Consider the following 57671-nt stretch of genomic DNA (forward strand, 5'->3'; position numbering starts at 1 on the left):
CGACGGCCTGCTCGTGCAGGTCCGGGGGAGGGGCACCTTCGTCACCTCCACCGCCATCGAGCCGTCGATCGCCCAGAAGCTGACCACGCTGTCCGAGGACTTCGCCCGGCAGGGCGTCTCGTACACCACCCAGGTGGTGACCCAGCGGGTGATGGCGGCCCCGCCGCCGCTGGCCACGCTGCTCGACCTGAACCCCGGGCAGTCCGTGCTGCGGCTGGAGCGGCTGCGCTGCGCCGCCAGCGGGCCGGTGGCCTGGCTGGTCAACTACGTCCGCACCGACCTGGCCCCCGGCCTGGAACGGGCGGACCTGGCCGACCGGTCCCTGTTCGGCCTGCTGGAGAACGACTACGGGCTGAAGATCACCACCGGCCGGCGGACGTTCACCGCGACCGCCGCCACCGGGCGGATCGCCGAGGCCCTCGGCGTGCCGGAGCACTTCCCCCTGCTCTACCTGGAGCAGATCACCTACCTCGACGACGGTCGCGCGATCGAGTATTCCGACGTGTGGATCCACAGCGAACGGATGCGGGTCACCTCCCTGCTCAGCCGCCGCTGATCGCGGGAGCACATCGGGTCGGCCCGATTACGGGCCCCCCGCGCGGAGTCCGCCAGGTGGAACGTGACCGCGATCTCATTGTCATGCCTCGATGTGTTGCGCGCGCGTTGCAATCCTGTGTGTGAGCTGTGGAAGGCGGTCGGCCGTCTTCCCCATGGCGCGGCGTGCGAGGTCGGCGAAGGGTCGTGCCAGGGGCGGGGCGCCGCGCCGCGTCGGATGCCGGAGAGTCGTCTCGCGGAATTGTCGTCCGTGGGATTCGCGTGGCGCATTGCGGTGCCGGGTGGCCGCCGCGTCCCCGGGCGCCGGTGGCGGTCGTCCGGGACCGGGGGTCGGACGGTGTCACTCGGGAGTGACATGAGGATCGCGGCTGCTGGGGCGGCGGTTCGCCGGGGTGCCGGGTCCGCGCCCGGCGTCGCCCGGCTGTGCGGCGGAGCCCTCCCCCCCCGGGGGCGCGCGCCGTCGCCGCCCGGCGGGTGAGGGCGATTCGTCCGCGCGTTCTCGTGGGCCTGCTGGTCGCGCCTATCCGTCCACCGGCCGGCGAATGTGATTCGGCGATCGCCGAGAACTGTTCTGCAGGCAATCGTCCACCGGTGCCCGGTCCCGTTCGGTGCGCGCGTCATCGCGTCCGGGGCGACGCCCCCCTCCGCCGTTCTCGCGGCGGCGCGGCGGAAACGACTCATCCGGGCGGGCATCGGATCTGCCAACGGGCGGCAAACGTCACCGGCGTGCTTCCTCCCATTACGTATTCGGTCCGCCGAAATACGATCCCGCCCTGATTCCTTTCTTCAATTTCTCGGTCCGCCGGCTCAGCGGCGCGGTTGAGGTAACCGTGGCGCGGGGGCGCGGGTGGGGCCGGGCGGGCCGAGGCGGACCGGCCCGCCCCACCGCCCTGTGGTTATCCAGGGCAAATGTTCTCCGAGGCAACCACATGTCGGTGCAGAAATCGCCAAAGGCAACCGACCTGATTCCGGGTGACCGGCGGGCGTCGCGTCGGTTAATTGTCGTCGATCAACCAAGCTGGCCGCGTTGCCGCCATATCGCCGCAGCTCAGGGGGGTGATGACCGGAATGTAGCGTTCGGTGGGAACGGCTGGGCTGGCCCCCATCTTGGCTCGTTCGCCGCCTTATGGGGCTGATCCCCCTGCCTACGGGCTTCGCCGGCAAGGACCCCTTCCGTCGGGATCGGCCGAGGTGTCGACCGGCTCAGCGCTGCGGTTTCCGGTGTCGTTACATATTACTGATAGTGATTGCCGCTGGTCAGCCGCATTCCCAGCTTGCTTTCAGGAAACTTTGCGAATGTGATACACGTCACACTTCGTTCAGGTATTTGTCTGGGTTCATGGTCAACATGCAGGGGCTTGCCGCGTCGGGGGCCGTTCCGATAGGTGCCTGCGGCAACCGGGTGCGCTGCCTATCCATTGACCGAATGGAACGCCGTAACTAGCCTCTTGGCCATCCCACACCCGCATTGGACGGTTGCTTTATCTCGGGCTGACGACTGATCGGAGCAAGCCCCATGTTCGATGTAATCGTTGTCGGTGCACGCTGCGCTGGTTCGCCGGTCGCAATGCTATTGGCCAGGCGTGGCCACCGGGTTCTGATGGTCGACCGCTCCTCCTTTCCGAGCGACGCGGTGTCGACCCACTACATCCACCAGTCCGGGCTGGCCCGCCTCCAGGCATGGGGTCTGCTCGACGAGGTGATCGACGCGAAGACGCCGGCCATCCGCAAGATGAACTACGCCAACCACGGCATCCCCCTGGTGGGCTTCGCCGATCCCATCGACGGGATCGACGCGGTCTACTGCCCCCGGCGCGTCGTGCTCGACGAGATCCTGGTCAACGCCGCCCGCCGCGCCGGCGTCGAGGTCCTGGAGCAGTTCACCGTGTCCGACCTGGTCTTCGCCGACGGCCGGGTGGTCGGCATCCGCGGACGCGAGGGCGACGGGCCGGACCGGGAGTTCCGGGCCAGCGTCGTCGTGGGCGCCGACGGCTTCCACTCCACCGTGGCCAGGAAGGTCGGCGCGGAGCTGTACAACGTGCGACCCGCCGCCGGGTTCACCTACTACTCCTACTACAGCGGGCTCGACTGGGGCCTGCACCACAAGACCGGCTTCCACGAGCAGTGGTACGGCACCTGGCCGACCAACGACGACCTCAACATGGTCGCCGTCATCTGCACCCGGCGGCAGCTCAAGGAGTTCCGCCAGGACCCCGAGGCCCGCTTCCTGGCCGTCCTCGACGACGTCGAGCCGGAGATGGCCCAGCAGCTGCGCGACCAGGGCCGGCGCGAGGAGCCGCTGCGGCCGATGCGCTACCCGGACAACTACTACCGCCAGTCGCACGGGCCGGGCTGGGCGCTCGTCGGCGACGCCGGATACCACAAGGACCCGATCACCGGTTGGGGCATGACCGACGCCTTCCTGCACGGCGAGCTGCTCGCCGACCGCATCCACGAGGGACTGTCGGGGGCGCGGACCATGGACGACGCCCTCGCCGACTACGTGAAGGTGCGCGACGAGGAGACCGCCCCCGTCTACGACTACACGACGAGCGTCGCCGAACTCACCCTCACCCCCTACCTGGAGACCGTGCTGGGCGCGATCAGCACCAGCCAGGAGTGGACCACCAAGATGCTCGGCATCATCGCCGGCGGGGTGGAGGGCTACGAGATCTTCGCGCCGGACAACCTGGACCGGCTCTACGACGACGCCGGCGTGCCCCAGCACAAGCGCATCTACGAACCGTCCTGACCTGAGTGAGGCCGCGCCGGGCGAGCGCGGCACGACGGGGGAGGGCCGCGGCCCTCCGCCCCTCGTTCGGTGCACTTCATCCTCAAGGAGTCAAGCAGATGACGCGCGCGTCCAGCATGTTCGACCTCATCGGCCAACAGGACGACCAGCGGGCCTACTACGACACCGGCGGCCGTGGCCGGTCCCACGCGTTCTACACCGGCGAGGAGCAGTACCGCCGGGAGATGGAACGCATCTACGGCCGCCGGTGGCTGCCGGTGGACCACGTCTCCCGGTTCCCCGAGAAGGGGTCCTACGTCACCCTGACCATCGGCACCGGCTCGGTGCTGATCATCAACGGCGACGACGGTATCCAGGCGTACCACAACTACTGCCGCCACCGCGGCTACCGGCTCGTGGAGGAGGCCGCCGGCAAGCGGCAGAGCCTCGTCTGCATCTACCACTGCTGGGTCTACGACCGCAACGGCAAGCTGAAGAGCCTCAACGGCACCTACTTCGACCACTTCTTCGACAAGGAGAAGAACGGCCTGCTGCCGGTGCGCACCGAGGTCCGGTACGGCGTCGTCTTCATCACCTTCTCCGACGACGCCCCCGACCTCGACGCCTCCCTCGGCGAGTTCGGCGAGTTCGCCCGGGTCTACGAGCTGGCCGACCTCAAGTGCGTGCAGGCCAAGGACTACCCGGTCGCCTCCAACTGGAAGCTCGTGGCGCACAACGTCAACGAGAGCCTGCACTTCCCGACGGCCCACAAGGACCTGCACCGCATCACCGACTTCGACGACGCGGGCACGTACGAGCTCAAGGGCGACATCGTCGGCGCGTGGCAGGTCATCCGGGACAGCTACAACTCGGTCTCCATGACCGGGCGCAGCCAGCGCGCGCCCATGCCGCTGGTCCCCGAGGCCGACCTCAAGAAGATCAACTGGATCACGATCCTGCCGAACCTGCTCTTCGGCTTCACCGCCGACTACGTGATGATGCAGTGGGTCTGGCCCGAGAGCCCCAGCACCTGCATCGTCCGGCACTTCTGGCTGTTCCACCCCTCCGAGACGGCCAAGAGCGACTTCTCGCACGAGGCCGTCTTCGCCCTCTGGGACAAGGCCAACTACGAGGACTGGGAGCTGTGCGAGCGCACCCACCGCGGCCTGTCCAACCCCCTGTGGTCACCCGGCCAGCTCTCCCTCGACGAGGAGGTCGTCTCCCAGATCGACGCCTGGGTGGCCCGGGAGACCGCTGACTCCGTCGAGAACGAGGGATGACCGCCGTGGTCAACTGCTTCGTCATCGGTGGCACCCGGGTCCTCGCCCGCTGCGCCGACCAGCTCGTCGCGGCCGGCGTACGCGTCGAGGGCGTCTTCACCGACGACCCGGCCGCCACCGCCTGGGCGGCCGAGAACGGCGTGCCCGTGCTCGACCCGCGCGCCGACCTCGTCGCCGCCCTCACCGACACCCCCGTCGACTACCTGTTCAGCATCGTCAACTTCCGCATCCTGCCCGGCGCCGTGCTGGAGCTGCCCCGGGTGGCCGCCGTCAACTTCCACGACGGCCCGCTGCCCCGCTACGGCGGCAGCAACGTCGCCGCCTGGGCGCTCTACGAGGGCGCGTCCCGGCACGCCGCGACCTGGCACCGGATGACCGAACGCGTCGACGCGGGCGCCGTCCTGCTCGAACGGTGGTTCCCGATCCGGACCCACTCCACAGCGCTGTCGCTGACCTACGAGACGGCCGAGGTCGGCATCGCCCTCTTCGCCGACCTCGTCCCGCACGTCGCGGCGGGGACGCTGCCCGAACCCGTCGACACCAGCGGCCGGGAACGCCGCTTCTACCTCCAGTCCGACCGCATCGCCGACGGCGGCCTCATCCACGCCGGCACCACGGCCGCCGAGGCCGAACGCATCTCCAAGGCCCTCGACTACGGCACCTTCCCCAACCCGCTCGGCGTGCCGACCCTCGTCACCGCCCAGGGCGCGGTCTTCACCCGCCAGGTCCGCCGCATTCCCCGCGAGGACCCGCTGCCCGAGACCGTCGCCACGGCCGTCACCGACTCGGCCCTGACGCTGTCCGCCCCCGACGCCGACCTGCTGTTGAGCGACTTCGTCGCCGTCGACGGCAGCGCGCTGTCCGCGCGGGCCGCCGCCCAGCGCCTCGGCATCGCCCCGGGCCGGCCGCTGCCCGCCGCGCCGCCCGAGCGGCTCGCCGCGATCGCCGGGGCGCAGGCCCCGCTGCGCCGGCACGAGCCCTGGTGGAAGGCCCGCCTGGCCGACCTGCGTCCCGCGCCGCTGCCCGCCGACGACTTCTCCGCCGCCGCCGCGCACTACGGCCGCTACGAGCTGGCCTACCTGCCCCGCACCCGGGCCGAGACCGTCAGCGTCGTCCGCGCGTTCCTCGCCGTGCTCGCCGAGCGCATGGAGGCGCCCACCTTCGACTTCGCCTGGTCGCCGTCGTCGGCCCGCGCGCTGGCCGAGGCGACCTGCGGGCTCGCCGCCGCGCGCGTGCCGGTCCGGTTCGACGCCGCCGACGCCGAGGCCCTCGCCGACCGGCTCGACGAGGCGGCCGCCCGCCACGGGTACGCCACCGACCTGGAGGTCCGTCTCGGGCTTGCCTACCGCCCGCCCGGCTCCGACACCCCGACCTTCACCCGCGTGATGGTGCTGGAGCGCGACCCCGACGAGGAGGCCGCCACCGACCCGGACACCGAGATCGCCCTGCTCTGCCTGCACGACGGGCCGCCGATCGTGTTCGTCCGCGAGACCGCGATGACCGCCGACGACGCCCTCGACTTCGCCGAGCGGGTGGAGGACATCGCCCTCGGCGCGATGCTCCCCGGCGCCGCCAGTCCGGCCACGCCGCGCGCCGCCGCGCCGGTGCCGCCGGCCCCCGAACCGGCCGCCACGTCCGGCAGCACCGCGTCGGACATCGCCGCGTCCGACATCGCCCCGTCCGGCAGCGCCGCGGTCGACGACGTGGCGTCCGGCAGCGCCGGGTCCGCCGCCGCCCCCGCCCCCGTCGCCGCAGTGGCGGAGCCGACGCCGACCGGCCCCACCGTGCTCGACCTGGTCGCGGCCAGCGTGGCGGCCCGGCCGCACGCCGTCGCCGTACGTGCCGGCGACCGCAGCATCGACTACGCCACCCTGGACGCCTGGGCCGACGCCGTCGCCGCCCACCTGTACGACCAGGGCGTCGAGGCCGGCAGCGTCGTCGGCCTGCTCACCGAGCGCGGCCCCGACCTCGTCCCCGCGATGCTGGGCATCCTGCGCGCCGGGGCCGCGTTCCTGCCGCTGGACCCCAACTACCCGGTGGAGCGGCTGCGCCGCTACGTGGAGGTCGCCCGCTGCGACCTGATCCTGGCCGACGCGCCCAGCCACGCCTTCGGCGAGACCGTCGGCACCGTCCTGCCGATCCCCGGCCCGGACGCCTCCGCGCTGGCCGTGCCGCCCACCGTCACCGGGGCGGACCTCGCCTACGTGCTGTTCACCAGCGGCTCCACCGGCGAGCCGAAGGGCGTGGAGATCGGGCACGCCGCGCTGGCGAATTTCCTCACCGGCATCGGGGAGCGACTCGGCTCCTCCGTAGCCGACGTGATGCTCGCGCACACCACCGTCGCCTTCGACATCTCCCTGCTGGAGCTGCTGCTGCCGCTGACCGTCGGCGGCACGGTCGCGCTGGCGTCGCGGGCGGTGGCCCGCGACCCGCACCGCCTGGCCGAGCTCATCGGCGAGGTCACCGTCGCCCAGGCGACCCCCAGCATGTGGCGGCTGCTGCTGGAGACCGGCTGGACCCCGGGGGCGGGGCTCACCGTCCTGTCCGGCGGCGAGGCCCTCGCGCCGGCCGTCGCCGAGCGGCTGCACGCCACCTCCCGCGCCCTGTGGAACCTGTACGGCCCCACCGAGGCGACGATCTGGGCGTCCGCCCACCGGGTCGACACCGTCGGGTCGTACCTGCCGCTCGGCGAGCCGCTGCCCAACCTCGACCTGCACGTCCTCGACGCCGAACTGAACCCGGTCGCCCCCGGCGGCACCGGCGAACTCCACCTCTCCGGCGTCGGCCTGGCCCGGGGCTACGCCAACCGCCCCGACCGGACCGCCGAGGTCTTCCTCACCCACCCGGCCACCGGCCTGCGCCTCTACCGCACCGGCGACACCGTGCGGCTGCACACCGACGGCACGATCGAGTGGCTGGGCCGCGCCGACTCCCAGGTGAAGGTCCGGGGCAACCGGATCGAGCCGGCCGAGATCGAACGCGTCCTCGGCAGCTACGACGGCGTCACCGCCGCCGCCGTGATCGCCGTCCCGTTCGAGGGCCGCGGCGAGCCGCGCCTCACCGCGTATTTGGTCGCCGACCGCACCCTCGTCAAGGCCGACCTGGACGAGTTCGTCGGGCAGCGCCTGCCGGAGTACATGGTGCCCGACGCCTATGTGCGCCTCGACGCCATGCCGCTGACGGACAACGGCAAGATCGCCCGGTCGCGGCTGCCCGAGCCGTCCCGGGACACGATCATCCGCACCGGCGTGCCCTCCGTCGCCGCCGTCGAGCAGCCGACGGCCGAGTCGACCGAGCCGCCGGCGCAGCGCATCGCCCGGATCTTCGCCGCCGTCCTCGGCCACGACGTCTTCCTGGCCACGGACAACTTCTTCGACCTCGGTGGCGACTCGGCCAACGTCACGATCGCGGCGGCGGCGCTCACCGAGGAGTTCGGCGTCGAGGTGACCCCGCCGGCCATCTTCGCCACCGGCACCCCGCAGCGGCTCGCCGAACTGCTCCAGCCCGGCGCCGCCCCGGCCGAGCGGCCCCGCACCGGCACCGGCACGGTGCGCAGCGGCGCCGGCAAGACCCCCGAGCAGGCCGTCGTCGCCGCCGCGGAGGCCGTCGTCGCCGCCGAGGCGGGGACCACGACCGACCCGGCGAAGCAGCCGGCGAGCACCGCCGTCACCCCGGCTGCCGACCGGCCGGAGCCGCCGCGCCCCCGGACGCCGGCCGCGCCCCCGGCCGCCCCGGCCGACGGCGACACCCGTACCGACCAGGCCGGAGCCCGCGCCGATCACGGCACGGTCCGCGCCGGCCACGGCGAAGGCACGGCCGGGCCCGCCGACGCCCCCGCCGACCACGGCGACGCCCTCGCCGTCATCGGCATGGCCTGCCGGTTCCCCGGCGCGGCCACCCCCGACGAGTTCTGGGCCAACCTCGCCGGCGGCGTCACCAGCGTCGGCGACGCGCCTCCCGGCCACCGGGGCTGGGCGCACCTGTGGACCGACGCCGACGAGGTGCCGACCGGCTGGGTCGACCGCGTCGAGTACTTCGACGCGGCCCGCTTCCACCTCACCGACCGGGAAGCCCGGCGACTGGACCCGCTGCAGCGCATCCTGCTCAGCGTCACCGACGAGGCGCTGGAGAGCTGCGGCCACGACGCCGCCTCCCTCGGCACCGCCACCGGCGTCTTCGTCGGCACGATCGCCAGCGACTTCCCCGAGCTGGTGGCCGGCAGCATCGGCCACGGCGACCCGCACGTGGCCACCGGCACCGCCGTGTCCATGGTCGCCAACCGGCTGTCGCACGCCTTCAACTGGACCGGGCCGAGCTTCGCCGTCGACACGGCCTGCTCGTCGTCGCTGGTCGCCCTGCACCAGGCCGCCATGTACCTGCGTACCGGCGAGATCGACGCCGCCGTCGTCGGCGCGGCCAACCTGGTGCTCACCCCGACCAAGACCCGGTCCTTCCTGCGCAACGGCATGCTCTCCCCGAACGGGGTCTGCCGCACCTTCGACGACGACGCCGACGGCTACGTCCGCGGCGAGGGCGCCGGCGTGCTCGTCCTCAAGCGGCTCGCCGACGCCCAGCGCGACGGCGACCCGATCCTCGCCGTCGTGCGGGGCGCCGCCGTCAACCACACCGGCGCCGCCGGGTTCCTCACCGCGCCGAGCAGCACCGCCCAGGAGGCGGTCATCCGCACCGCCATGCGGCGGGCCGGCGTCGACGCCGACGGCGTCGGCTACGTCGAGGCGCACGGCACCGGCACCCAGCTCGGCGACCTCATCGAGCTGGAGGCGCTGCGCGCCGCCCTCGGCGGGTCCGGCCGCGCCACCGTGGCCGTCGGGTCGGTGAAGACGAACATCGGCCACCTCGAACCGGCGGCCGGCATCGCCGGTCTGATCAAGACGATCCTGGCGTTGCAGGCCGAGCGCATCCCGCCCTCGGCCAACCTCACCTTCCCCAACCGCGGGTTCCGCTTCGAGGACTCGCCGCTGTTCGTCCCCGACCGGCTCGTGCCCTGGACGGGGCCCCGGGTCGCCGGGGTCAGCAGCTTCGGCTTCGGCGGCGTCAACGCCCACGCCGTGCTCGCGGCGGCGCCGCAACCCGCCCCGGCCCCCGTCGACGCCGGCCCCGGCCTGCTCACCCTGTCGGCGGACTCCGCCGACGGGCTGCGGACCCTCGCCGGCCGGCTGGTCCTGCTGCTGCGCTCGCCGTACTGCCCGCCGCTGGCCTGGCTCTGCGTGGCCAGCCGGCAGCGCCCCGCGGCGACCCACCGGCTCGCCTGCGTCGTCGACACCGTCGAGCAGCTCGACGACAAGCTCATGCTGTTCCTCGCCCGCGCCGAGGGCACCCGCAACCTCCACGTCGGCGTCGTCGACCCGGCGGCGGCGGGCGGCACCATCGCACCGCTGGGCACCGACCGCGACGCCCTCGACGCGGCGGCCCGCCGGTTCGTCGCCGGCGACACCCTCCCGACCACCGAACGCGCCCCCGTGCGCTTCCCCACCGCGCCGCACGAGGAGAAGCACCTCTGGCTCGAACCCGCGCCCGCGCAGCTCACGGCGGGCCCGACGGCCCCGCCGCGTACGCACGGCTGGACGTGGGGCGAGCACCCCGAGGCCGCCGAACACGTCGTCCTCGGCAACCCCACCCTGCCCGGCTCCGGCTACCCCGGCAAGGTCGCCGAGGTCGTCGGCCGCGCCGCGTACGCCCTGCGCGACCTCACCTTCCGGGCGACCGTGCAGCCCCCGGCCACGCTCACCGCCGAGCGCACCGGCGACCGGATCACCTTCCGCGACGGCACCTCCGGCGTCGTGGCCGACCTGGAGCTGACCGAGCCGACGCCCGCCGACCCGGCGCTCACGCCACCGGCGAGCGCCGTCGGGTTCACCCCGGTCGGCCTCGACGAGATGTACCGCGACTTCGACCGCAACGGCCTGCACTACGGCCCCGGCTTCCGCTGCGTACGGTCGCTGTCCACCGCGTACGGTCAGGCGCTCGGCACCCTGCGCGCCGACGGCGACCCCGCCGGAGCGGTCGACGCCCGGCTGCTCGACGGCGCCTTCCAGGTGGCCCTCGCCGCCTGCGGGGCCCAGGGCCTGTACGTGCCGTTCACCATTACGCGGCTGACCGTGCACGCCCCGCTGCCGGCGGCCGTGCGTGTCTACGCCCGACGCGACCGCGGCAGCGCGCCCGACGCGGGGCTGCTCACCGCCAGCCTGGTCGTGCTCGACGGCGACCGGCCCGTGCTGACCGCCGAGGGCATCACCTGGCGGCGGATCTCCCCGGCCCCGCCGCCCGGTCAGCCCGGCTCCGCCGGCGCGCAGGACCGGGCCCGGCACGACCGCGCCGCCACCGCGACGACCGCCGCCGGCAATGGCCGCGCCCCGGCCGCGCCCGCGCACCCCGCCGTGCCGAGCGGCCACCACCGCGCCAACGGCTCCGCCGCCTCCGCCTCCCTCGGGCCGGCGCTGGCCAGGTGGATCGCCGAAGGGCTGGAGACCGACGTCGAGTCCCTCGAACTGGACCGCCCGCTGGAGGCCCAGGGCCTCGACTCGATGCTCGCCGTCTCCCTGGCCCAGGACATCCGCGCCCGGCTCGGCGTCGACATCCCGGTGACGCTGCTGCTCGAGGTGGGGACGGTGGAGAACCTCGTCACCGAGCTGCGCGACACGTACGGGGTGACCGCCGTGCCGGGCGCCGAGGCCGCGCCCCCGGCCGCCGCGCCCCCCGCTGTCCCGGTCGACGCCCCGGTCGTCGAATCACCGGCACCCTCGCCCATCCCGGCGGCCGCGCCGGCCCCTCCCGTCGCGGCTGCGCCCTCCGTCGCCGCGGCCCCCGTCGCACCGGCGGTCGCGGCGACGGAGGGGCCCACGGACCGGCACGACATGGCGATCATCGGCTTCGACGGGGTCTTCCCGAACGCCGGCAGCCCGGACGAGCTGTGGGAGGTCGTCACCAGGGGCGAGGACTGCCTGCGCGAGGTGCCCAAGTCCCGCTGGGACATCGACGACTACTACTCCGAGGACGCCGAGCCCGGCACCGTCTACCTGCGCCGCGCGGGCTTCGTCGACGAGCTGACCGGCTTCGACGCGGCGTTCTTCCGGATCTCGCCCGCCGAGGCACAGTGGATCGATCCCCAGCAGCGCCACCTCATCCAGTCCGCCTGGCGGGCCCTGGAGGACGCCGGGCTCTCCGGCCGCGCCTCCGAGCGGCCGACGGGCGTGTTCGTCGGCGCCAGCTACCAGCACTACCGCGACATGGTCGTCGGCGACGTCGTGCAGACCGCCGCCGGTCTCGGCAACCACAACGCGATCCTGGCCAATCGGGTGAGTTATTTCCTGGATCTGTCGGGTCCGAGCATGACGATCGATACGTTGTGTTCGTCGTCGTTGGTGGCGTTGCACACGGCGGTGCGCAGCATCCGCAGCGGCGAGTGCGACCAGGCCATCGTCGCCGGCGTGCACCTCGCGATGTCCCCCCAGTACTTCCAGCTCGGCTCCCGGCTGCGGTCGTTCTCCCCGACGGGTGCGTCGCGGGCGTTCGACGCGTCGGCGGACGGGTTCGTGCCGGGTGAGGGTGTGGTCACGGTGGTGGTCAAGCCCCTGGTCGACGCGGTGCGGGACGGGGATCGGATCCGTGGGGTGATCCGGGGTACGGCGGTGAACCACGGTGGTCGCACGAGTGGGTTGACGGTGCCGAGTAGTGCCGCGCAGCGGGAGGTGATCGTGGCGGCGTTGCGGGACGCCGGGGTCGGTCCGGAGGGGATCGGTCTGGTGGAGGCGCATGGGACGGGTACGTCGTTGGGTGATCCGATTGAGGTGGAGGGTTTGACGCGGGCGTGGCGGGAGTTCACGTCGCGGACGCAGTTCTGTGCGATTGGTTCGGTGAAGTCGAACATTGGTCATTTGGAGCCGGCTGCTGGTTTGGCCGGTGTGGTGAAGGTGTTGCTCGCTTTCGATCGGGAGCAGATTCCGCCGACGTTGCACGTGCAGCGGCCGAATGATCACATCCGGTTCGAGGAGTCGCCGTTCTACGTGGCGGATCAGGTCGTCGCATGGCCCCGGACAACGGGTTCGCCGCGGCGGGGTGCGGTGTCGGCGTTCGGGATGGGTGGGGTGAACGCCCACGTCATCCTGGAAGAGCCGCCGGTTGTCGCCCCGCGCGAGCCGGTGTCGCAGGAGTCGTTTGTGGTGAAGGTGTCGGCGTCGAGTGTGGAGGGTGTGCGGCGTTTGGCGGGTGATTATGCGCGGGTGTTGTCGGGTGTGGAGACGAGTGGTGTGGGGGATTTCGGGTTCACGGCGAATGTGGGTCGGGCGTCGCATCGGTTCCGGGTGGCGGTGTCGGGTGTGGATGGTGCGGGTGTGGCGGAGGGGTTGTCGGCGGTGGCGGATGGGTCTCGGTCGGTGGGTCGGTTGGTGAATGCGGCGCCGGTGTCGGTGTTCATGTTTTCGGGTCAGGGTTCGCAGTATGCGGGGATGGCTCGGGGTTTGTATGGGGTGGAGCCGGTGTTCCGGGCGGCGTTGGACGAGTGTGCGGAGTTGGTGTCGTCGGCGGGGGTGCCGTTGTTGGAGTTGTTGTTCGGTGGTCGGGGTGGGGAGTTGGTGCAGACGCGGTTTGCGCAGGTGGGGATTGTTGCGGTGCAGGTGGGGTTGGTGCGGTTGTTGGAGTCGTGGGGGGTTCGGCCGGGGTTGGTGGTGGGTCATTCGGTGGGTGAGTTGTCGGCGGCGTGGGCGGCGGGTGTGTTCGGGTTGAGAGACGTGTTGGGGTTGGCGGTGGCGCGGGGTTCGTTGATGCAGGGGCAGCCGTCGGGTGGGGCGATGGCGGCGGTGTTCGCTGATGCCGGTGATGTGGGGTCGGCGGTGGTCGCTTATCCGGGGTTGGAGGTGGCGGCGTGGAATGGGCCGCGGAGTGTGACGGTGTCGGGGCCGGTGGATGTGGTGGATGCGTTCTGCGCCGGTTCGGGGTTGCGGTGTCAGCGGTTGGTGGTGAGTCATGCGTTTCATTCGGAGGCGATGGCGGGGGCGGTGGGGCCGTTTGCGGAGGCGGTGTCGCGGGTGGTGGTGTCGGCGCCGCGGATCGGTTTTGCGTCGTCGATTTCGGGTCGGTGGCATGATGCGGGGTCGGTGGCGGATGGTGGGTTGTGGGGTGGGGGGATTCGGGGGCCGGTGTTGTTTGGTGAGGCGTTGGGGTTGGTGGGTGCGGCTGGTGGTGGGGTGTTCTGGGAGATCGGTGCGCATCCGGTGTTGACGGGTCTGGGTCGGCAGGTGTTGCCGGATCCGGGGTTGGTGTGGTTGTCGACGTTGCGTCGGGACCGTTCGGATCAGGTGCAGGTGCATTCCGCGGTGGCGGAGTTCTACAGCCGTGGTCTGGGTGAGGTGGACTGGGTGGGGGTGCATGCCGGTAAGGGGCATCGCACGACGACGATTCCCACCTACCCCTTCGAACGCCGCGAGTTGAGCGCGCCCCGCGTCCACGAGACCGCCCCCGCGCACCGCCGCCGCCCCGAAGCACAGGTTTCCGTACCCACCGCAGGTGACGAGGCCGCCGGCCATCCGCTGTTCGACCGTCACTACGAGCACTGAGCGAGGGAACGTGACGTACCGGGTTGAGACCTACGAGAAGACCTTCGCGGGGCACGAGCCGTTCATCGCCCAGCACCGCTCCTCCGGCTTCGGCATCCTGCCCGCGTCCGTACAACTGGAGATGGCCCTGCTCGGGGTCGCCCAGCGCCGGGCGTTCGCCCCGCTCGAACTCGTCGACGTCGCCTTCGTCCGGCCGTTCACCGTCGCCGACGACGAGCGGGTCACCGGCCGACTCGACGTGACCTTCGCCGAGCGGACCCGCTTCGAGCTGAGCGCGGTCACCCCCGACGGCCGCAAGGCCGTCTCGACCGGCACCGGCGGACCGCTGCCGGCCGACGCCCGACCGCCGGCCGCGTGGGAGGTGACCTGCCCGGTGCCGGTCCCGCCCGAGCGGATCTACCGCGGCTGGGCCGAGGCCGGCCTGACGTACGGGCCGGACTTCCACACCGTACGCCGGCTCTCCGTCGGCGACGGCACCGCCGAGGCGAGCCTCGCCACGGTGGCCCAGCCGGTGCCCTGGTACTCCCACCCCCTGCTCGTCGACGGCGTCTTCCAGGTGGTCAGCTGCGCCCTGCAGGATCTCGCCGACGGCGACGCGCCCGGCCCGATGCTGCCCATCGGCGTCGCGCGGCTCGCCCTGTACGCGAACCTGTCCGCCCTCACCACCGGGGTGACCGTGCGGGTGCGCCGCACCGCCGTGCAGGACGCCTGGTCCGTCGCGGACGCCGTGCTGCTGGACCCCGCCGGCCAGGTCGTCGCCGAGCTGACCGGGGTACGCATGCGCCGGCTGCCGGCGCACCGGTCCGCCGCGGCTCCCGGGCTGCTCACCCGCATCGAGTGGACCCCCGCCGACGCCCCCGCGCCGCGCCGCCCGGCGACCGGCACCTGGGTGGTCCTGCACGACGGCGGCCCCGACGCCGCGGGGGCGGCCACGGTGCGGGCGCTGCGCGCCGACGGGGCCCGCGTCGTCGAGGTGCTGCCCGAGGGGCCGGCCCCGGCGACCGGGGCCGACCGGCGGGTCATGCCCCGGCCCGACGAGGCCGCGTTCCAACGGCTCTGGGAGGAGATCGGCGCGCCCGTCGAGGGCGTCGTGCACCTGTGGAACACCGGTCCCGCCCGGCCGGACCAGGCCGAGCTGGCCGCCGGCCTGTACGCCTGCCTCGCCGCCCTGAAGACCCTCGGCCAGCGGCAGCGCTCGGGCCGCTTCCTCGTCGCCACCGAACGGGCCCAGCCGGTGGCCGCCGGGGACGCCCCCGAGCCGGCGCGGGCCGCCCTGTGGGGGCTGGTCCGCACCGCCGCCATCGAGTACCCGGGGCTGCGGCCCCGCCTCGTCGACCTCGACCCCGCCTCGGCCGACGCGCTCGTGGCCGAGCTGGGCGGCGACGGTCCGGTCGAGGTCGGCTACCGCGCCGGCGTGCGGCACGAACCGGTCCGCGTCCCGCTGCGCGCGTCCGACAGCGGCCGGCCGCCGGTGCGGCGCGACGGCCGGTACCTGATCCTCGGCGGGCACGGCGGCCTGGGCCTCGCCGTCGCCCGCCGCCTCGCTGGCGACGGTGCCGGCCTGGTCGCCCTGGTCAGCCGCTCCGGCGGGACCGGAGCCGACGCCGACGCCCTGGCCGGGATCGAGTCGTACGGCTGCCGCATCGCCTCGTTCGCCGCCGACGTCGCCGCGCCCGGCGCGCTGACAGGCGTGGTGGCGGAGATCCGGCAGCGCTTCGGCGACCTGCACGGCGTCGTGCACGCCGCCGGTGCCCTCCGTGACGGCCTGCTGCGCGGCACCACCGCAGAGGACGTGGCGCAGGTGCTGCGCCCCAAGGTCGACGGGCTGCACGAGTTGGCCGCCGCCGTCGCCGGCACCGACCTGGACTTCGCCGTGCTGTTCGCCTCGGTCTCCGGGACGTTCGGCAACCTCGGCCAGGGCGGGTACGCCGCCGCCAACACCTACCTCGACGCGTACGCGCACGCGCGGGGCGCGCCCTGGACCAGCGTCGACTGGGGACTGTGGGGCGAGGTGGGCATGGGCACCGCCGTGGCCGAGCAGCTGCGCCGTCGTGGCGTCCGGCCGCTGGGCACCGTCGAGGCGCTCGACGCCCTGATGACCGTGCTGCGCGACGACGTCCGGCAGGTCGTCATCGCCCACCCCGACGCCCCGGCCGGTGCCCCGGCCGCGCCGGCGACGGGCACGACACCGGCCAGTACACCGGCCGCGTCGCCGGCACCGGTCCCGCCGGCCACCGCGCCCGCCGCCGCAGCGAGCGGCCCGTCCCCGGCCGGCGACGTCGACGCCGGGCGCACCGAGGACGGGCTCGCCGAGTTCCTCGCCGAACGGCTCGGCATCGACGGCTTCGACCGGACGGCGCCGCTGACCGACTACGGCATCAACTCGATCATGAGCGTCGAGCTGGCCGAGGAGCTGTCCCGCCGCTGGCGGGTCACCCTCCCGGCGACCCTCTTCCTCGAGTACGGCGACTTCGCCGAGCTGGCCGCCGCGCTCGCCACCCGGTACGCGGCCGGCCCTCCCGCCGCCCCCGAGCCGGCCCCCGCCTCCGCCGAACCGCCGGCCGCCGCCCCGGCCGCCCCGACGCCCGCGCCGGTCGTCGCCATGCCCGAGGCGACCACCCCCGCGCCGGCCACCCCCACGTCCGAGCCGGACCCCGCGCCCGCACCGGTGTCCGCGCCCGCCCCCGAGCCGGCCGCCCGGCCCGCCCCGCGCGGCGGCGACATCGCGGTGGTGGCCGTCTCCGGCGACCTGCCCGGCGCCCGCGACCTCACCGACCTGTGGCCGATGCTCCGCTCCGGCGCCGACGCCTTCACCGAGATCCCGGCCCACCGGTGGAACATCGACGAGCACTTCCAGCGGCGCGGCCCCGACATGACCGGCACCTACTGCCGCACCGGCGCGTTCGTCACCGGGATCGACCGCCTCGACCCGAGGTTCTTCGGCATCGCCGTGCGCGAGGCGCAGGAGATGGACCCGCAGCAGAAGCTGCTGCTGGAGCACGCCTGGTCCGTCGTCGACGACAGCGGCTGCGCCGGACGGCGGGACGTCGGCGTCTTCGTCGGCGCCACCTACACCCACCACCGCGACGCCAACGGCCTCGACGCCGTCGGCCCGCACACCGCCCTCGGCTCGATGAACGCCGTCCTGGCCAACCGCATCTCCTACGCGCTGGACCTGACCGGTCCCTCGCAGACCGTCGACACGCTCTGCTCGTCCTCCCTCGTCGCCCTGCAGCAGGCGGTGGTGAGCCTGCGCACCGGGCAGTGCGGCGCGGCCATCGTCGCGGCCTGCCACGTCGGCCTGACCCCCTGGTACTACCGCAGCCTCAGCCAGCTCGGCGCGCTCTCGCCCACCCGCCCCCGGCCGTTCGACGACCGGGCCGACGGGTTCGTGCCCGGCGAGGGCGCGGTCGCGGTCATGCTCAAGCGGCTCGACGACGCCGAACGCGACGGCGACCGGATCCACGCGGTGATCCGGGGCGCGGCGGTCAACCACGGCGGCCGGGGCAGCGCCCTGCCGGTGCCGCGCAGCGAGGCGCAGGTCGCCGTCATCCGGGCCGCGCTGGCCGACGCCGGCCTCGCCCCGGCCGACATCTCCCTGGTCGAGACCCACGGCACCGCGACCCGGCTGGGTGACCCGATCGAGATCGCCGCCCTGGCCGAGGTCTTCGACGGCGACCGGCCCGAGCCGGTGCACGTCGGCTCCGTCAAGGCCAACATCGGCCACCTCGAACCGGCCAGCGGCCTGGCCGGCCTGGTGAAGGTCCTGCTCTGCCTGCGGCACGGCGAGATCCCGCCCCTGGCCGGGTTCGAGACGCTCGGCACGCACATCGCCCTGCCCGCCGGCCGGCTGGTCATCCCGACCGAGCCCCGGCCATGGCGCTCCGCCGGGCCCCGCAGGGCCGGCATCAGCGCCTTCGGCATGGGCGGCACCAACGCCCACGTCGTCGTCGAGGAGTACGCCCCGAGCCCCACCGCTGCCGCCGCCCGCCCCGACGAGCCCGCCGGCGAGCACCTGCTCGTCCTCTCGGCGCACACCCCAGCCCTGCTCGCCCGACGCATCGCCGACGTGGAGCGGCTGATCGGGCGGGACCGGTCGGTCGACGCCGCCGCGCTGTGCTTCTCCGCGGCGGTCGGGCGCAGTCACCTGCCGCACCGGATCGCCGTGCTCGGTGCGACCGCCGACGAGTTGGGCGCGGGCCTGCGCCAGGCCCTGCGCGCCGGGCCGGACCCGTCGGCGACGGTCCTGCGCGGCGCGACCGTCCTCGCCGGCGACCCGGCGCCCTGCGGCCCGGACCTCGCCGCCCGGCTCGCCGCGTACGTGCCGCTGACCGCCGAGCGGATCGCCGCAGAGCTGCGCACGCCCGACGGCACGCTGCTCGCCGCCCTTGCCCACCTGTACGTCGCCGGGCGCGACGTCGACTGGCGGCGGCTCCACACCGGCAGCGGGCTGCGCCGGGTGCCGCTGCCGCCCTACCCCTTCCGCGACCTCGCCGACCCTGCCCAGCCGGGCCCCGCCGGCCCGCCCCGCCTCGCCGCGCCCGACGACCGCGTCCTGGACCGGCTGCTGGGCGCGCACCGCGTCTTCGGCGAGGAGACGCTGCCGGCCGCGTTCCTCGTCGCCAGCGGCTTCGCCCGCGCCGCCGTCCTGCACCGGCTCGCGTTCACCGCGCGGGGCACCGGCCGGCACCGGCTCACCAGCGACCCCTCCGGCGACACGACCACCTTCTCCTACGGCGGGCGGCCCGTCGGCCACCTCACCGTGGGCGCGGCCGACCTGTCCGACCCCGCCCCGGAGCCGGTGGCGCTGGACGCCCTGCGCGCCGGCTACCCGCGCACGCTCGACCCCGCCGGCCTGTACGCGTGGTTCGCCGCCAAGCACGTCGACTTCGGCGCCCCGCTGCGCGTCGTCGGCCACGTCGCGTACGGCACCACCGGCGTACTCACCCAGGTCGACCTCGCCGACGCGGACCCGGGCGTCCGGGCGGTGGCCGCCCTCGACGCGGCGTTGCAGACCATGGCGGTGCTGACCCTGGCCGACCCGGCCGCGTCCACGCTCACCTACCTGCCGGTCTCGATCGGCCGGGCGGTGCGCTGGGGCGACCCGGCCGGCACCCGACACGTCCACCTGCGCCTCGCCGGGCAGGACGCCGACGGCAGCCGACGCGCCAGCGCCACCCTCCTGGACGCCGACGGCCGCGCCCTGGTCCTCCTCGACGACGTGGTCTACCGGCCCGTCGCGGCGGGCGCGCCCGACCCGGGCCGGGTGACCCCGCCGGCCGGCACCCCCGCGCCCGACCGGGTCCCGCCGGCCGGTGGGACCGCCGCCGACCCGCCGCCGTCCCGCCCCCACGACGGCCCCCGCCTGCCGGAGGAGACGGTGGTCGACCTGGTCCGCGCGGTGCTGCGGGACCCGCAGGTCAGCGCGACGAGCCCCCTCGCCGCCGCCGGCATCGACTCCATGCTGGCCACCATGGTCGCCGCCGAGGTGCAGGACCGGCTGGGGGCGACGCTCAGCCCGGTCGACGTGCTCCAGGCGCGCGACTGCCGGGCCCTCACCGCCGTGGTGGCGTCCCTCCTGCCCGACGAGCCCCCTGCGCCGCCGGCCCCCGACGCTCCGTCCACCCCCGACGCCGCCCCCACCGGCTCGGACGCGGCGACCGGCGGCGACGCCCACGACATGGCGATCATCGGCGTCGCCTGTGCACTGCCCGGCGCCACGGACCCCGAGGGCTTCTGGTCCCTGCTCGCGGGCGGGGGCAGCGGCGTCGGCCCGGCGCCCGCGTTCCGCTGGCCTGCCGACGGCGACCCCGACGGCGCCCCGGTGGGCGGCTTCCTCGCGCAGATCGACGAGTTCGACGCCCGGTTCTTCGACTTCTTCGCCAAGCAGGCGGAGGTGCTCGACCCGCAGGTCCGCTGGCTGCTGCGCACCGCCTGGGAGGCGCTGGAGTCCGCCGGGATCGCCCCGCTGTCCACGCCCTCCTCGACCGGCGTCTTCGTCGGCGCCAGCTACCAGCACTACAAGGACTACAACATCCCGCCGGAGCTGGACGCCGCCGCCGGCCTCGGCAACCACAACGCCTTCCTGGCCAATCGGGTGAGTTATTTCCTGGATCTGTCGGGTCCGAGCATGACGATCGATACGTTGTGTTCGTCGTCGTTGGTGGCGTTGCACACGGCGGTGCGCAGCATCCGCAGCGGCGAGTGCGACCAGGCCATCGTCGCCGGCGTACGCCTCGCGATGTCCCCCCTGCACTACACCGCGATGCGCAACCTGCGCGCCCTGTCCCCGACGGGTACGTCGCGGGCGTTCGACGCGTCGGCGGACGGGTTCGTGCCGGGTGAGGGTGTGGTCACGGTGGTGGTCAAGCCCCTAGCCGACGCGGTGCGCGACGGGGATCGGATCCGTGGGGTGATCCGGGGAACGGCGGTGAACCACGGTGGTCGCACGAGCGGGTTGACCGTGCCGAGCAGTGCCGCCCAGCGCGACGTGATCGTGGCGGCGTTGCGGGACGCCGGGGTCGGTCCGGAGGGGATCGGTCTGGTGGAGGCGCATGGCACCGGTACGAGTTTGGGTGATCCGATTGAGGTGGAGGGTTTGACGCGGGCGTGGCGGGAGTTCACGTCGCGGACGCAGTTCTGTGCGATCGGTTCGGTGAAGTCGAACATCGGTCATCTGGAGCCGGCTGCTGGTCTGGCTGGTGTGGTGAAGGTGCTGCTCGCGTTCGATCGGGAGCAGATTCCGCCGACGTTGCACGTGCAGCGGCCGAATGATCACATCCGGTTCGAGGAGTCGCCGTTCTTCGTGGCCGACCAGGTCGTCGCATGGCCTCGGGTGGCGGGTGTGCCGCGGCGGGGTGCGGTGTCGGCGTTCGGGATGGGTGGGGTGAACGCCCACGTCATCCTGGAGGAGCCGCCCGTCGCCGCCCCGCGCGGGCCACTTCCGCCGCGTCCGCACCTGGTCCGGGTCTCCGCCGCCAGCGAGGACGCGGTGCGCCAGCTCGCCGCCGCGTACGCCGAGGTGTTCGCCGCCTCCGACGACGACCGGCGGACCGCCGACCTCTGCCACACCGCGAACGTCGGCCGCTCCTTGCTCGACTACCAGAGCGCGGTCACCGGCCCCACCGGCCCGGCCCTCGCCGAGCAGCTCCGGGCCGTCGCCGACGGCCGGCTCCCGGTGGCCCGCGTCGACGCCGCCCTGGCCGCCGACGCGCCGCCGGCCGCCCCGGACGGACCGCCGGACGCCTGGCACGAGGCGCTGGCCGACCTGGCCCGGCGCGGTCGCCCCGGCATCGACTGGGCGGCGCTGTCCGCCCCGGGCTCCCGCATCGTCGCGCTGCCCACCTACCCGTTCGCCCGGGGCCGCTACTGGCACACCCGCAGCGCCGAGGCGACGGCGGCGGCCCCGCCGCCCACCGTGCCGCAGTCCGCCCCGGCGGCGTCGCCCGCCGCGCCCGCCGCCGCCGCCGCGCCCGCCGCGCCCGCAGCCGCCGCCGCGCCCGAGGCGCTGTGCACGCGGTGGCGGGCCACCGCGCCCCTCACCGGCGGGTCGGCGTACGGCGTGACCGTCCGGGTGGTCGCCGCCGACCGGGCCACCGAGGGCGTCGTCTCCGCCGCGCTGTCCGCCCAGGGCGCCGACATCGCCGCCCCCGGGGCGCCCGCCCGCGCCCTCGTCGTGGTCGCCGCCGCCCCCGCGTCCGCCGCCACCGAGCCGGACCTGCGCGGCTTCTGGGAGCAGCTCCGCGAGGTCACGGCGGCCCTCCCGCCGCAGGCGAAGGTGGTCTGGGTCGAGCACCGCTCGGCCCCGGTCGACGAGGCCGACCGGGCCCTGCTGGACCCGGAGGCCGCCGCGCGGGCGTTCACCGTCCGGGCCGCCGCCGCCGAGCACCGGTTCGCCGTCGCGGCCCTCGACCTCGACGCGGGCGACCCGGCCGAGACCCGCGCCCGGCAGATCGCCGCCGAGTTCACCGCGCTGCGCCCCGGCGTCAACACCGCCGTCGCCTACCGGCGGGGGATCCGGTACGCCCCGGAGCAGGTCCCGGCCGCACCCGGCCCGGCCACCCCGCTGGACGGCGACGGGTACCACCTCGTCACCGGCGGCCTCGGCGCGATCGGCCGGCGGCTGGTCGCGCACCTGGTGCGCGGCGGCGCGCGGAATGTCGGCATCGTCGGCCGGTCGCCGGCGGACCCCGGTGCCGAGGAGTTCCTGGCGCAGATGCGGCTGCACGCCGAGGTCGACTACCTGCGATGCGACGTCGCCGACGCCGCCGCCCTGACCGACGCCGCCGCGTCCTTCGGCCGCCGCTGGGGCCGGCTGCTCGGCGTGGTGCACTGCTCCGGCGGGGTCAACCCGTTCGGGTCGCTGCGCCGCCGGCCCTGGTCGGAGGCGGCCCGGGTGACCGCGCCGAAGGTCGCCGGCTCCCGCAACGTGGTGCGACTGGCCCGCGCGCAGGGCGCGGGCCACGTCGCCCTGGTCTCCTCGATCGCCGGCGCGCTGCCGCACGCCGGCCGGGGGCTGGTGGACTACGCCCTGGCCAACGCCTACCAGTTGGCGCTGGCCGAGCAGTCCGGCGACGACGGCACGACGGTGACCGCACACGCCTGGCCGAACTGGGTCGGCATCGGCATGGAGGCCGACGACTCCGTCGCCGCCGGGCACTCGATCACCCTCGACCAGGCGCTGACCGGATTCACCGCGCACCTGCGCACCGGCGGGGGAGTCGTGTTCCCCGGCACGGCCGCGCCCGACAGCGTGCCGCCACCCGCGCCCACGACGGCACCGCCCACGACGGCCCCGGCCAGGACAGCCCCGACGGCGTCGGCTGCCACGGCCCCGGCGGCACCACGGTCAACGCCGGCCACGCGACCCGCTGCGGAGCCCGCGCCCGCGCCGGCCGCCGCAGCCGGCCTCGCGTACACGCTGGTGCGCGACGCCTTCGTCGACGTGCTCGGCGAGGACCCGGGCGACTGCCCCCTGCCGGACCTGGGCCTGGACTCGCTGGTCATCGTGGACCTGACCAACGCCATCGAACGGCTCGGCGGGATCACCGTCGACCCGTCCCTGGTGATGCGGGCCCGCACCATGGCCGACCTCGCGGCCCGGCTGCCCGGCCCCGCCGGCGCGCCGCCCGCCGCACCCCAGGAGGCGGCCGGGCCCGGCACGCCCGACGCGCCGCCGCCGGCACCCGACGCGGGCGGGCAACCCGCCGCGCCGGCCCCGGACCTCGGCGCGCTGCTGCGGCCCCTGCTCGTCCACGGCCAGCAGCAGGGCCACTGACATGCCCACCGAGCGGGACGGAAGGAGCGACGCGACCATGACGGACAATCGGATCGCGGTGATCGGCATGGCCGTACGGCTTCCCGGCGCCGAGGACGTGACCGACCTGCGGTGGATGCTGACCCACGACTCGGTCGAGGTCGACGAGGTCCCGCCCAGCCGCTGGGCCCGCGACCTCTACCTCGGCGACGGCGACCACCAGGGCACCCACCACCGGGGAGCGTTCCTGCAGGACCCGTTCTCCTTCGACCACGAGGCGTTCGGGCTCACCGCCGCCGACGCCGTCCTGCTCGACCCGCAGCAGCGGGTCATGCTGGAGGTCGGGGCCCGCGCCCTGGAGGACGCCGGATACCTGGCCGCCCGGCGGCGGCTCGACGCGGGCGTCTTCGTCGGCGCCCGGATGAACTCCTACGGCTTCGACCACGGCCGCGGCGTCGCCCCCGCCGGCCGTGCCGGTGTCCCGGTTGCCGGCCCGCCGGTCCCGGCCGCCCTCTGGGGCCGCTCGCAGAACTTCGTCGCGGCGTGGCTGTCCGACCGGCTCGACCTCGCCGGGCCCAGCCTCGTCGTCGACACCGCCTGCTCGTCGTCGCTGACGGCGGTCTGGCTGGCCTGCCAGAGCCTCGCCGCCGGCAGCTGCGAGATCGCCGTGGTCGGCGCGGTGGACCTGCTGGTCGACCCGCTGACGTTCGTGCTGCTCTCCCGCACGGGCGCGCTCTCCCCGGACGGGCTGTGCCAGACCTTCGACGAGAAGGCCAACGGGTACGTCCCCGGGGAGGGCGCCGTCGCCCTGGTGCTCAAGCCGATGGCGGCGGCCGTCGCCGACGGCGACGTGATCCTCGGGGCGATCACCGGCACCGGCGTCAACAACGACGGCCGCACCATGGGGGTGACCACCCCCAACCTGGAGGCCCAGGTCGAGCTGCTCACCCGCGTCTACGACCGGGTCGACCCCGCGACCGTCCAGTACGTCGAGACCCACGGCACCGGCACCGCCATCGGCGACCCCATCGAGGTGCGGGCACTCACCGAGGTGTTCGGCCGGCACGGCGTCGCCCGGGGCAGCGTCGCGCTGGGCTCCCTGAAGCGGCGCATCGGGCACCTGCACTCGGCGTCCGGCCTGGCCGGGCTCGCCAAGATCGTCCTCTGCCTGCGGGACGGGGTGGTGCCCGGCGTGCCGGTGCCCGCCGTCAACCCGCGCCTGCGGCTGGACGCCAGCCCCTTCCACCTGCCGCCGCGCGCCGAGCCCTGGCCGGCGGCACCGACCCGCCGGGCCGCGGTGAGCGGGTTCGGCTTCGGCGGCACCAACGCGCACGTCGTCGCCGAGGCGGCCGGCGCGCCCGCCGCCCCGGCCGGTGCCGGGCGCGCCGCCGAGGTGCTGCCCCTGTCCGCCGACAGCCCGGACGGCCTGCGCGAGCTGGCCGCGCAGTGGCTGGAGTTCCTGCCGACGACCGCCGACGACCTCCCCGACGTGCTGGCCACCGCCCGGCTCGGACGCCCCCACCGCGCCGTGCGGTGCGCCGTCGCCGGCACCGACGCCGCCAGCCTCGCCGCCGCCCTGCGGGCCCGCCTGCTCGCCGCCGACGCCCCGCTCGGCGAGACCCGCCGGCGGCGGCCCGCCGTCACCGTGCGTCCGGCCGCCGCGCCGGCCCCGCCGGCCTGGCTGCTCGCGCTCACCGGGTCCGTGCCGGCGGTACGGGAGATCGTCGGCCGGTTCGAGGCCGCCGTCGGCAGCCCCGTGACGACGTTCTCCGGCCCGCTGCTGCGGATCTGCGCCGGGGTCGTGCTGGCCGTGGCGCTGCGCGACACCGGCGTACCCGAGCAGGCGGTGGACCTGCCGCCCGGCTGGGCGCCGATCGCCGACTTCGCGCACGGGCGTACCACGCTGGAGCAGGCGCTGAGCGCGGTCCTGACCGGCCCGGCCGCGACCGCCGACGACCCGGCGGCCGGCACCGCCGACTCCGACTGCGACGCCGGCCCGGAGCTGTGCGCCCGCCTGGCCGACGTCACCGACGAGCGCGGCGTCGCCGCGCTGCTCGCCACCGTCGCGGCGGAACTGTACGAGGCCGGCGCGGACGTCGACTGGGCCACGTTCCAGGGGCCGGCCGGGTGGCGCAAGCGGCTGCTGCCCGCCGCACAGGCCCGGGGGCCCGCGCTGGACCTGCGGGAGCCCCTGCGCTCCGCCGAGCCCGGCGGCCCGACCACCCTGGACGCCGACGAGGGCCCGGCCGGGTACGCCTTCTCCCGGGTCTTCGGGGCGGGCGAGACGCCCATCGCCCAGCACTCCGTGTACCGCCGGATCATGCTGCCCGGCGTCGCCTGGTTCGACTTCCTGCGCCAGGGCGCGCAGCTGCGCGGCGACGCGTTCCACGGGGTGCGGGACGTGCTGTTCCACCGGCCGCTGATCCCCACCGGCGCGCACCGCGTGCAGTGCCGGGTCGACGGGCAGGGCCGGTTCACCGTCGCCGACGCCGACGGCACGCCCTTCGTCACCGGCCGGTACGCCCCGCAGCCCGACCCGGCCCCGGCCACCGAGCCGCTGCCGGAGCTGCTCGCCGCCTGCTCGCGGCTGCACGCCGGCTCCACGGTCTACCGGTGGCTGCGCCGCATCGGCTACCACCACGGCCGCTACTACCGCAACATCTCCTGGGTGGCCGGCCTCGCGGGCGGGGGCACGCTCGCCCGCATCGAGGGCGGCCGGCAGCGCGGGCTGAACCCGCCGGACGTCCAGCTCTTCCCGGGCCTGCTGGACAGCGTCACCATCGCCGCCATCGACCCGGACAACCCCGTCTTCGGCACCGAGCACGCGTCCGCGTTCATCCCGCTGTCGGCGGACCGGGTGAGCGTGCACGGCCCGCTCGACGACGCCGCCTACGTCCGCACCGAGGTGTCGTTCTGGAACGAGGAGGCGTGCCGGGTCACCCAGGTCGTCCTCGACGCGCGGGGCGTGCCCCTGCTGACCTTCGGCGACATCTCGTCGAAGCGGGTGCCCGTGCTCGCGTTCAGCGACCAGCCACCGGCCCCCGCCGCGCCCCGCCCGGCCCCGACCGCCGTCGCGCCCGCCCCGGCCCCGGTCGCGGCGGCCCGGCCTCCGGCACCCCCGGCGCCGGCCGTCCCGGCCGGGCGGCCCACTCCGGCCGAGGCCGCGCAGCCCACCGCGGCCCCGACCACACCGGTCGCTCCGGCCGCCGCCCCCGCACCGCCCCCGGTGCCGCAGCGGGCGGGGCTTCCCGGCGGTGTCGCGTCGGCGTCGCCCGTCGCGCGGGCGCTCGCCTGGTTCCTGGCCCTGTCCGGCACGGACGCCGAGCACGCCGACACCGAGTTCCTCTCGGCCGGCTTCGACTCCGTCGGCCTGGTCGGGCTGAGCGACCGGCTGTCCCGGGAACACGGCCTGTCGCTCTATCCGACCGTCTTCTTCGAGTATCCGACGCCCCGCAGCTTCGCCCAGCACCTCGTCGACGAGGCCCCCGACTTCGTCGCCTCGCTGGCGGCACCGCCGGCGGGCCCGGCGACCGCCCCCGATCCGACCCCGGAGCCACCCGTCGCCCCGCCCCCGGCCGCCGCCAGCGCCCCGCCCCTCGGGTCGGCCGATGCCCCCCGGTCGGTCGAGGCCCCCGAGCCGGTCGCGGCGACGCCGCCGGCCGTGACCGCCGGACCGCCGCCGGTCACCACCCCGCCCCAGGCCGTCGACCATGCGCAGGCCGCCGAGCGTACGGACACCGGGCGCGACATCGCCGTCGTCGGCGCCGCGATCCGGGTGCCCACCGCCGACGACCTCGACGGGTACTGGTCCCTGCTGGCCGAGGGGCGCGACACCGTCCGCGTCCTGCCCGACGGCCGCTGGCAGCGCGCCGAGGAGGGCCCCGTCCCGCAGGCGTCCTTCCTGGACCGGGTCGACGAGTTCGACCCCGTGCCGTTCCGGATCTCCGCCCGGGAGGCGCCGCTGATCGACCCGCAGGCCCGCATCGTGTACGAGACCATCTGGGAGGCATTGGAGGACGCCGGCCGGATGGGGCAGGGCGACCGGGAGAACCGGATCGGCCTGTGGATCGCCTACAGCCACGACCACTACCACGAGGAGCGGTCCCGGCACGGGGTGCCCGACGGGCGTGGCCTCGGCCTGGAGGCGATGATCCCGAACCGGCTATCGTACCTGATGGACTGGCACGGGCCCAGCGTCGTGGTCAACACGCTGTGCTCGTCGTCGCTGGTGGCCCTGCACACGGCGCTGCAGCACCTGCGGGCCGGCGACATCGACACGGCGGTCATCGGCGGCGTGCACGCCGCGATCAGCCCCGAGTACTTCCGCTCCATGCAGGACCTGCGGGCCCTGTCGCCCACCTTCCGGTGCCGCGCGTTCGACGTCGACGCCGACGGCTTCGTGCCCGGCGAGGGCGCGGTCGCGGTCGTGCTGCGCCGCCGCGCCGACGCCGAGCGGGACGCCGACCGGATCCGGGGCCTGATCAAGGGCGCGGCGGTCAACCACGGCGGCCGGACCACCCGCTACTCCGCCCCGAGCCCCGCCGGGCAACGCGACGTGATCGTGGCGGCGTTGCGGGATGCGGGGGTGGGTCCGGACGGGATCGGTCTGGTGGAGGCGCATGGGACGGGTACGTCGTTGGGTGATCCGATTGAGGTGGAGGGTTTGACGCGGGCGTGGCGGGAGTTCACGTCGCGGACGCAGTTCTGTGCGATTGGTTCGGTGAAGTCGAACATCGGTCATTTGGAGCCGGCTGCTGGTTTGGCTGGTGTGGTGAAGGTGCTGCTCGCGTTCGATCGGGAGCAGATTCCGCCGACGTTGCATGTGCAGCGGCCGAATGATCACATTCGGTTCGAGGAGTCGCCGTTCTACGTGGCGGACCAGGTCGTCGCATGGCCCCGGACAACGGGTTCGCCGCGGCGGGGTGCGGTGTCGGCGTTCGGGATGGGTGGGGTCAACGCCCACGTGATCCTGGAGGAGCCGCCGGTTGGCGCCCCGCGCGAGCCGGTGCCGCAGGAGTCGTTTGTGGTGAAGGTGTCGGCGTCGAGTGTGGAGGGTGTGCGGCGTTTGGCGGGTGATTATGCGCGGGTGTTGTCGGGTGTGGGGACGAGTGGTGTGGGGGATTTCGGGTTCACGGCGAATGTGGGTCGGGCGTCGCATCGGTTCCGGGTGGCGGTGTCGGGTGTGGATGGTGTGGGTTTGGCGGAGGGGTTGTCGGCGGTGGCGGCGGGTGATCGTGCGGTGGGTCGGTTGGTGAATGCGGCGCCGGTGTCGGTGTTCATGTTTTCGGGTCAGGGTTCGCAGTATGCGGGGATGGCTCGGGGTTTGTATGGGGTGGAGCCGGTGTTCCGGGCGGCGTTGGATGAGTGTGCGGAGTTGGTGTCGTCGGCGGGGGTGCCGTTGTTGGAGTTGTTGTTCGGTGGTCGTGGTGGGGAGTTGGTGCAGACGCGGTTTGCGCAGGTGGGGATTGTTGCGGTGCAGGTGGGGTTGGTGCGGTTGTTGGAGTCGTGGGGGGTTCGGCCGGGGTTGGTGGTGGGTCATTCGGTGGGTGAGTTGTCGGCGGCGTGGGCGGCGGGTGTGTTCGGGTTGAGAGATGTGTTGGGGTTGGCGGTGGCGCGGGGTTCGTTGATGCAGGGGCAGCGGTCGGGTGGGGCGATGGCGGCGGTGTTCGCTGATGCCGAGGTGGTGGGGTCGGCGGTGGTCGCTTATCCGGGGTTGGAGGTGGCGGCGTGGAATGGGCCGCGGAGTGTGACGGTGTCGGGGCCGGTGGATGTGGTGGATGCGTTTTGCGCTGGTTCGGGGTTGCGGTGTCAGCGGTTGGTGGTGAGTCATGCGTTTCATTCGGAGGCGATGGCGGGGGCGGTGGGGCCGTTTGCGGAGGCGGTGTCGCGGGTGGTGGTGTCGGCGCCGCGGATCGGTTTTGCGTCGTCGATTTCGGGTCGGTGGCATGATGCGGGGTCGGTGGCGGATGGTGGGTTGTGGGGTGGGGGGATTCGGGGGCCGGTGTTGTTTGGTGAGGCGTTGGGGTTGGTGGGTGCGGCTGGTGGTGGGGTGTTCTGGGAGATTGGTGCGCATCCGGTGTTGACGGGTCTGGGTCGGCAGGTGTTGCCGGATCCGGGGTTGGTGTGGTTGTCGACGTTGCGCAGGGGGCGTTCGGATCAGGTGCAGGTGCATTCCGCGGTGGCGGAGTTCTACAGCCGTGGTCTGGGTGAGGTGGACTGGGTGGGGGTGCATGCCGGTAAGGGGCATCGCACGACGACGATTCCCACCTACCCCTTCGAACGCCGGACGTACTGGGTCCCCAATGGACGAGACAAGTCGAGAATCGTCGCGACGAGCCGTCCCGCTTCCTTGAGGGAGGAAACACGCAAACCTAAGATCCACCTCTACCCGCCCGCTGAGGGAATCTCTGTCGTGAAGGACCGGATGCAATGACTGGCGAATACGGACTCAAGCGCCACTTCAACGGTGACGCCGCCCGCCTCATCGGTGGGAAGATCCGCGAGGTCCACCCGGAGTTCGACGTCGAGGACTACGCCGTCGAGGTCGAACGGCGGATCCCCGGAAAGGAGCTGAAGGACCGCGTCCTCGTCCTGGCGGAGGGGCTGCGCAGCCGGCTCCCACAGGACTACCCCGAGAGCGTGCGCATCCTCGTGTCGATCCTCGGCGACGAGCTCGCCGAGGGGGAGGGGATGTTCAACGTCAGCTGGTACCTCATGCCGGTGGCCCGGTTCGTCGAGGAGTACGGCCTGGACCACCCGGAGGTGTCCCTCGACGCCCTCGTCGAGATCACCAAGCGGCACACCGCCGAGTACGCCATCCGTCCGTACATCGAGCAGCACTACGACCTGACGATGAAGCGGATGGTCGACTGGGCGCGCGACCCCAGCCACAACGTGCGCCGCATGGCCAGCGAGGGCACCCGTCCCCGCCTGCCCTGGGCGCGCACGCTCACCATGTTCGTCAAGGACCCGCAGCCCGTCCTGGAGATCCTCGAACCGCTGCGCAGCGACCCGTCGGAGTACGTCCGCAAGTCCGTGGCGAACAACCTCAACGACATCTCCAAGGACGCGCCCGACGTCGCGTTGGCGACCGCGCTGCGCTGGCAGCAGGAGAGCCCGACGCCGGAGACTGCCTGGATCGTCCGGCACGCGCTGCGCACCCTGGTCAAGAAGGGCAACCAGGAGGCCCTCGCGATCGTCGGTGTCACCGGCGGCGAGCACATCCGCGTGCCGTCGATGCGGCTGTCGCCCCGGTCGCTGACCCTCGGCGAGTCGACCCTCATCCGCCTCGACGTCGAGAACACCGACAGCCGTCGGCACACCGTCGCCGTCGACTACGTCGTGCACCACGTGCGCAAGAACGGCCAGAGCATCCCGAAGGTCTTCAAGCTCACCACCCTCGAACTGGCCCCCGGCGAGCGCCGGACGGTGGAGAAGTCCCACCCGGTGCGGGAGGTCTCCACCCGGCGCTACTACCCCGGCGAGCACCTCGTCGACATCCAGGTCAACGGCCAGGTCCTGGCCACCGACAGATTCGACCTGCGGCTGTGATCGCCCACCGGACCCCGCTGGCCGCCGACGACCCGGTGCTGCGCGACCACCGGATCGGCGGGACGCCCGTGCTGGCCGCGGCGGCGCAGGTCGACGCCATGCTCACCGCCTGCGACGCGGCGCGGCCCGGCGGGAGCTGGAGCCTGGAACAGGTCGCGTTCCTCGCGCCGCTGCGGGTGCCGCCCGGCACGACCGTCGAGGTCGAGACGACGCTGACCGACGACGGGGAGTGCGCGCTCGGCTCGTGGGAGCCGGGCGCGTCCAGCCCGACGCCGCACAGCCGCGCCCGGGCCACCCGCTCCGCGCTGCCGCCCCCGCACTACCTGGACGTGGCCCAGCTGCGCGCCGGCTGCGTCGACGAGGTGCCGCTGGCCGCCGTCGCCGACTGGCGGCGGGGCAGCGGCATCGAGTACGGCCCGACCTTCCACGCCATCCGCGCCGCCCACCGGGGGCCGGGCCGGATGCTGGCCCTGCTCCGCGCGTCCGGGGGGCTGACCGACCCGCACCTCGTCCCGCCGGCGCTGCTCGACAGCGTCTTCCAGTGCCTCGGGATGCTCGACGACGGCACCGCCGGGGGGTGCCTGCCCTGGTACGTGGGGCGGGTCACCGTCCGGCGGCGGGTCACCGGCACCGTCCTGGCGCTGGTCGAGCGCACCGACCCGCAGGGCGCGTCCGGCGGTGCGGTGCGCGGGCGGGCCACCGTCTGCAACCAGCAGGGCGAGGTGCTGCTCGAACTGGACCGGATCATCCTGAAGGCGCCGGGGCGGGCCGGCGGATCCGACCGCCCGGCGGGGGCACCGGCCCGGCACCGGCCGGTCCCCGCCGGGTCGGTCACCGCCGTCACCTGGCAGCCGGTCACCCCGACCCCGGAGCCGGAGCCGACCGGCGGCCACACCTGGCTGGTGTCGCGCGAGCTGTCCGGCGGGTCGCCCGACGACGGGCCCGTGCTGCTCGACCCGACGGACCTGCACGACGAGCACGTCGACCGGGCGCGCGCGCAGACCCCGCCGGCCGAGGTGGTCTACGTCGCGCCGCGCGGGGTGCGCGACGCCGACGAGGCCGCCGCCGTCCTCCAGGGCGTGTTCACCCTGGTCCGGCGGCTCGCCGCGCAGCCGCCGATGCCGGCGCTCACGATCGTCACCAACGCCGCCCACCAGGTCACCGGCGACGAGCCGGTCGAGCCGGTGCAGACCGCGCTGTGGGGGCTGGCGCGCACCCTGCGCATCGAGCACCCGCAGGTCCGCGTACGCCTGGTCGACCTCGGCCTCGGCGGTGCCACGCCCCCGCCGACGCTCGACGAGGTGCGCCACGGTGAGGCGGAGCTGGCCTGGCGCGACGGCACCTGGTATGCCCCGGCGCACCCGGCGGTCGACGCCACCCCGGGCGAGCGGGCGGGGCGGGCGGTCGGCGGCCGGTTCCTGATCACCGGCGGCCTGGGCGGCATCGGCCTGCACGTGGCGGAGTCCCTGGCCGGCGCGGGCTGCGCCCACCTCACGCTGGTGGGCCGGACGGTGCCGACGCAGGGGCCGGCGCGGGACCGGCTGGACAAGCTCGCCGCCGCCTGCGACCTGCGGCTCCTCGCCGCCGACGTGCGCGACCTGCCGGCGGCGCTGGCCGACGCGGAGCCGTTCGACGGCGTCTTTCACGCCGCCGGCGTCCTGCGCGACGCGCTGGCGCGCAGCCTGTCGCCCGAGCGCGTCGACGAGGTGTTCGCCCCGAAGATCGGCGGGGTGCACGCGCTCGACGCGGCGTTCGGCGCGCGGGCACGCCCCGGGTACGTGGTGCTGTTCTCCTCGATCTCGGCGACGCACGGCAACCTCGGCCAGAGCTCGTACGCCTGCGCCAACGCCTACCTCGACGGCTACGCCGCCCGCCGCCGGGCCGAGGGGGAGGCCTGGTACAGCCTCGGCTGGGGCCTGTGGGCCGTCGGCATGGGTGAGCAGGTCGCCGACGCGGCGGCGGCGCGCGGCATCCCGGCGCTGCCCGCCGACGACGGCGTCGCGCTCCTGCGGCACACCCTCGGGCTGCCGCCCGGCAACTACGTCCTGTCCGCAGTCGACACCCCGAAGGACGACGAGATGACGACCCCTGTGACCTCTCCCGACACCCGGCTGTGGCCGGAGCTGTCGGCGATCCTGAAGCGGACCCTGCACGTCGCCGAGGTGTCGCCCGAGGACAACCTGCTGGACCTGGGGCTGGACTCGATGATGGCGGTCGAGGTCTCCGCCGCGCTGGCCGGCGCGGGCGTCGAGATCGACCCGGCCACCTTCTTCGACCACCCCGGCGTCGGCGCGCTGCTGCGGCACCTGGAGGGGCTCCCGCGTGCCGCCACCACGACGGCGCCCGCACCACCCGCACCGCCCGCGTCGTCCGTCGCGCCCCCGGCGGCCGGCCCCGCCGGGCCGCCCGCGCCGGTCGCCGTACCCCCGGTGGTGGCCGCGTCGCCCGCGGCCGTCGGGTCGGGCGGGCCGGCGGCGCACCGGTTCGTCCCGGACTGGGACCGGTTCCGTGACGGCGACGGCGACGCCGTCGTGCGCCGCCCGGCCGGGCGCACCGCCGAGCCGGCGGCGGTCGACGGACGGCCCCCGGCGGCGAACGGGCGGCCCGCGCCGGCCCCCGCCGCCGGCCACCGCCCGGCCCCGGCCGGCCCCCCGCCGGCCGCGCCCCGGCCCGCCGGGCCGCCCGGCGTCGCCGCCCCTCTCGGCGGTGCGGTTCCCCGCCGCACCCTGCCCGGCCGGCTCGCCGACCGCCCGGACGGCACCTTCCTCGACCGGCGCATCGACGCGCTGTCGGTGGACGACCGGCTCGTCATCGCGCGGGACGACTACTTCTACGAGCCGGTCATCGAGGAGTCCAAGGGCGCCTGGATCAAGTTCGACGGCCGGTGGTTCCTCAACTTCGCCTCCTACAGCTACCTGGGGCTCATCGGCCACGACTACATCAACCACCAGGCGCAGCGCGCCCTGGAGCGGCACGGCACCGGCGCGCACGGCGTCCGGCTGCTCGCCGGCACCCTGCACCTGCACCGCGAGCTGGAGCTGGCGATCGCGCGGTTCGTCGGCGCCGAGGACGCCATCGTCTACACCAGCGGCTACATGGCCAACGTGGCGACGGTCGGCGCGCTGGTCGGGCCGGGCGACGTGGTCATCGGCGACGTCTACAACCACGCGAGCATCCTCGACGGCTACCGGCTGTCCGGCGCGACCGTCATCACGTACGCCCACAACGACCTGGCCGACCTGGAGCGGGCCCTGCGCCGGGCGGGCGACGCCGGCAAGCTGGTCGTCACCGACGCGGTGTTCAGCATGGACGGCGACGTTGCCGACCTGCCCGGCATCCTGGAGCTCTGCGAGCGCCACGACGCCCCGCTGATGGTCGACGAGGCACACAGCCTCGGCGTGCTGGGCGCCACCGGCCGGGGCATCACCGAGCATTTCGGCATCGACCCGGCCCGGATCGCGGTGAAGATGGGCACCCTGTCCAAGACGGTGCCGAGCACCGGCGGCTACGTGGCGGGCTCCAGCGACCTGATCTTCGCCCTGAAGAACAACGCCCGGGGCTGGATGTTCTCCGCCGCCGGCACCCCGATGCAGGTGGCCGCCGCGCGGGCGGCCGTCGAGGTCATGGAGGCGGCCCCGCACCTCACCGGCGAGCTGCGGGCCCGCACCGACCGGTACCGCGCGCAGCTGCGCGCCCTCGGCTTCGACACCCTCGGCAGCGTGACGCCGGTGGTGCCGATCATCTGCGCCAGCGCCGGCCAGGCCCAGGAGATGGCCCGGCTCTGCCAGCACGAGGGCATCTTCGTCCAACCCATCGTCTATCCCACCGTGCCCAAGGCGCTGCCGCGCCTGCGGACCATCGTCAACCTCAGCCACTCCGTCGACGACCTCGACCACGCCGTCGCCGTCTTCGCCGACGCCGGCCGGCGGGTCGGGCTCATCGCCTGAGGGCAGCCGGGAGCGTTCCGGTCGCGACACCACCCGTGTAGCCGGCCGCCCGCAGCGGGCGGCCGGCGGAAGAAACCCCGTCGAGAGGAGACCACAGTGAGCGACATCGACAGCAGGGCGTTCTTCGGTGCCGTCCTGAAGGCCATCGCCTGCACCCGCAACCACAACCCGGACGAGTCCGGCTACGCCGAGGGCGTGCTCGCGCCCACGGCCCGCATCCGCGAGTTCGAGAAGGAGCTGGGCGACCGGCCGCTCGGCCCCGCCGAGGTGGACCAGGTCCTCGCCTGGCTCGACTCCACGTTCCGGACCAAGCACACCCCGGCCGAGGAGCGGGAGCACTACCTGCGGCGCGTCGCCGAGGTGACCGGACAGACCCGGGCCCAGGCGGCCGTCGCCGCGTAACCGGTCGCCCTCCCCGAGCGGGCCGCGGCGTCGACACCCCCCCCGTCGGCGTCGCGGCCCCGACCACCCCTCCGACCCGAGCGCCAAGGACGTCGCACATGCCGAATCTCGCCTGGTACAGCCACGAGGTCTGCTTCTGGCACGACCCCGGCCAGGGGTCGGGCTACCTGCCGGTCGGCCCGGGCATCGAACCCCTGCGCCAGTTCGCCGTCGACCCCGACCTGCGCCGCGCCGAGGGACTGGTGCGGATGGCCGGGGTGCTGGACCACTACACCCAGGTCACCCCCGCGCCGGCCGGCGACGACGACCTGCTGCTCGTGCACACCCGCGAGCACGTCGACCGCGTCGAGGCGGCCTCCGCGCTCGGTGCCGGCGACGCCGGGGTGTACGCGCACGTCAACCACCACAGCGCCCACGCCGCCCGGGTGGCCGTGGGCGCCTGCGTGCAGGCCACCGAAGCCGTGCTCGACGGGCGGCACGACCGGGCGTACTGCCTCGTCCGGCCGCCCGGGCACCACGCCGAGCCCGACCGGGCGATGGCCCTCTGTCTCTACAACAACGTGGCGATCGCCGCGCGGGCGGCCCAGCGGCACGGCGTACGCAGGGTGCTGGTGCTCGACTGGGACGTGCACCACGGCAACGGGATCCAGCGCACCTTCTACACCGACCCGGACGTCCTCTACGTCTCGATCCACCAGGAGGGGCTGTTCCCGCCCGCCTCGGGCCTGGTCACCGAGACGGGGGAGGGCGCCGGGGCGGGGCGCACCCTCAACGTGCCGCTGCCGGCCGGCTCGGGGCACGAGGCGTACCTGGCGGCGCTGACCCGGCTGGTCGAGCCGGCGGCCCGCGCCTTCGGCCCGGAGCTGATCCTCGTGGCGGCCGGCCTCGACGCGGGCGGCCACGACCCGATGGGCCGGATGATGTGCACCAGCCGGACCTTCCACGCCATGACGGCCCGGATGTGCGCCCTCGCCGACGAGCTGACCGGCGGGCGGATCGTCCTGGCCCACGAGGGCGGCTACTCGGCGTGGTACCAGCCGACCCTGGTGCTGGCCGTCGCGTCGGCGCTCGCGGGCCTGCCGGAGCCGCCCGATCCCTTCCTGCACTCGCTGGAGCACCTGCCGGGGCAGCGCCTGCGACCGCACCAGAACCGCGTGCTCGCCCACCTCGAAGCCCACCATCCGCTGCTGGCGTGAGGACGACGATGAACCCCTGGTTGCTGAAGGTGGGCGGCGGCGCACGACCGGCCGCCGCAGCCGGGCCGGACGCCCCGTGGGCGCGGCTGGTGGCGCTGCCGCACGCTGGCGGCTGGCCCTCGGCGTTCCGGTCCTGGACGCGGGTCGTCCCCGCCGGGGTCGAGTTCCTGGTCGCCCAGCTGCCCGGCCGGGGCCTGCGCGCCGCCGAGCCGCCGCTGCGGCGGGTCGAGCCGCTCGTCGACGGCCTCGCCCGGGCGCTCACCGAGCGGGAGCCCCTGCCGTACGCGATCGTCGGGCACAGCTTCGGCAGCGTGCTCGGCTACGAGCTGACCCGGGCGATGGAGCGGGCGGGACTGCCGCCGCGGCACCTCGTCGTGTCGGCCCGGCAGCCGCCCTGCTTCCCCAGCGAGCCGCCGTACGGGCACCGGCGCACCGACGCCGAAATGCTGGAACACCTCGTGGACATCGGCGGCATCGCCCCCGACCTGCTGCACCGGGCGGACCTCGTGCGACCCGCGCTGGCCGCGATCCGCGCCGACCTGGAGGCCATGGAGACCTACGAGCGGCCGGCCACCGGCACCGGCGTGCCGATCCTGTCGTTGGGCGCGGCGGACGACCCGATCGTCGTCGCCGACCGGCTGCACCTGTGGTCGCTGGAGACGACGGGGCCCTTCGCCCGCCGGTTGTTCACCGGCGGCCACTTCTACCTGTACGAGCCATACGTCGCCGAGGCGGTGGTCACCCACCTGACGACCCACTGTTTCCCCCGTCCGGCGACACATCAAGAAAGGATCCACATTGAGCACCACGATCGAACCGCAGCACCGGGCGGGCCCCCGGGAATGGCTCGGCCTGGCAGTGCTGGCGCTGCCGACGCTCCTGCTCTCCATCGACATGAGCGTCCTGCACCTCGCGGTGCCGCACATCAGCGAGAGCCTGTTGCCCAGCGCCCCGCAGATGCTGTGGATCATCGACATCTACGGCTTCATGATCGCCGGGTTCCTGGTCACCATGGGGACCCTCGGTGACCGGATCGGCCGGCGGCGGCTGCTGCTGATCGGCGCCGCCGCGTTCGGCGTGGCCTCCGTGGTCGCCGCGTACGCCGACACGCCGGCCATGCTGATCGCCTCGCGCGCCGCCCTGGGCGTCGCCGGGGCCACCCTGATGCCCTCCACCCTCGCGCTGATCAGCAACATGTTCCAGGACGCGCGCCAGCGGGGCGTCGCCATCGCGGTCTGGGTCACCATGTTCTCCGTCGGCGTCGCGCTCGGCCCCGTCGTCGGGGGCGCGCTGCTGGAGTACTTCTGGTGGGGCTCGGTGTTTCTGCTCAACGTGCCGATCATGGCCGTGCTGCTGGTGGCCGGGCCGCGGCTGCTGCCGGAGTACCGGGACGCCGACGCCGGCCGGCTCGACCTGGCCAGCGTGGCGCTGTCCCTGGCCGCGATCCTGCCGATCATCTACGGCCTGAAGGAGCTGGCCAAGGACGATGCGGGCCCGCTGCCGCTGCTCGCCGTCGTCGCCGGCCTGGTCGTCGGGGTGTTCTTCGTCCGTCGGCAGCGTGCCCTGGCCAGCCCGCTGATCGACCTGCGGCTGTTCCGCAACCGCCCGCTGGCCACGGCCCTCGTGGCGATGCTGTTCAGCATGCTCATCGCCGGCGGGACGTACCTGTTCGTGACGCAGTACCTGCAACTCGTCGTCGGGCTCTCGCCGCTGCGGGCCGGGCTCTGGCTGCTGCCGGCGGCGCTCGCGTTGATCGTCACGTCCATGCTGTCGCCGGTGCTGGCGGGGAAGATCGCGCCGGCCCGGGTGGTGGCCGCCGGCCTGGCGGTCTCGGCGGTCGGGCACCTGATGCTCGCCCTGCTCGACAGCCAGGGCGGCCTCACCCAGCTGGTGGTCGGCTTCCTGCTCGTCTACGCCGGTGGCGGCCCGCTCATCGCGTTGGGCACCGACATCGTCGTCGGGTCGGCGCCCCCCGAGCAGGCGGGCTCCGCCTCCGCCGTGTCGGAGACCAGCACCGAGCTGGGCATGGCGCTCGGCGTCGCCATCCTGGGCAGCGTCGGCGCGATCGTCTACCGCAGCCAGTTCACCGCCCCCGAGGGCTCGGCCGCGGGCGACACCCTCGCCGCGGCCGTCGCCGCGGCGCAGCAGCTGCCCGGCGACGCGGGCGCTGCGCTGCTGGCCGCCGCCCGGGACGCCTTCACCGGCGGCCTCAACCTCGTCGGGGCGATCAGCACCGTGATCACGGTCCTACTCGCGGTGGCGGTGCTGACCATGGTCCGCGACCGCCCGGCCGGCGACGCCGAGGCCGGCGCGGACGACGCCGTGCCGGCGCAGGCGGCCTCCTGAGGGCCGGCCGTCCCGGCGGGTCACCGCCCGCCGGGACGGCTACCGCCCGGTGACGGCCGGCTCGGCGGGCGACGGGTCGGCCTGCGGGAGGCGGAACGGCACGGGGTCGGTGAGTTCACCGACGAACGCGCCGTCGACCCGGTCGAGGAAGCCGATGAGCGCCCACCCCCGGTCGCCGTCGGGGACCAGGCGGGGCGCGTACAGGTGCGGGTGCGGGACGGGGCGCGCGGCGGCCACGTCCCAGGGGCCGCGCACGCCCGGCGCGTCCGCCACCCAGATCCGGTGGTCGCGCAGCCGCGGGTCCGCGACGGCGTTGGTGCAGAACAGCAGGAGGGGCCGGCCGTCGACGACGGCGACCTGCGGCACCTCCAGGTGGCCGAAGCCGGCGGGCGCGGACAGCGGCGGCCGGACGGTCCAGGTGACCAGGTCGGGCGAGGTGGCGTGCCCGATGACGCCCCGGCCGCCCGCCGGGCCCCGGTTGGCGCGGGCAGTGACGAGCATGTGCCAGCCGTCGCCGTCGGGGTCGGCGAAGACCCAGGGGTCGCGCCAGGCCTGCTCGTACCACGCGTCCCGGTCGAGCAGCTCGTACCAGGTCGGGTCGGCCTCCACGAGGGGGCCGTCGCCGTGCCGGTGCCAGGTGGTCAGGTCGTCGGAGACGGCCAGGCCGACGCGCTGGACGAGGCCGCCCTCGGCGCGTCCGACGCCGGTGTAGAACAGGTGCCACCGCCCGTCGGGGCCGCGGACGGTGCAGCCGGTCCAGGTGGCCAGGTCGTCCCAGGCGGGCGCGTCGGCGGGCACGAGCGCGTCGGGGAGCAGGGTCCAGGAGCGCAGGTCGGTGGAGACGGCGTGCCCGATCGACGCCCGGTGGTGGCGGCGCTCGGGGTCGTGCAGGGCCCGGGAGGCGCGCAGGAAGAACACGTGCCACCGGCCGTCGTCGTCCTGGACGTACCAGCTGTCCCACACCCAGTGGTCCGGCAATCGCAGCATGGCCGGCAACCTATCAGTGAATCGGTTTAGCAACCACCTCGGCCGGCGGTGGCGGCGCTCACCGGCCTACGCCGGGGCCCGCCTCGGCGCGGGGACGCCGGCGGCCGGCGCGGCGACGGACCGGCGGCGACGCAGCGGCATGGGGACGTACGACGGCCCGGCGTCGCCCCCGTCGAGCACGAGCTCCACGGCGCGACGGCCCATCCGCTCGTGCGGCAGGGCGGCGGTGGTGAGGCCGGGGCGCAGCCAGGCGGCGATGGGATCGTCGTCGAACGAGACGACGGAGATGTCCTCGGGGATGGCCAGGCCGGCCTCGCCGAGGGCCTGGTACGCCCCGAAGGCCAGCCGGTCGTTCATGCAGACGACCGCCGTCGGCCGGGGCGAGCGGGACAGCAGGGTGCGCATGGCGGCATACCCGTGCTCCGGCAGCCACTCCGCGCAGAAGCACTCGGCGAGCAGTCCGACGTCGGCCGCGGCGAGGGCGGCGCGGATCCCGCGCAGGCGGGCCGGCGCGGCGATGGAGACCTCCGGGTCGCCCTCCTTGAGGCGGTTGCGGCCGATCAACGCGATGCGGTCGCGGTGGCCGTGCGCGAGCAGGGCCTCGACGAGGGCGACGGCCGCCTGCTCGTCGTCGGGTAGTACGCAGGGCAGCTCGTCGGGGCTGACGGCGTTGAGCAGCACCACCGGGCCGCCGAGGATGGCGGGGGGCACCGTGAGCCGGCGGGTGGCCATCGCCGCGTAGACGACGCCGTCGACCTGGCGGTCGAGCATCGCCTCGATGGCGTACCGCTCGAACGCCGCGTCGCCCTGGGTCTCGGTGATCAGCAGCACGTGGTCCCGTTCCCGGGCGGCGTCCAGCGCGCCCCGGATCAGGTCGCCGGCGAACCGGGTCGTGGCGACGATGTCGGAGACGAACGCGATGGTGGCCGTCTTGCGGGTGCGCAGGCTGCGCGCGGCCATGTTGGGCCGGTACCCGAGCTCCTCGGCGGCGGCGAAGACGCGTTGGTGGGCCTCCGCGGACAGCCGGGTCCCCTCCCGTCCGTTGAGCACCATCGAGGCGGCCGTCTTCGACAGTCCGGCCAGCCGCGCGACATCGGCCAGGGTTGCTCTGTTGCGGCCCATGACTCCTCCGAATCACCGCGGCGCGTCCGGCACCGCCCCGTCACATCATCATGCGCGGGTCACGAGGGCCACCCCGGCGGGTGGGTGACGGGCCGCGGGACATGTGAACCGGCCGTTTCCGAGTCGTTGCGAACTCGTCCTTGACAGGTTCGGAGCGCCGCGCGCATGCTCTGCTAAATCATTTTAGCTACGCCGTTCGGTCGTGCGGAAGGGCACCTCGACCCTCCCCGTGATCATGTCGACCGGCTCGGTCGCGACCCGCAGGGCGGGCCGCCCCGTCCCGGCACGACACGGTCGGGGCCGGTGCGCGCCGGCCCGCCGGGCGGCGTGACGCGGCGTTGAAATCAAGGAGTGGTTGACGTGCCGGATTTCTCGACCAGGTTCTCGCGGCGCGGCCTGGCACTGCTGGTGCCGGCCCTGGCCGCCGGCCTGGTGATGAGCGCGTGTAGCGCACCAGGGTCGGACCAGCCCTCGTCGACCGGGTCCGACGCACCCGTCAGCACCGAACTCGGCACCGGGCCGATCACCCTGGAGCTGTACGCGGAGACCGGCTTCCCGCTGGTCAAGGCGCTGGCCGACGAGTTCACCAAGCAGCACCCGAACGTGAAGTTCAACATCCGCGAGGACCAGTTCACGGTGATCACGGAGAACGCGCCCCGGGTGCTCGCCTCGGACAACGCGCCCGACATCATCCGCCTGCCCACCATGGTCGACCTGGTCAAGGACGACCTGCTGAAGAACCTCGACCCCTACGTCGCGGCCTACGGCTGGGACAAGTTCCCCGCCTCGCAGCTCGTCCAGCTCCGGCTGGCCGACGGCGGCAAGGTGCGCGGCTCGGGCTCGCTGTACGGGCTGGGCCTCGGCTACAGCGTGACCGGGGTGTTCTACAACAAGAAGCTGGCCCAGCAGGTCGGCATGACCGAGCCCCCGGCCACCGTCGCCGAGTTCGAGGAGCTGCTGGCCAAGGCCAAGGCCGCCGGCGTGCAGCCGATCGTGCAGTTCAACAAGAACACCGCGGGCATCAACTTCCCGCACCAGGCGCTGCAGAACCAGTTCGGCGACCCGGCCCAGATCGCGGACTGGATCTTCCAGAAGCCCGGCGCCACCTTCGACACCCCCGCCGCGCTGAAGGCCACCGAGACCATCCAGCGGTGGGCCAAGGCGGGCTACTTCACCAAGGACGCCAACGCCCTGGACTACGCCACCATGGTCGGCGACTTCACCAAGGGCGGCGGCCTGTTCATGTTCAACGGCGACTGGGAGTCGGGCAACCTCGACAAGAACATGGCCGGCAACGCGGGCTTCTTCCTGTTCCCGACCGAGGCCGCCGGCGGCAAGCACGTCGCGATGTCCGCGCCGAACACCTTCGGCATCGGTGCCCGGGCCAAGAACCCGGACGCCGCCGCGTACTTCCTGAACTGGGCGCACACCGACGCCAAGGCCCGGGAGATCTCCGTGAAGGTCGGCGGGTCCAGCCCCGGCGGTCCCGCCGAGCTGTCCCTGCCGCCCGTCAGCGAGGGCACCGTGCTGGCCGAGACGCTCAAGGCGTCGCAGCAGCTCGGCGCGGAGAACGGCGCGGTCGACTTCACCGCGAACGCCACCGGCGGCATCTTCGCCGCGGCGATCACCCCGGAGCTGCAGAAGCTGATCGCCGGGCAGCAGACCCCCGAGGGGTACGTGAAGGCGGTCCAGGCCGAGTACGAGAAGGAACTGTCCCGATGACCGCTGCCGTCGGCGGCACCGCCGCCGGTGTCCCGACCGGCGGCGCGGACCGGCAGTCACCCGTGCGGCCCCGCCGGAGGCGGCGGGGCCGCACGGCCGGGTGGCTCGGCTGGCTGTGGGTCCTGCCGGCCCTGCTCATGTACGGGTTCTTCGTGCTGCGTCCGCTGCTGCTCACGATGCAGTACTCGCTGTACCGCTGGAACGGCATCGGCCAGGCCGAGTGGGTCGGGCTGACCAACTACCTGACCGTGTTCACCGACAGCGACCTGCTGAAGATCATCGGGAACGCGTTCGTCCTGATCGTCTTCTTCAGCTTCGTCCCGGTCGCCCTCGGGCTGCTGGTCGCCAGCCTCGTGCGCCGGATGAGCGGCGGCCCGTTCGGCACCGTGGTGCGTACCGTGCTGTTCCTGCCGCAGGTGATCCCCCTCGTCGCGGCCGGCATCGCGTGGAGCTGGCTGCTGTCCACCGACGGCCTGGTCAACCAGGTGCTGCGGGCGGTCGGCCTGGGCGGGGTCACCCGGGCCTGGCTCGGCGAGTTCGACACGGCGCTGCCCGCGGTGGGCGTGATCGGCACCTGGGTGATGCTCGGCCTGTGCACGATCCTGCTCGTCACCGGCATGAGCAAGATCGACCCGGCGCTGTACGAGGCGGCCCGCATCGACGGCGCCGGACCGGTGCGGGAGTTCTTCGCCGTCACCCTGCCGAGCCTGCGCCAGGAGGTCGGCGTCTGCCTGACCGTGACCATCATCGCCGCCCTGGCCAGCTTCGACATCGTCTACATCTCCACCAGCGGCGGCCCCGGCATCCAGACCACCGTGCCCGGCCTGGAGATCTACCGGCTCGCCTTCTCCCAGCGGCAGGTCGGGCTGGCCTCCGCGCTGTCGGTGGTGCTCATGGTGCTGGTGCTGGCCTGCGTGCTGCCGATCCAGCGGCTGACCCGGGAGGACAAGGCATGAACCTCACCAGCCGCAGCGAGCGACTGACCGGCCGGATCTTCCTGATCGCGCTGGTCGTCGTCACGCTGCTGCCGTTCCTGAGCATGCTGTCGGCGGCGTTGCAGCCGCGCGGCACCGTCCCCACCGGACTGGCCTGGCCGGCGGACCCGCAGTGGGGCAACTTCGCCGACGCGTTCACCGCCGCCAACATGGGCGCGCTGCTGCGCTCCAGCCTGCTGATCGTCGTCGGGGTCGTGCCGATCGGCGTGGTCATCGCCACGATGGCCGGATTCGGGCTGGGCCACCTGCGGGTGCCCGGCGGCCGGATAGCCTTCGGCCTGCTGCTGCTCGGCCTGACCCTGCCCTTCGAGGCCGTGGTCACCCCGCTGTACTACCAGATGCGCGACCTCGGCCTGCTCAACACCCGGTGGGCGATCATCCTGCCGCTGATCGGCCTGTACATGCCGTTCTCGGTGTTCTGGATGCGGGCGCACTTCGCCACCGTGCCCAAGGAGCTCTCCGAGGCGGCGCGGGTCGACGGCAGCAACACCTGGCAGTTGTTCTGGCGCGTCCACGTGCCGCTGGCCCGGCCCGCCATCGCGTCGCTGACCATCCTGCTGTTCCTGTGGACCTGGAACCAGTTCCTGCTCGCCATCGTGCTCGTCGACGACGCCACGAAACGCACCATGGCCGGCGCGCTCGGGGCGTTCCAGGGGCAGTGGGGGACGGATCTGGTGCTGCTGTGCGCCGGCTCCCTGCTCATCCTCACCCCCACCCTCATCGTGTTCCTGATCTTCCAACGCCAGTTCATCAAGGCCCTCATCCAGGGATCGCTGAAGGGATAGCGCGTGACGACGCCTGCACCGGTCCACGGCGACGCCGACGAGGGCTTCGGCCCGGTCGTCGACGTCTTCCGGGACAACTTCACCGCGCGCGGCGACGTGGGCGCCGCGGTCGCCCTCTACGTGCGGGGCCGCAAGGTCGTCGACCTGTACGGCGGGCTCGCCGACCCGCGCTCCGGCCGCCGGTGGGCCGCCGACACCCCGGCGGTCGTCTTCTCCTGCACCAAGGGGATCCTGGCGGTCTGCGCGTACCTGCTGGTCCAGCAGGGCCGACTCGACCTGGACGCCCCCGTCACCCGGTACTGGCCCGAGTTCGGCCAGCACGGCAAGGACGGGATCCCGGTGCGCTGGCTGTTCACCCACCAGGCCGGCCTGCCGGCCCTGGACCGGCCGCTGACCCGCGCGGACGTGGTCGCCTGGACGCCGGTGATCGAGGCGATCGAGGCGCAGCCGCCGCTCTGGCCGCCGGGCACCGCGCACAGCTACCACGCGATGACCTACGGCTGGCTGGTCGGCGAGGTGATCCGCCGGGTCACCGGGCAACTGCCCGGCGCGTTCTTCCGCGCCGCGCTCGCCGATCCGCTCGGCCTGCGTACCTGGATCGGCCTTCCCGACGCCGAGCGCGCCGCGGTGGCCTGGATGCTGGCGCCGCCGGCCGGCGCGGTGCCGGCCCCGGACCCGGTCGCCGAGCGGGGGCTGACCATGAACGGCGCCTATCCCTTCCCGGCCGACGACGAGGGCCTGGTCAGCTTCAACGACCCGGTCATCCAGGCCGCCGGGATCCCGGGGGCCGGCGCGGTCAGCACCGCCGAGGGCCTGGCCCGGCTCTACGCCGCCGCCGTGTCCGACGTCGGCGGCGGCCCACGCCTGCTCACCGCCGCGTCGGTCGACGACGCGACCACGCCCCGGGTCTGGGGCCAGCAGCGCTACGGGCCGCCGGACGGGGGGCAGCGCTGGGGGACCGGCTTCCTGCTGGACTCCCCGCCGGCCCGGCCGCTGCTGGGCGCGCGCAGCTTCGGCCACGACGGCGCGGGCGGCCACGTGGCCTTCGGCGACGACGCCCACGAGGTGGGCTTCGCGTACGTGGTCAACCAGATGGGCGGGGTGGACGACGAGCGGGGCGACCGGCTGGTCGCCGCCGTGCGCCGGTGCCTGGAGGGCTGACCCTGCACCGGGTACGGCAACGCGGACGCCGTCCGGCCCGATCCGTCGGCCCGCGCCGACCCGTCGGGTGCCGGGCGGCGGGTCGGCCCGGACGGAGCGGCCGCGAGGTCCACAATGGCGCGATGAGCATGGGGGAGGGTGGGCCGGCCGCCCTGGACTACTACCTGGTCCATCCGGGCCCGGCCGGCGGCGAGCCGCGCGGCCGGCCGGAGGGCGTGGTCGTCGAGGAGTTCGTGTTCGCGGCGGACCACTCGGCGGTGCGCCTGCACAGCGCCGCGTGGACCCCGCAGGACGGCGGCTGGTGGAGCTCGGCGGACTTCAGCCGGACCATGCGCCTCGACGCCGCCCTGCGCAGCCGGGTCGTCGCCGTGCCCCGCCGCGCGGCGGCGGCCACCTACCGCGAGCTCGGCGGCGGCGAGCTGCCCGACGAGGCGACGCTGCGTGGCCACTTCCACGACTCGACCCCGTTGGCCACGGCACCGCTGCCGCTGGCATCCGGCCGTAGCGCGGCCGGGTTCGCCGAGACGCGGGTCTACCGGGTCCTGTTCGCCGACGCGCTGGGGCCGGACGGCCTGGCGCACCTGCGCGCCACGTGGCGGATGACCGTCACGGGCGACGCGGCCGACCCCGGGGCCCGGGTGCTCGGCGTCGCCCGGCGGCGCGTCGGTGACGACGCGTTCACCTGGCACCTGCGCCGCATCGGCGCGGGCGGGCCGTGGTGCCTGGACCTGACCGTCGACCTGGCCGGCGGTCGGGACGACACCGTCCGGCCGATGCTGCGGGAGCTGACCACGACGCTGCGGATGCGAGGGCTGCTGCCCGTCACCGTCGAACGCTTCTCCTGACCGCCCGGCGGGGGCGCGCGCCGGGCGGCCAGGAGGCCGGGAGGCGGCGGCTCAGGACGCCGGTGACGGGCTGACCGCCGCGCACGCGGCCAGCGCCTCGGTCGTCTTCGGGTCGCCGGAGTCGATGTCGGCGGGGTCGACGCCCCGGTTGCTCAGGCAGGTGCGGTAGGCGGCGCGGCGACCATCGTCCCGCCCGCCCCCCGGCGCGCCGGAGCCGCCCGGCCGGGCGCCCGGGCCGCCACTGGGCCGCACCGAGGCGCACGCCTGCTGCGCCTTCTCCCACGTGGCCTCGTCGACGCCGTCGGGGCGTCCCATGCCCGGTCCGCCGCGTCCCGCGCCCGCCGAGGCGTCCGGTCGGGCCGAGGGACGCGCGCTGGGGAAGTTGGACGGCCGGGCCGTCGGGAAGCCGGACGGCCGCGCGCCGCCCGAGGGCAGGGTGACGCCGTTGTCCTGCAGGCAGTCCCGGTAGGCGGTGAAGGCGTTCTGGCCGCCCTGCCCGTTGTCGCCGGTCGGGGCCGCCGCGTCGTCCGTGCCGGCGCACGCGGTCGACAGCGCCAACGCGACGACGGTCAGCGCGGTCGCGAGCAGGCGGCCTCTTCCAGACAACGACATGGGAAACTCCTCAACCTTCTCCGGGGCCCGTCCAGGTAACCGGGCCCACCTCACCGGCCGCTCGGTCCCGGCTCGGAGTTGCCTCGGAGTCCGCGCCGCACCACGGCGACGGCTCGTCGGCGTGGCAACCCGCCGGGCCGGGCGTTCCCAGGCAACTCCGAGCTGAGGCCGAGCCGGTGCCGAGCCGTGGTGGGCAGACTGGCCGCCCATGGGAGACGGCCTGAACCGACGGTGGCGCACCCGGCGTGCTCGTCGGGGCGTGGCGGGCGGCGCCGCCCTGCTCCTGCTCGTGGCCGGCGGCGCGTGGCTGCTGACCACGAGCGTCGATCCGACGCCCGCCCGCCCGGCGACCGTGGCCGTCGACCGGGGCCCCGTCGCCGTCGAGGTGGCCACCTCGGGCACCGTGACACCGGCGACCACCCGCGCCCTGGGCTTCTCCGTCGTCGGCACGGTGCAGACCATCTCGGTGCGGCCGGGCGACGTGGTGCGGGCGGGACAGCGGTTGGCCGCCGTCGCCGACGACGACGCCGCGACGGCCGCCGAGGCGGTGGACGAAGCCGAGGACGACCTGACCGAGGCGCGGGACGCGCTCGACCGGGCCCGCGAGGACACGGCCGACGGGGCGGCGGCCTGCCCGACCGGTGCCGGCGTACGACCGGTCGCCCTGCGCTCGGCCACCGCCACCGCGACCGCGCCGACTCCCGGTGCCTCCGCCAGCTCCGCGACCGCCTCCCCGATGCCGACCGCCACCGGGCCGACGCCCGCACCGACGGCCACCGGCGGCCGGTCGACGCGCCCGTCCGCGTCCGGCCCGCCCGCGTCCGCGCCGGGCGGCACCTGCGCCGGCGGCGGCGCGGCCGGCTCCGCCGACCCGATCCTGCAGGCGCAGCGCCGGGTCAACCAGGCCGAGGCGAGCCTCGCCGAGGCGCGGGAGACGCTGGCCGGCACCGCGATCACCGCGCCGATCGCCGGCACCGTCCTGTCCGTCGCCGGGAAGGTGGGCAGCCAGGTCGGCCGGGGCAGCACCTTCATCACCCTCGCCGACACGTTCGCGATGCAGGTCGAGGCCAGGTTCCCCGAGGCCGACGCCGTGGCCCTGGCCGTCGGGCAGCAGGCGACGCTCACCCTCCCCGACCGACCCGACCGCACCTTCCCGGCGACCGTCGTCCAGGTCGACCCGGTCGGCGTCAGCGACGGCAGCCTGGTCCGCTACGGCGTCGTGCTCTCCTTCACCGAGGCGCCGCAGGACCTGCTCGTCGGGCAGAGCGCCGCGGTGACCGTCGAGACCGCGGCGGTGGCGGACGCGGTGCGGGTGCCCTCCACGGCCGTACGCGACGTCGCCGGTGGGACCGGCACCGTCCGCGTCGGCGTCGAGGGCGCGCCGCGCACCGTCACCGTCGGGCTGCGGGGTGGCCGGTTCACCGAGGTGACCTCCGGCCTCACCGCCGGTGAGCTGGTGCTCCGCTCCTGGTGACAGCGGGGACACAGCTTCCGCACAGGGCGCGTGGAGCAGCCTCCGGTAGGCAGTGGTGGTGCGAACCGACATTCTCCGGCCACCTACCGGACGGGCCGCCACGGCCGTCGACGGCGCCTGCGCCGCGCGGGTCCTCGTGGTCGACGACGAACCGAACATCTCCACGCTGCTCGCGGTCACCCTGGGGCTCGTCTCGTACGAGACCCGGGTGGCCGCCAGCGGCCGGGCGGCGCTGGCCCTGGTCGAGGAGTTCGACCCGCACCTCGTGGTCCTCGACGTGATGCTGCCCGACGTGGACGGCTTCGAGGTCGCCCGCCGGCTGCGCGCGGCCGGCCGGCCGGTGCCGGTGCTCTTCCTCACCGCGCGGGACACCGTCGAGGACCGGGTGACCGGGCTGGTCGTCGGCGCGGACGACTACGTGGCCAAGCCGTTCAGCCTCGAGGAGGTGGTGCTGCGCATCCGGGCCATCCTGCGGCGCAGCCACCCGGAGCAGCCCGCGGCCGCGCCGCCCGTGCCCCCGCCCCCGGCCGTCCTGCGCTACGCCGACCTGGAACTCGACGACGACGCGCACGAGGTGCGCCGGGCCGGTCGTCCGGTCGACCTGTCGCCGACGGAGTTCCGGCTGCTGCGCTACCTGCTCACCAACGCCGGCCGGGTGGTCAGCAAGGCGCAGATCCTCGACCGGGTCTGGAACTACGACTTCGGCGGGGACGGGCGCATCGTCGAGTCCTACGTCTACTACCTGCGTCGCAAGATCGACAAGCTCGGGCCGCCGCTGATCCACACCGTGCGCGGCGTGGGGTACACGCTGCGGCTGCCGCGCGGCGACGAGTGAGCCGGCGGCCGATCCGCCCCTGGGCGCGCTGGACGCTGCGGTCCCGGCTGGTCCTCCTCGTCGGGATCCTCGCCACGCTGGCCCTGCTGGGGGCGAACGCCGCCGGGCTGGTGCTGCTGCGCGGATACCTGGTGCAGCGGGTCGACCAGCAGCTCACCGGGCTGGCCCGCCCCTTCACCGCCGCCCCGCGCGCCGCCTCCGGGTTCCCGGCGGGGGGCGCGACCACCGGCGGGCCGCGCAACCCCGGCCGGTTCGCGCGCCTCGGGCCGGACCAGTTGGTCGTCCACTACCGGGCCGACGGCACCCGGGACCCCGACCGCAGCAGCACGCCGTCGGCCGCCGCGCCCGATCCCGGCCCGCTGGCCGAGGTGGCGGCGCGGGCCCGGACCGGCCGCCCGTACACCGTGGCCGGCGACGGGGGCGCGTGGCGGCTGCTGGCGGTCCCGGTCGGCGACGGCGGGGAGGTCGTGGTGCTCGGCGCGTCCCTGGCCGAGGCGGAGCGGACCGTCGACCGGCTCGTGGTGATCGACGTCGCGGTGACCGGCAGCGTCCTGATCGTGCTGGGCCTGCTCGCCGCCTTCGTGGTCCGCCTCGGGCTGAGCCCGTTGACCAGGATGGAACGCGTCGTCGCGGGCATCACCGGCGGCGACCTGGCCCGCCGGCTGCACGACACCGACCCGCACACCGAGCCCGGTCGCCTCGGTGCGGCGGTGAACCTCATGCTGGACCGGATCGGCACGGAGATGACCGCCCGCGCCGCGGCCGACCGCCGGCTGCGCCAGTTCGTCGCCGACGCCTCGCACGAGCTGCGCACCCCGCTGACCTCGATCCGGGGCTTCGCCGAGCTGTACCGCCGAGGCGGCGCCCCGCCCGGACCGGCCCTGGACGAGGCGATGGGCCGGATCGAGGCCGAGGCCGCCCGGATGGGGGTGCTCGTCGAGGACCTGCTGCTGCTCGCCCGGCTGGACCGGCACCGCGCCCCGGTGCTGCGCCCGGTCGACGTGCTGGAGGTCGCCGCCGACACCATCCGCGACGCGCACGCCCGCGCCCCGGGGCGGCGGGTCCGGCTGACCACGCTCACCGAGGACGACGAGACGTTCGAGCCGCCGACCGTGCTCGGCGACGAGCACCGGCTGCGCCAGGTCGCGGCGAACCTGGTCGGCAACGCCATGCAGCACACCGGGCCGGGGGCGCGGGTGACCGTCCGCATCGGCCGGCTGCCCGCCGCCGTGGCCGGCCCGCCGCCCGCGCCGGACCGGGGCGGCGTGGTGGTCCGGTCCGGTCCGGCGCCCGCACCGCCCGCCGGCGGGCTGGCCGTGCTGGAGGTGCACGACGACGGCCCGGGCATCCCCGCCGAGCACGCCACCCGGGTCTTCGAGCGGCTCTACCGGGCCGATGCGAGCCGGGGCCGGGGCGACGGCGGCGGCTCCGGACTCGGCCTGTCCATCGCGGCGTCGATCGTGCACGCCCACGGCGGCTGGATCGAGCTGCACAGCGGCCCCGGGGCGGGCACCGCCTTCCGCGTACTGCTGCCCGTCGCCGGCTCCCCGGCGGAGGGCGACCGGCCGGCGCCGCCGGTCCCCGACGCGCCGCCGCCGACTCCGAGCCAGCTATGAGGTGACGTCGAAGATCCTCCGAGGCGGGGCCGCCAGGATCCCCTCCATGCGTGCACGCCTGCCGGCGGCCCTGCGCCGGCCCACCGTGGCGGTCAACGCCGTCCTGACCCTGTTGCTGGTCGGCGGCGGCACCTGGGCCTGGCTGTCCGTGCGCGGCGACGCGTCGGCGCGGGCCGGGACGACCGGCGGCACCCGAACGGTCCAGGTCTCCCGGGGCACGGTGACCGCGACGGTCACGGCGGACGGTTCGCTGGAGAGCGCCGCCACCGCCACCGCCACCTTCACCACGGCCGGGACGGTCACCTCGGTCGCGGTGACCGTCGGTCAGAAGGTACGCAAGGGGCAGCTGCTCGCCGAGGTCGACCCGGCCGCCGCCCGACGCGACCTCAAGGTGGCCCAGGCGAACCTGGACGCCGCCGAGGACGCGCTGGACCGGGCGCGGGACGCCGGCTCCGACACCTCCACGGCGGAGAACGAGGTGACCCAGGCCGAGCTGGCCGTCGACGAGGCCGAGGCCGCGGTGGAGGGCACCCGGCTCACCGCGCCGATGGCCGGCACCGTGGTCGCCGTCAACGGCACCGTCGGCGGCCCGTCCGGCGGCTCGTCGGGTTCCGGCTCCTCGGGCTCGGGCTCGTCGGGTTCGTCGGGCTCCGGTTCGTCCGGGGCCGCCTCCGGCGGGTCGTCCGGCGGCACCTCGTCCGGCTTCGTCGACCTCGCCGACCTGTCGAAGCTCCAGGTCACCGCCGCGGTCGCCGAGGCCGACGCCACCCGGCTCAAGGCCGGCCAGCCGGCCACCGTCACCTGGAACGCCCTGGACGGGGCCACCGCCACCGGCGAGCTGCGGGCGATCGACCCGCAGGCCACCACCGCCAACGGCGTGGTCACCTACGGGGTCACCCTCGGCGTCGCCGACCTGCCCGCCGGGGCCAGGCCGGGGCAGACCGTGCGGGTGGCCGTCGTGACCGGCACGGCCGAGAACGTGCTGCTGGTCAACTCGGCCGCAGTGAGCGGCAGCGGCGACCGGCGGATCGTCACCGTGCTCACCGACACCGGCCAGGAGACCCGGCGGGTGCAGGTCGGCCTGGCCGGCGACCGGGCGTACGAGATCACCTCCGGGCTCACCGAGGGGGAGCGGGTCGTGCTGCCCGAGACCAGCACCTCCGGCACCAGCGGCGGCCTGACCGGCGGCGGGGGCCGCTTCCCCGGCGGCGGAGGCTTCCCCGGCGGCGGTTTCCCCGCCGGGGGACAGGGCGGCCCCCGGGCCGGCACCGGGACCCGCTGATGGAGCCCCGGACCACGCCGCGCCATCCGGTCCTGGACGTCCGCGCGCTGACCAAGGTGTACGGCGAGGGCCCCGCCGCCGTCCACGCGCTGCGCGGGGTGTCGTTGACGGTGGACGCCGGCGACTACGTGGCGATCATGGGATCCTCCGGGTCCGGCAAGTCCACCCTGATGAACATCATCGGCTGCCTCGACGCGCCCTCCGGCGGCAGCTACCTGCTCGACGGCGTCGATGTCGGTCGCCTGGCGGACCGCCAACTCGCCCTCGTGCGCAACCGGCTCATCGGGTTCGTCTTCCAGGCGTTCAACCTCATCCCCCGCACCAGCGCGGTGGCCAACGTCGAGCTGCCGCTGGCGTACGCGGGCGTGCGGGCGGGGCAGCGGCGGCGTCGGGCGCTCGCCGCGCTGGACGCGGTGGGGCTGGCCGACCGCGCCGACCACCACCCCAATCAGCTCTCCGGCGGGCAGCAGCAACGCGTCGCGGTGGCCCGCGCGCTGGTCACCGAGCCCGCGCTGGTGCTCGCCGACGAGCCCACCGGCAACCTGGACAGCCGCTCCACCGAGGACATCCTGGCGGTGTTCGACCAGCTCAACGCCGCCGGCAGGACGATCGTGCTGATCACCCACGAGCCGGAGGTCGGCGACCGCGCCCGGCGGCTGATCCGGCTCCTCGACGGCCGGGTCCGCTCCGACGAGCGCCAGGACCGCACGGGCCGGCACGCGGCGGTGGCCGGCCGATGACCGTCACCGAGACGATCCGGTTCGCCCTGCGCGGCGTGGCCGCCAACAAGCTGCGCTCGGCGCTGACCATGCTGGGCATCCTCATCGGCGTCGCCGCGGTGATCCTGCTGGTGGCCGTCGGCAACGGGTCGGCGCAGGCCGTCACCAGCCGGATCGAGGCGCTGGGCACCAACACCCTCACCGTGACCGGCACCAACCGCGGCTCGGGGCCGGGCGGCCTGACCGTCGAGGTCGCCGACGCGCTCGCCGACCCGGTGCTCGCCCCCGGCGTCCGTTCGGTGTCCCCGCTGGCGACCACCTCCACCACGGTGACCTACGAGGGCGCCGACCACGAGGTCGCCCAGTTCGTGGGCACCCGGCCGGGCTGGTTCGCCGCGTCCAACTCGCCGGTGGCCGCGGGGGCCGCGTTCACCGCCGACGACGAGGCGCAGGCCCGCCGGGTGGTCGTCATCGGGCAGACCGTCGCCGACGAGCTGTTCGCCGGCCTCGACCCGGTCGGCCGGCAGGTCACCGCCGGTGGGGCCCTGTTCACGGTGGTCGGGGTGCTCGCGCCGAAGTCCTCGACCGGCTTCCAGGACGCCAACGACACCGCCGTCGCGCCGCTGAGCGCCGTGCGGGAGGTGCTCACCGGGTACGGGCCGATCAGCTCGATCCTCGTCGAGGCGGCCGACCCGGGCGAGGTGGACGCCGTGCAGGCCCAGATCTCCACGGTGCTCGCCCAGCGGCTGCCCACCACCGGTCCGGCCAGCGCGCCGTACCGGATCCAGAACGCCGCGCAGCTGTTGCAGACCCAGACCGAGACGGCCGACACCTTCACCACCCTGCTCGGCGCGGTCGCCGCGATCAGTCTCCTGGTCGGCGGCATCGGGATCACCAACATCATGCTCGTGACCGTCACCGAACGGACGCGGGAGATCGGCATCCGCAAGGCGCTCGGTGCCCGGCGCCGGACGGTGCTGACCCAGTTCCTGATCGAGGCGACCCTGCTGAGCCTCCTCGGCGGGGCGCTCGGGGTGGCCGCCGCGCTGCTCGGGTCCCGGTTCACCATCGTCGGTGTCCGGCCCGTGATCGTGCCCAGCTCCGTCGCGCTGGCCCTCGGCGTCTCCATCGCGATCGGCCTCTTCTTCGGCGGCCTGCCGGCGGCGCGGGCGGCCCGGCTGCGCCCCATCGACGCCCTGCGCTACGAGTAGGCCAGCGTGCCCGACAGGCAAGGATCAGACATGGACAACAGCGACACCGTCGTCTTCGCCCGGGTCGGCGGCGCCACGGCGCCGGGCGGGCCTGCGGAGCCGGACGACGACCGCGACGCCGCGTCGCCGGCCGTGGCGGCGGAACCCGACGAGGGCCTCACCGCCGCGCTGGCCGCCGCCGCCCCGCGCCGGTGGTGGAACCGGGGCACCCTGGTCCTGGGCGCGCTCGTGCTCGTCGTCGCCGGCTTCGTCGGCGGGGTGCAGGTGCAACAGCGGTGGGGCGAGCCGGCGGCGGGCGCCGCGGTCCCGTCCTGGTCGTTCCCGGCGGGTCTGGCCAACGGGGCGGCCGGTTCGGGCCGTGGTCAGGGCCCCGGCGACCAGCCGAGCGCCGCCGCGTCGGGCGCGGCGGCGGGCACCACCACCGGCACGGTGACGCTGGTCGACGGCGACACCCTCTACGTCGAGACCGCCGACGGCACCGTGGTCACGGTCCGCACCACCGACGACACGGCCGTGCGGACCACCCGGGCCAGCAAGCTGACGGCGATCGAGCGGGGCCAGCGGGTGACCGTGCAGGGCGGCGCGCTGACGGACAACGCCATGACCGCCACCTCCGTCACCACCGGCGGCTGAGCCGCGGCTTTCGCGGCCCGCGGTGTCCGTGCGACGGATCGTCTCAGGCGGTGGTGCCGGTGACCGCGCTGCCCGAGCGGGTCACCTTGTACGTGACCTTCTCGCCGCTCCAGAAGTGGAAGGTGAGCGTGACCGGGGCGTTGTCGGTGACCGCGGCGAAGAAGTCCGGGGTCAGGGCGATGGAGCTGCCGGTGTAGTCGGGCTGGAACGTGACGTCGAACTCCTTGAACGGCGTCCAGTCGTGCGGGCCGGCGTTGCTGCCGTCGGCGTACTTCGCCTCCATGGTGGCGAGCTGGTCGCCCCGGAACTGGGTCGGGATGGCGAACGCGCTGGTCGTGCCGGTCGCGTTGCCCAGGACCGGCCGGTCGTAGGTGATGATGTTGATGCGCCACGGCACGCCCGCCGAGAACCGCGCGTGCAGGGTCGCGTTGACCCCGTACGCCCGGCTGCCGGTCAGCCGGGTCAGCGCGGCCGCCGTCAGGGTGAGCTGGCTGCCGCTGACGGTGTAGTCGGTGCCCTGGACCAGGTCGGTGCTGCCCTGCCGCAGGCCCTGGAACGTGGTGCCGTTGAGGTTCAGGGTGAGGGTCTTGGCGCTGATGGCGCTGGCCTTGGCGTTGAACACCAGGTCCGACGAGGCGGTGCCGGAGCGGGTGGTCCAGCTCGACTTGATCTGGGCGATCAGCTCCGGGTCGCTCCACTGGAACGAGGTCCGGCCGAGGTGCTGCCCGTTGTCCCACAGCATGGTGGTGAGCTTCCTGGCCCGCGCGTAGTGGCCGAAGTACTCGAAGAACTTCAGCTTCTCGCCCTGCTCGATGGTGCCGGTGTGCCGGTCGAAGCCGAGCAGGCCGTACTCGCCGACGATGACGGGGATGCCCTTGGCGACGAAGGCGTCGTACACCCGGTCGAAGGAGTCGGTGAGGTCCTTCTGGGCGGTGGCGTCGAAGTGGGTGCCCCCGGCGACGTTCACGCTGAAGGGCCAGTAGCCGTAGTAGTGGACGGTCGCGATGAGGTTGCGGTCGTTGAGCGCGTTGAACGTGGCGACCAGTTCGTCGATGCGGGCCTGCTCCGACGAGGTGTGCAGGGTGGGCAGCACCAGCAGGCGGGTGGCGTTGTTGCCGCCGGAGGCGCGCACGATGCGGTGGAACGACGTGTTGAGCTCGGCCAGCAGGGTGGCGTTCTGGGCGTCGCCGGAGCTGCCGGTGAACTGCGGCTCGTTGACGCTCTCGAACACCAGCTTCGGCGACGAGCCGCGGAACGTGCTCGCCAGCTGGGTCCAGATCGCGTTGTACTTGGCCAGCACGGTGGTCCGGTCGGTGGGCATGGTGTTGATCCACTGCCACGAGTCGTGGTGAATGTTGATCATCACGTAGAGGTCGTCGGCGAGCGCCCAGTCGACCACCTCCTTGACCCGGTTCAGGTACGCCGCCTCGATCGGGTAGTTGGGCGCGCCGCCCAGGTGCGCGCTCCAGGTGACCGGGATGCGGACGCTCTTGAAGCCCTGCGCCTTCACGTTGTCCAGCAGCGCCTCGGTGATGCGCGGGTTGCCCCAGGCGGTCTCGTCGGCGCCGACGGCGTCGAGGGAGTTGCCGAGGTTCCAGCCGGGCTGCATCGCGGCCACGGCCGCCATCGCGTCGCCGGCCGGCGGGGGCGTCGTGGGCGGGGGAGTGGTCGGCGGCGGCGTGGTGGGCGGCGTGCTGGTCGGCGGGGCCGTGGTCGGGCCGACGCCGCCGGTGCAGGCGACCCCGTTGAGCGCGAAGGAGGTGGGGCTCGGGTTCGTGCCGGACCACGAGCCGTTGAAGCCGAAGGAGACCGACGCGTTGGTGGCGATGGCGGCGTTGTAGCCGACGTTGGCGGCGGTGACGTCGTCGCCGGCGGCGGTGACGGTGGCGTTCCACGCCTGGGTCACCCGCTGCCCGGCGGGGAACGTCCAGGTCAGGCGCCAGCCGTTGACCGCGTCGCCGAGGTTGGTCACGTTCACGTTCGCGCCGAACCCGCCCTGCCACTGGCTGCTGACCTGGTACGTCACCGCGCAGCCCGCCGCCGCCTGCGCGGTGCCCGCGACCAGGACGCCGACGGCGGCCAGCAGCATCGTGACCGCGCTGGTGAACGCGCCGACCCGCCATCGGGTCCGTCGGGTGGTGCCTCGTGTGCCGATCATGACACTCCTTGCCGGGAAGATGCCGCCGCATGATGAGGGTGGGCAGGGCGTCGGGAACGCGCACGTGACGCCCGTCGGACGGGCAGATTAAGTTTGGACCCTAAACTTTGTCAATCGGTGAGCGACTATGCCGCAGGTGGCCCGACGCCTGGCTAGGCTTGCCCGGTACGTCGCAGAGGGGAGGGCACCTGCCGCCGACCGCCACCGTGCTCGTGGTCCTCGGGCGCGGCGTGCTGCCCGCCGCCGGGGGGACCTGGGCGCTCACCCCGGCCAGCCTCGCGCGGGTCCGGGCCGCCCGCGACTACGTCGCCGCCAACGAGGCGGCCTTCGCGGCCGCCGCCCAGCGGGGCCGGCGGCCGAGGATCGTGTTCACCGGCGGCTGGGCCGAGGCCGCCGAGGGGGCCGCCCCGCCACCGGCCGGGTGGCGCGAGGCCGACCTGATGCTCCGCGAGGCGCTCGCGGCCGGCCTCGACCGGCACGCCGACCTGCGCGCCGAGGCCCGCTCACGCAGCACCCTGGAGAACCTCCTGCGCACCGCCGCCGACGGGCTGCTCGCCGGCCACGCCTTCGACCGGCACCACCCGCTGGGCATCGTCTCGCACACCTGGCACCTGCCCCGGGTCCGCTACCTCGCCCGCCGGGCGCTCGGGCTGCGCGGCGGGGCGCTGCTCGACGTGC

At 74.5% G+C, this 57671-nt stretch carries 28 protein-coding genes and 1 pseudogene (2 of these 29 cut by a window edge); 25 read left to right on the forward strand and 4 right to left on the reverse strand.

The window, feature by feature from the left end; genetic code table 11:
• The 12 genes and pseudogenes from LPA42_RS21410 to LPA42_RS21470 all read left to right on the forward strand — a co-directional run.
• Positions 1 to 556, forward strand: partial view of a GntR family transcriptional regulator gene (locus LPA42_RS21410; RefSeq protein ID WP_043963493.1) — the 3' portion only. 212 nt of this gene lie to the left of the window's left edge; only the last 556 of its 768 coding nucleotides appear in the window; its start codon lies beyond the left edge, outside the window; the stop codon is at positions 554 to 556.
• 1515 nt (positions 557 to 2071) lie between these two features.
• The gene (locus LPA42_RS21415) at positions 2072 to 3307 is read left to right on the forward strand and encodes an NAD(P)/FAD-dependent oxidoreductase (protein WP_043963494.1); all 1236 of its coding nucleotides are present in this window, start codon (positions 2072 to 2074) and stop codon (positions 3305 to 3307) included.
• A 98-nt stretch (positions 3308 to 3405) separates the two neighbouring features.
• Positions 3406 to 4566, forward strand: coding sequence for an SRPBCC family protein (locus tag LPA42_RS21420; RefSeq protein ID WP_198956574.1), 1161 nt, complete (start codon positions 3406 to 3408; stop codon positions 4564 to 4566).
• Complete coding sequence (locus tag LPA42_RS21425; RefSeq protein WP_228986809.1) at positions 4563 to 14138, forward strand: polyketide synthase; 9576 nt, start codon at positions 4563 to 4565, stop codon at positions 14136 to 14138. Before LPA42_RS21420 ends, LPA42_RS21425 begins: the two co-directional genes overlap by 4 nt.
• Positions 14139 to 14148: 10 nt before the next feature.
• Complete coding sequence (locus LPA42_RS21430) at positions 14149 to 23415, forward strand: SDR family NAD(P)-dependent oxidoreductase (protein WP_308291156.1); 9267 nt, start codon at positions 14149 to 14151, stop codon at positions 23413 to 23415.
• Positions 23416 to 23452: 37 nt separating this feature from the next.
• Positions 23453 to 29827 (forward strand): type I polyketide synthase, encoded by a 6375-nt coding sequence (locus tag LPA42_RS21440; protein WP_228986810.1) that lies wholly within the window; start codon positions 23453 to 23455, stop codon positions 29825 to 29827.
• Positions 29824 to 30945 carry a DNA alkylation repair protein gene (locus tag LPA42_RS21445; protein WP_077937877.1) on the forward strand — a complete coding sequence of 374 codons (1122 nt, stop codon included), beginning with the start codon at positions 29824 to 29826 and terminating at the stop codon, positions 30943 to 30945. Before LPA42_RS21440 ends, LPA42_RS21445 begins: the two co-directional genes overlap by 4 nt.
• A complete protein-coding gene (locus tag LPA42_RS21450; protein WP_228986811.1) occupies positions 30942 to 34892 on the forward strand; it encodes a bifunctional SDR family oxidoreductase/pyridoxal phosphate-dependent aminotransferase family protein in 3951 nt (1316 codons plus the stop codon). Before LPA42_RS21445 ends, LPA42_RS21450 begins: the two co-directional genes overlap by 4 nt.
• A gap of 96 nt (positions 34893 to 34988) precedes the next feature.
• Entirely contained in the window at positions 34989 to 35294 is a 306-nt protein-coding gene (locus LPA42_RS21455; protein ID WP_077937879.1) for a hypothetical protein, read from the forward strand.
• 98 nt (positions 35295 to 35392) lie between these two features.
• Positions 35393 to 36490 (forward strand): class II histone deacetylase, encoded by a 1098-nt coding sequence (locus tag LPA42_RS21460; RefSeq protein ID WP_077937880.1) that lies wholly within the window; start codon positions 35393 to 35395, stop codon positions 36488 to 36490.
• Between the two features lie 8 nt (positions 36491 to 36498).
• Positions 36499 to 37230, forward strand: a pseudogene (locus LPA42_RS21465) (thioesterase II family protein); the annotation flags it as partial.
• A 154-nt stretch (positions 37231 to 37384) separates the two neighbouring features.
• A complete protein-coding gene (locus LPA42_RS21470) occupies positions 37385 to 38836 on the forward strand; it encodes an MFS transporter (protein ID WP_198956581.1) in 1452 nt (483 codons plus the stop codon).
• 39 nt (positions 38837 to 38875) lie between these two features.
• Here the strand turns inward: LPA42_RS21470 and LPA42_RS21475 are convergent, their stop codons facing one another.
• Positions 38876 to 39823 (reverse strand): glycoside hydrolase family 68 protein, encoded by a 948-nt coding sequence (locus tag LPA42_RS21475; protein WP_077937882.1) that lies wholly within the window; start codon positions 39821 to 39823, stop codon positions 38876 to 38878.
• Positions 39824 to 39889: 66 nt separating this feature from the next.
• Positions 39890 to 40945 carry a LacI family DNA-binding transcriptional regulator gene (locus LPA42_RS21480; RefSeq protein ID WP_077937883.1) on the reverse strand — a complete coding sequence of 352 codons (1056 nt, stop codon included), beginning with the start codon at positions 40943 to 40945 and terminating at the stop codon, positions 39890 to 39892.
• A 360-nt stretch (positions 40946 to 41305) separates the two neighbouring features.
• Between LPA42_RS21480 and LPA42_RS21485 the strand changes: the two genes are divergently transcribed.
• From LPA42_RS21485 to LPA42_RS21505, 5 genes are all read left to right on the forward strand, one after another.
• Positions 41306 to 42667: an ABC transporter substrate-binding protein gene (locus tag LPA42_RS21485; protein WP_198956580.1), complete on the forward strand. Its 1362-nt coding sequence runs from the start codon at positions 41306 to 41308 to the stop codon at positions 42665 to 42667.
• A complete protein-coding gene (locus tag LPA42_RS21490; protein ID WP_077937884.1) occupies positions 42664 to 43623 on the forward strand; it encodes a carbohydrate ABC transporter permease in 960 nt (319 codons plus the stop codon). Before LPA42_RS21485 ends, LPA42_RS21490 begins: the two co-directional genes overlap by 4 nt.
• Positions 43620 to 44447 carry a carbohydrate ABC transporter permease gene (locus LPA42_RS21495; RefSeq protein ID WP_043963505.1) on the forward strand — a complete coding sequence of 276 codons (828 nt, stop codon included), beginning with the start codon at positions 43620 to 43622 and terminating at the stop codon, positions 44445 to 44447. Before LPA42_RS21490 ends, LPA42_RS21495 begins: the two co-directional genes overlap by 4 nt.
• A 3-nt stretch (positions 44448 to 44450) precedes the next feature.
• The gene (locus tag LPA42_RS21500) at positions 44451 to 45608 is read left to right on the forward strand and encodes a serine hydrolase domain-containing protein (RefSeq protein ID WP_077937885.1); all 1158 of its coding nucleotides are present in this window, start codon (positions 44451 to 44453) and stop codon (positions 45606 to 45608) included.
• Between the two features lie 122 nt (positions 45609 to 45730).
• Positions 45731 to 46453 (forward strand): hypothetical protein, encoded by a 723-nt coding sequence (locus LPA42_RS21505; RefSeq protein ID WP_228986812.1) that lies wholly within the window; start codon positions 45731 to 45733, stop codon positions 46451 to 46453.
• A 51-nt stretch (positions 46454 to 46504) separates the two neighbouring features.
• Here LPA42_RS21505 and LPA42_RS21510 read toward each other — a convergent pair whose 3' ends face one another.
• A complete protein-coding gene (locus LPA42_RS21510; RefSeq protein WP_077937886.1) occupies positions 46505 to 47065 on the reverse strand; it encodes a hypothetical protein in 561 nt (186 codons plus the stop codon).
• Between the two features lie 208 nt (positions 47066 to 47273).
• Between LPA42_RS21510 and LPA42_RS21515 the strand changes: the two genes are divergently transcribed.
• From LPA42_RS21515 to LPA42_RS21545, 7 genes are all read left to right on the forward strand, one after another.
• Entirely contained in the window at positions 47274 to 48539 is a 1266-nt protein-coding gene (locus LPA42_RS21515; protein WP_077937887.1) for an efflux RND transporter periplasmic adaptor subunit, read from the forward strand.
• Between the two features lie 70 nt (positions 48540 to 48609).
• Positions 48610 to 49374 carry a response regulator transcription factor gene (locus tag LPA42_RS21520; protein WP_077937893.1) on the forward strand — a complete coding sequence of 255 codons (765 nt, stop codon included), beginning with the start codon at positions 48610 to 48612 and terminating at the stop codon, positions 49372 to 49374.
• Positions 49371 to 50990, forward strand: a complete 1620-nt coding sequence (locus LPA42_RS21525; protein ID WP_228986813.1) for a cell wall metabolism sensor histidine kinase WalK — start codon at positions 49371 to 49373, stop codon at positions 50988 to 50990. The genes LPA42_RS21520 and LPA42_RS21525 overlap by 4 nt, the downstream gene beginning before the upstream one ends.
• Before the next feature lie 46 nt (positions 50991 to 51036).
• Entirely contained in the window at positions 51037 to 52272 is a 1236-nt protein-coding gene (locus tag LPA42_RS21530) for an efflux RND transporter periplasmic adaptor subunit (RefSeq protein ID WP_077937888.1), read from the forward strand.
• Complete coding sequence (locus LPA42_RS21535) at positions 52272 to 53012, forward strand: ABC transporter ATP-binding protein (protein WP_077937889.1); 741 nt, start codon at positions 52272 to 52274, stop codon at positions 53010 to 53012. The genes LPA42_RS21530 and LPA42_RS21535 overlap by 1 nt, the downstream gene beginning before the upstream one ends.
• A complete protein-coding gene (locus LPA42_RS21540; protein ID WP_077937890.1) occupies positions 53009 to 54202 on the forward strand; it encodes an ABC transporter permease in 1194 nt (397 codons plus the stop codon). The genes LPA42_RS21535 and LPA42_RS21540 overlap by 4 nt, the downstream gene beginning before the upstream one ends.
• 30 nt (positions 54203 to 54232) lie before the next feature.
• Entirely contained in the window at positions 54233 to 54835 is a 603-nt protein-coding gene (locus LPA42_RS21545) for a hypothetical protein (RefSeq protein ID WP_228986814.1), read from the forward strand.
• A 43-nt stretch (positions 54836 to 54878) separates the two neighbouring features.
• On the opposite strand, the gene LPA42_RS21550 is transcribed toward LPA42_RS21545, so the two are convergent.
• Positions 54879 to 56924, reverse strand: a complete 2046-nt coding sequence (locus tag LPA42_RS21550) for a cellulase family glycosylhydrolase (RefSeq protein WP_228986819.1) — start codon at positions 56922 to 56924, stop codon at positions 54879 to 54881.
• Positions 56925 to 57199: 275 nt separating this feature from the next.
• On the opposite strand from LPA42_RS21550, the gene LPA42_RS21555 reads away from it, so the two are divergent.
• Positions 57200 to 57671, forward strand: the 5' portion of a protein-coding gene (locus LPA42_RS21555; protein WP_228986815.1) for a YdcF family protein. Its footprint extends 284 nt past the window's final position; 472 of the gene's 756 nt are visible here — the first part of the coding sequence; the start codon lies at positions 57200 to 57202; its stop codon lies off the right edge, out of view.

It is taken from the genome of Micromonospora sp. DH13 (assembly GCF_020873825.1).
Taxonomy (GTDB): domain Bacteria; phylum Actinomycetota; class Actinomycetes; order Mycobacteriales; family Micromonosporaceae; genus Micromonospora; species Micromonospora haikouensis.

Bases quoted from the DNA above. Each gene is read 5' to 3' on its own strand.
- LPA42_RS21415 (WP_043963494.1), top strand. From the start codon at position 2,072: ATGTTCGATGTAATCGTTGTCGGTGCACGCTGCGCTGGTTCGCCGGTC.
- LPA42_RS21420 (WP_198956574.1), top strand. From the start codon at position 3,406: ATGACGCGCGCGTCCAGCATGTTCGACCTCATCGGCCAACAGGACGAC.
- LPA42_RS21425 (WP_228986809.1), top strand. From the start codon at position 4,563: ATGACCGCCGTGGTCAACTGCTTCGTCATCGGTGGCACCCGGGTCCTC.
- LPA42_RS21440 (WP_228986810.1), top strand. From the start codon at position 23,453: ATGACGGACAATCGGATCGCGGTGATCGGCATGGCCGTACGGCTTCCC.
- LPA42_RS21445 (WP_077937877.1), top strand. From the start codon at position 29,824: ATGACTGGCGAATACGGACTCAAGCGCCACTTCAACGGTGACGCCGCC.
- LPA42_RS21460 (WP_077937880.1), top strand. From the start codon at position 35,393: ATGCCGAATCTCGCCTGGTACAGCCACGAGGTCTGCTTCTGGCACGAC.
- LPA42_RS21470 (WP_198956581.1), top strand. From the start codon at position 37,385: ATGAGCGTCCTGCACCTCGCGGTGCCGCACATCAGCGAGAGCCTGTTG.
- LPA42_RS21475 (WP_077937882.1), bottom strand. From the start codon at position 39,823: ATGCTGCGATTGCCGGACCACTGGGTGTGGGACAGCTGGTACGTCCAG.
- LPA42_RS21480 (WP_077937883.1), bottom strand. From the start codon at position 40,945: ATGGGCCGCAACAGAGCAACCCTGGCCGATGTCGCGCGGCTGGCCGGA.
- LPA42_RS21490 (WP_077937884.1), top strand. From the start codon at position 42,664: ATGACCGCTGCCGTCGGCGGCACCGCCGCCGGTGTCCCGACCGGCGGC.
- LPA42_RS21495 (WP_043963505.1), top strand. From the start codon at position 43,620: ATGAACCTCACCAGCCGCAGCGAGCGACTGACCGGCCGGATCTTCCTG.
- LPA42_RS21505 (WP_228986812.1), top strand. From the start codon at position 45,731: ATGAGCATGGGGGAGGGTGGGCCGGCCGCCCTGGACTACTACCTGGTC.
- LPA42_RS21510 (WP_077937886.1), bottom strand. From the start codon at position 47,065: ATGTCGTTGTCTGGAAGAGGCCGCCTGCTCGCGACCGCGCTGACCGTC.
- LPA42_RS21515 (WP_077937887.1), top strand. From the start codon at position 47,274: ATGGGAGACGGCCTGAACCGACGGTGGCGCACCCGGCGTGCTCGTCGG.
- LPA42_RS21530 (WP_077937888.1), top strand. From the start codon at position 51,037: ATGCGTGCACGCCTGCCGGCGGCCCTGCGCCGGCCCACCGTGGCGGTC.
- LPA42_RS21535 (WP_077937889.1), top strand. From the start codon at position 52,272: ATGGAGCCCCGGACCACGCCGCGCCATCCGGTCCTGGACGTCCGCGCG.
- LPA42_RS21540 (WP_077937890.1), top strand. From the start codon at position 53,009: ATGACCGTCACCGAGACGATCCGGTTCGCCCTGCGCGGCGTGGCCGCC.
- LPA42_RS21545 (WP_228986814.1), top strand. From the start codon at position 54,233: ATGGACAACAGCGACACCGTCGTCTTCGCCCGGGTCGGCGGCGCCACG.
- LPA42_RS21550 (WP_228986819.1), bottom strand. From the start codon at position 56,924: ATGCTGCTGGCCGCCGTCGGCGTCCTGGTCGCGGGCACCGCGCAGGCG.